The organism is Caballeronia sp. LZ034LL (genome assembly GCF_031451215.1).
In the GTDB taxonomy this organism is placed as follows: domain Bacteria; phylum Pseudomonadota; class Gammaproteobacteria; order Burkholderiales; family Burkholderiaceae; genus Caballeronia.
On the sequence record NZ_JARUXR010000002.1, the window covers coordinates 1259615 to 1316815 of the forward strand.

The window sequence follows — 57201 nt, forward strand, 5'->3', positions numbered from 1 at the left end:
CCGTCGGCCTTACTGCTACGTCGCCCTCAGGAAATTCAATTGCAATGAAAGCAGAGAGAACCCCTCGCTTCACTTGACACGGAAAGTCATATCAGCGGCTCGTCCTCACCCTCCAGCACCAGCGCCGGAACGTACAACAGCGGGTTGATCTCCGCAAAATCCGACTGGTCCGACGTCGTCTTGCCGAACACATCGAAATGAACGAGCTCGGGCGCAAGATTCAGTTCATTGAAAACAGCTTGCACAGCGAGCGAACAGGTGGCGCGGGCGATATAGAGCTTCATGGCAGATCTCGAATGAGTAAAGGAAGTTCGGTTGGCAAGCGTGAATGCCTGCCGTCCCGTTGGAAACAAGTATCGCGAGATTCGAAGCCCGGATAAACGGCGGCACAAGCGCCGGAGCATCGCTCGTGCGGAGACAATCGCCCGTGATGATTGTCTCCATGAGAGCGACACTCCGTATCCGCGGCGAACGTTCTCCGGCATCATGCGATAGCTAGAATCGCGCGTTTTCCCGCAAAAGGACCGTGAAATGACTGAGCGCACGGATGCACCGATCAACGAAATAGCCGTCTTCGTAGCGGTCGCGCAGACCGGCAGTTTCACGCGCGCCGCCGAAGAGCTGGGCAACAGCAAATCCAATGTAGGCAAGGCCGTGCAACGGCTCGAAGCCCGGCTCGGCACGCGCCTCTTCCAGCGCACCACGCGCGCGGTGCGTCTTACCGAAGACGGTGAAACCTATCTGCAAGCCGCACGCGATGCCCTCGACGGACTGCGCGAAGCCGAACAACAACTCGCGGCGCGCCGCTCGGAACCCGTCGGACGCGTGAAAATCGACGTGCCCGCGGGCTTCGGCCGCCTGCTGTTGCCGAGCTTTCTCGACCTGCGCGCCAAACATCCAAAGGTGACGCTCGAACTCGCGCTGACCGATCGCATGTCCGATCCGATCGGCGAGGGATGGGACGTCGTGGTCCGCATCGGCGCTCTGCCGGAGGACAGCGAGCTGACCGTGCGCAAGCTGTGCGACCTGCGGCTTGGCCTGTATGCATCGCCGGACTATCTCGCGCGCAAAGGCACGCCCACGGACCTCGATCAGTTGACCGACCACGACGCCGTCATCTTTCGCGGACCCATGGGGCGGTTGCGTCCCTGGACCGTGCGTCACGGTGCATCGACCAGAGAGTTCGCGCCGCAGCCGGTGATGGTGCTGGCGGACGGCCAGGCGCTCGTCGAAGCAACCGTGGAAGGCTTTGGCATTGCGCAGATCTTCGATCGCGTCGCCTTGCCGCATGTCCGCGCCGGCCGGCTCGTGCATGTTCTGCCGGAAGCCGATGTCGACGGCCCGCCCGTCCACGCGATCATCTCGCTGGGCCAGAAGATGGCGGCCAAGACACGCGCAGTCGTCAATCACCTTGCCGAGACCTTGCAACACAGCGGCGAGTGAGCCGCACGACGATTTCCTCAATCCATCAACGCAGGTTCGCGCGGGGCCTCGGCGGTTCGCGCAGGCACCGGCAACTGCGGATGACGTCCACGTCGATCGCGCAGCGGCTTCGCGCCGGAGAGCTTGCGCAGGATCACATAGAACACCGGCGTCAGCATGAGACCGAAGAAGGTCACGCCGAGCATGCCGAAGAACACGGCGATACCCATCGCGCGACGCATCTCCGAGCCCGCGCCAGTCGACATCACGAGCGGCACCACGCCCATGATGAAAGCGATCGACGTCATCAGGATGGGCCGCAGACGCAAGCGCGATGCCTCGATGGCCGCCTGCACGATCGAGCGTCCCTGCATCTCCAGCTCACGCGCGAATTCGACGATCAGGATCGCGTTCTTCGCTGAAAGCCCGACCAGCACCATCAGGCCGATCTGCGTGAAGATGTTGTTGTCGCCGCGTGTGAGCCATACGCCGGCCAGCGCGGAGAGAATGCTCATCGGCACGATCAGCAGGATCGCGAGCGGCAGCGTGACGCTTTCGTACATCGCGGCGAGCACCAGGAACACGAGCAGCACGCTGATCGGAAAGACCCAGAAGGCGGCGTTGCCGGTCAGGATCTGCTGATAGGTGAGATCGGTCCATTCGAACTTTATGCCGCGCGGAAGCGTCTGGCTCGCGATGCGCTCGACCGCCGCCATCGCCTGTCCTGACGAGTAGCCGGGCGCCGGACCGCTGTTGATATCCGCAGCGAGGAAGCCGTTGTAGCGCACCACCATCTCCGGACCATACGTCGGCGTCACCGTCACGAGTGAGGACAGCGGCACCATCTCGCCACGGTCGTTGCGCGTCTTCAGTTGCAGGATGCTGTCGGCGTTGGCGCGGAACGGCGCATCGGCCTGCGCGCGCACCTGATACACGCGACCGAACTTGTTGAAGTCGTTCACGTAGAGCGAGCCGAGATAGATCTGCATCGTGTCGAATACATCGGTGACGGACACGCCCAGTTGCTTCGCCTTCTCGCGGTCGAGCGCCACGTTCAGCTGCGGCACGTTGATCTGATAGCTCGAAAACGACGGACCGAGTTCGGGCGCCTTCGCCGCCGCCGCGAGAAACGCCTGCGTCGCGCGGTTCAGCGCCTCATAGCCGAGCGCGCCGCGATCCTGGATTTGCAGCTTGAATCCGCCGATCGTGCCCAGTCCCTGCACGGGCGGCGGCGGAAACGTCGCGATGGCCGCTTCCTTGATCTGACCGTACTGCTTGTTCAGGCCGGCGACGATATCCGCGCCCTTCTCGCCCTGGCCGCGTTCCTTCGAAGGCTTCGCGACCGAGAACACCAGCCCGCTGCTCGACGAGTTCATCAGCCCCGTGACCGACAAGCCCGGAAACTCCGGCGTGTGCAGGATGCCCGGTTGCTTGCGGGCGATCTCGCCCATCTGACTGACCACCTTCTCGGTCCGGTCGAGTGACGCGCCCGGCGGCAATTGCAGGATGCTGACGAAGTAATCCTTGTCCTGCGCGGGCACGAAGCCGCCGGGCACGAGCTTGCCGAACAGGACGGTCGCGCCGAGCAGCACGCCATACACGATCAGCATCGCGAACTTGCGCCCGATGATGCCGCCGACACCCTTGCCATAGCTTTCCGAGCCGCGCTGGAACACCGTGTTGAAGCGACGGAAAAACGGCCCGAGGACGCGGTCCATCGCACGCGTGAGGCGGTCTTTCGGCGCGTGGTGATCCTTCAGCAGCAGCGCGGAAAGCGCCGGCGACAACGTGAGCGAGTTGAACGCGGAGATCACGGTCGAGATGGCGATGGTCATTGCGAACTGCTTGTAGAACTGACCCGTGAGACCCGACATGAACGCGAGGGGCACGAATACGGCCACCAGCGTCAGCGCAATGGCGATGATCGGTCCGCTGACCTCGCGCATCGCTTCATACGAGGCTTCGAGCGGCGAGCGTCCGGCCGCGATGTTGCGCTCGACGTTCTCCACCACGACGATCGCGTCATCCACCACGATGCCGATGGCGAGCACCATGCCGAACAGAGACAACGCGTTGATCGTGAAGCCGAACGCGAGCATCAGCGAGAACGTGCCGACGATCGATACCGGCACGGCCAGCAACGGAATCAGCGACGCGCGCCAGGTCTGCAAGAACACGATCACGACCAGCACGACGAGAATGATCGCCTCGAAGAGCGTATGCACGACGGCGTCGATGCTCTCGCGCACGAACTGCGTCGGGTCGTAGACGATCTCCGCTTTCACGCCGTCGGGCATGTCCTTCTGCATCTCGGCGGTGAGCTTGCGGATGTCGTCGGAGATCTGCAGCGAGTTCGCGTTGGGCTGCTGGAACAGGATGATCTGCACCGCCTTCTTGCCGTCGATGCCCGCGCGCAGCGCATATTCCGACGCGCCCAGTTCCACGCGCGCGACATCGCCGAGATGCGTCACCGCGCCATCCGGCGAAGTCTTCAGGATGATGCGGCGGAACTCGTCTTCCGTCTTGAGCCGTCCCTGCGCGTTCACGCTCAGTTGCAGCGGTACGCTGGTCGTCATCGGGGCGCCGCCGACGATGCCCGCCGCGACCTGCACGTTCTGCTCGCGAATCGCCTTCACGACGTCGGTGGCCGTGAGGTTCTGGCGCGCCACCTTGTTCGGGTCGAGCCAGACGCGCATCGAGTAATCGCCCGAGCCCCACAGCACGACTTCCCCGACACCGGGCACCTGCGCAAAGCGGTCCTTGATGTTGATGAGCGCGTAGTTGCGCAGATAAGTGAGATCGTAGCGATCGTTCGGCGACACGAGATTCACGCCCATCGTCAGCGTGGGCGACGACTTCACGGTCGTCACGCCGAGCCGCTGCACGTCTTCCGGCAAGCGCGGCAAGGCCTGCGACACACGGTTCTGCACGAGCTGCTGCGCCTTGTCCGGGTCGGTGCCGAGCTTGAAGGTCACGGTGGTCGTCAGATTGCCGTCGCTGTTCGCTTGCGACTGCATGTACAGCATGCTTTCGACGCCGTTGATCTGCTCCTCGATGGGCGCCGCCACCGTCTCGGCGATCACCTTCGGATTGGCGCCCGGATACTGCGCACGCACCACCACCGAGGGCGGCACGACTTCGGGATACTCGGCCGTCGGCAGCTGCGTGAGCGCGATGAGCCCGGCAAGCAGGATGACGACCGAGAGCACGGCCGCGAAGATCGGCCGGTCGATGAAGAAGCGGGAAATGTTCATGAGGTGCCTTCGGAACCCTTGGCGTGTTCCAGTCCTTGCGATGGCCCTGAGTATGGCGACGGCCCGGGCGCGGATAAACGCGCGCCCGGGCGACGCTCTGACGCCTCACGCGAGACAATCGAGATCTACTTCAAGCGGTTTGCTTCATGCGCTGAAGTGCGGCAACGAGTTCGCTCGGATCGGGCCGCTGCGTGTAGTCGGGGCTGACTTCGGCGTAAGCAATCGTGCCGTCGCGTGCAATCACATAACGCGCCGGCATCGGCAGAGTCCAGCTCGGTTCGCCGTTGATCTCGGGCAGATCGACATTGAAGCCTTTGTACGCATTGATCAGTTCGTCCTGCAGCCGGAAGCGGATACCGAAGGCATCGGCCGTCTTGCCGCCTTCATCGACGAGAATCGGATAGCTGAGCTTGTTCTGACGTTGCGACTTCAGGCTGTTGGCGGCGGTCTGCATCGAGAGGGAAACGAGCGTCGCGCCGAGCGCGCGAATCTCGTCCGCCACTTCCTCGATGGCCTGCAAGTCGAGGTTGCAGTACGGGCACCACACGCCGCGATAGAACGTGACGACGAGCGGCCCCTGTTCGAGCATGTCCGTCGACGAGACGCGTTCGCCTTCGGCCGTGGTGAGCGTGAAAGTCGGCGCAAGGTCGCCGACCTTGAGCGATCGTTCGGCCTGGCCGCCTGCGATCAGCTCGGCAGTAGTCCGGTGAAAGATGTCGATGACTTCGGCCGGTGCAACCTTGCTCTCGAAGTGCGCCTTGAAGGCATCCAGTTTTGCTTGCAGTGTCATGATCCGCTCCTGATTGACTCGCCGGTGCTGGCGTGAAGTCATAGTGATTCATTCACGCGAAGGCCGGTAGAATGCGCGGATGACTTTCACTTATTCGCCCGATAAATGAATGACAAGCTCTCGACCTTGCGACTCTTCGTGCGAGTGGCCCATACATCGAGCTTCAGCCGGGCTGGACGCGAACTCGGTCTGAGCCAACCGTCGGTGTCGAGGCAGATCGCCGAACTGGAAGCGGACGTCGGCACGGCGCTCTTTACCCGCAGCACGCGCGCCGTGAAGCTGACCGACGCCGGCGCGGATTATCTGACGCGCGTCGAGTCGATTCTCGACGCGGTCGAAGAGGCGGATCACGCCGCGCGCGGCAGTTCGGAGCTGCGCGGGCAGCTGCGCGTGGCGCTGTCGACGAGCTTCGGCATTCGCGAAGTGATTCCGCGCATCGGCCGGTTCATGGCCTTGCATCCGGCGCTGCATGTCGAGTTGCTGATGTCGGACGATCGGCAGGACCTGATCGCGGAAGGCGCGGATGTGGCGATCCGTTTCGGCACGCTGCCGGATTCCAGCGCGCGATCGCGCCTGGTAGGTCGTTCCGCCCGCTTGCTGGTGGCCGCGCCGAGTTATCTGGAGCGTGCGGGCCGCCCGCTCGAACCCGCCGATCTGAGCGACCACGCGTTCGTGCTCGGACCGTCGAGCGTGGCATCGCTGGGCGGGACGCTCAGGAAGGATGAACGCGAGGTTTCGTTTCGCGGCGAAGGTCGCTTTGCGACCTCCGTGAACGAAGGCGCAACGGCCGCGGCAGTTGCAGGGCTAGGGATCCTGACGGTGGGTTATTGGGGATGCCGGAACGAGATCGCCGACGGACGACTCGTGCCCGTTCTGGCGGACTGGGTGCTCGATCCTGTCGAGGTTCACGCAGTGTTCCCGCCGGGCCGTGGACCACGGCCTGCCGCGCGCGCGTTGATCGACTATCTCGTCGACGAAGTCGCGCCGATCTCGGCAGCAAGAGCTTAAGTCCCGCACCGTACGCTTGGCAGAAGACTTGCTATAAAGTCCGCCACATCGGATCCCTCATCGTCCATTCATTCATGCCGAGACCGTCGTTTTCCACTCAGCTGCTCACGCTCTGGACGCTCATCGCCGTGCTCTGCGGCCTGCTGAGTGTCGCGGTATGGCTCATGTTGTCGTCGGCGCTGGGCGAGCGCGTCGTGACCGCGAAGCAGCAAGCCGCGGCCGCCTGCACCGCGGTTGCCTCGCGCTATGACCTGTCGATGCAGCGTCCCGGCGAAACCAACGTCGACCTGATGCACGCCGTGCTCGATCTCGTGCTGATCCAGACCGAAGGGATCGAAGGCGGCTTCTGGACCAGTGAGCCGCCGTCGAACGCATCGAACGCATCGAATGGCTTCATTGCGTACGCCTTTCCTACCTATGGCGGCAGCGGCGTCAAGCGCGACATTCCCGAAGCCGAGACGCCGCTTATTCTGCGCGCGCTGAAGAGTGCGTCGGGCGCCCGGCAGTTGCAGTCCGATATCGTGTCGAGCGGCAGCGACGCCGTGCTCGCAATCGCCTGTCCGGTGCCGCGTCACGCGGACCTGTTCGCCTGGACGCTGACGCGCGCGCGCCCGCCGCTCGGACCCTACGGCGAGCGGGCCAGCGCGATCCTGGCGGGCGTGCTCGCCGTCATCGTCGTGCTGGCGCTGTTTCTGGCGCTGACGCTCAGGCGCTGGCGACGGCACCTCGCCCGCCTGGAACGTGCGCTCGCACCCGACGGCGGATTCGAGCAGGGCAAGCGGCTCGAACGTTTCGGCGAGCGCGATCTCGACCCGATAGTCGATGCGCTCAATCGCTATGGCGAGCGCGCCGAGCGGCTCAAGCGCGATGCCACTGCATTGAACCAGCAACTCGCGCAAGCCGAGCGCTTCAGCACGCTCGGAAAGATGGCGGCGCAGATTGCGCATGAGATTCGCAATCCGGCGGGCGCGATGCGGCTCAAGGCCGAGAACGCGCTGGCCGGCGATGCTGCACGTCGGGAAGCCGCGTTGCGGACGATCATCGAGCAAGTGGGACGCATCGAATTGCAGGTGACGAGCCTGCTGGCGCTGACGCAATCGGTGACGGTCCGCGCCCGTGAGGTCGATCTGCGGGCGTGGCTCGACGATATCGTTCACACGCACGAATCGCACGCTGAAAGCAGGCATGTCACGCTCGGCGCCGAAGTCGCACCTGGCCCGACGCAGCCGGTATTCGATCCCGCGCAACTGGCGCGCGCGCTCGACAACCTGCTCGTGAACGCGCTCAGGCATACGCCGTCGGGATCGAACGTGATGGTTCGCGCGTCCCATGTCATGGAGGAAGCAGGCGAACGGCTCAGGCTCGAAGTCATCGATAATGGTCCCGGCGTCCGCCCCGCCGAGCGCGAGCGGATCTTCGAGCCGTTCGTGACGGGCCGCCCCGACGGATCGGGGCTCGGTCTTGCCGTCGTGCGTGAGATTGCGTCGGCACATGGCGGCCGCGCCTTTCTTGCGGACGATGCGAACGTGACACGCTTTGTGATCGACATGCCATGGCGACCATCCTGATCATCGACGACGACGACGCGTTCCGCGAAGGCCTCGCGGAAACCGTGCAGGACCTCGGCTACGCGGCGTCCGAAGCGCGTTCCGGCGACGACGCGTTCGCGCAGTTGCGCGGACGTCCCGCGCCCGACTGCATCTTTCTCGACTTCCGCTTGCCGGGCGCGGACGGTCTCGTCGTGCTGGAGAAGCTGCGCAACACGCCGGGACTCCAGACCGTGCCGGTCGTGATGCTCACCGCGCACGCAACCAGCGACAACACCATCGGCGCGATGCGGCTCGGCGCCTTCGAGCACCTCACCAAACCGGTCGGACGGGACGAGATCGCCGCGCTGCTGGAACGCATTCTGTCGGCGCGGGTCGAGACGCCCGCCGCGCGCGCATTCGCCGACGAGGCGCGATCCCATGAGCCGCAACTCCTCGGCGTGAGCGAAGCCATGCGTGAGGTGCAGAAGCGCCTGGGCCGCGCGGCGAGCGGCAATTCGACCGTGCTGATCACCGGCGAAACGGGCACCGGCAAGGAGATCGCGGCGCGCGTGCTGCACCGGGCGTCGGCGCGGGCGAACGGTCCGTTCGTCGCGGTGAACTGCGCGGCCATCCCCGACGAACTGCTCGAGAGCGAACTCTTCGGCCACGGCAAGGGCGCGTTCACGGGAGCGCACAGCGACCGGCGAGGCCGCGTCGAAGAGGCGCACGGCGGCACGCTCTTCCTCGATGAAATCGGCGACATGCCGCTTCCCATGCAGGCCAAGCTTCTGCGCGTGCTGCAGGAGCGGCAAGTCACGCCGCTCGGCACCAACCGGATCGTGACGGTCGATGTGCGGGTGGTCGCGGCCACGCATCGCGATCTCGCCGCGATGGTCGAGTCGGGCGCGTTCCGGCAGGACCTGCTGTTCAGGCTGAACGTGATCCCGTTGCACATGCCGCCGCTGCGCGAGCGCGTCGCCGATATCCTGCCGCTTGCCGAGCATTTCCTGGCGAGTGCATCGACCGATATCGCGCGCAAGCATCTTTCAGCCGATGCACAACGCCTGCTCGCCACGTTCGCCTGGCCGGGCAATGTGCGGGAATTGGCCAATGCAATCGAACGGGCCAGCGCGCTGGCGCCCGGACAGGTGCTGACGCGTGATGACTTCGCGTTTCTGGTCGCAACGCGAGACGGCGCGGATGACGCGATTCCCTCCGCGCTGCTCGACCTTCCTTTGCCGCAAGCGGTGGCGCAACTGGAGCGCGCGCTGATCGTTCATGCGCTGTCGGCGTCAGGCGGCATTCGCGCCGAGGCGGCGCGGCGGCTCGGCATCAGCCGTCAGTCGCTTTATACGCGCATGGCGGCGCTGGGAATGTCGGAGGCTTCGGCCTAGAGCGTCAAGGAACCGGACACGTGCTGTCGGGTTACTTGACACTTCCTCATGGCTCGATCGCGTAACGCATTGAGCCAGCAGCGTTTCCCGAATGGCATGGCCCTTGCAATTGATTCCTCGCTACGCGAAAGGAGTGAATCATGCAATCGACCTTGTATCCCCAGTTGCGAATCGCTGTGCTCACGGCCTTGCTCGCGGCGAGCGCCGGCTGTGCGGCACAACCTGCTGAAACGCCGAACCCTCCGCCCGTCGCCGGAGCGCCGATGCAGCCACCTCCGCCGCCCCCGCTCGCCGATGCCGCTTCGGTCGCGACCACGCAAGGCACGGTCGCGCGCTTCCTGACCAATCCGGATGGCGATGTCGATGGCTTCATGACCGACGACGGCACTCTCGTGCGCTTTCCACCGCACATGAGCGCGCAACTGACATCGGCGGTGCGTCGCGGCGATCTCGTGCAAGTGAGCGGACAACGCGACGAAGGCGGCGGCTTCGCGGCCCAGCGCATCACCGACACGCAGACGGGCCGTCAAGTGATCGACGAACCGCCGATGCGCGGCGCACCGCCGATGCCACGCGCGGCACGCGGGGCAGGACTCTCGCCTTTGAGCGCGCAAGGACAAGTGGCGCATGTCACGACCGCGCCGCGCGGCGAGCCCGACGGCGTGATCCTCTCCGACGGCACGGTCATCAAGCTCACGCCACCCGTCGCGCAACAGTTCGCGGCGCTGGTGCGTACGGGCGCGACGGTATCGGCACAAGGCTATGGCACGAGGAATCAATACGGCACCGCGCTACAGGCAACAGCCTTTGGCTCGCCAGGCAAGCTGACTCCGCTCTACGACCGCAACGCGCCGATGCCCTGAAGCAAACCATCACAACGTAAAGGACCATCAACATGCATTGGATCGACCCCACGAGCCTTCCGGAAACACGCGGCAAGGTCACGCGCTTTCTGTTGAACCCGCACGGTGAAGTCGACGGTCTCGTCGTCGGCTCGCGTCAGGTTCACTTTCCTCCGCATCTGTCGAAACAACTCGTGCGTCACGTCGCACTCGGCGATCTTGTTCGGGTACGCGGCGTCAAGCCTCGCGATGCCGACATGATCGCGGCCGTTTTGCTGACCACTCAAAGCGGTATCAGGATTCTCGACGAAGGTCCGCATCACGACGGCAAGCCGCACCACAAGCCGGACGTCGAACGCAAACCGATGGACGCATCCGGCGAAGTGGTGCTGTCGCTGTTCGGCCCGAAAGGCGAACTGCGCGGCGCGTTGCTGAACGACGGCACGTCCTTGCGCATGCCGCCTCATGCCGCCGCGGAACTGGCCGCTTATCTGATGCCGGGCGCGCATGTTCACGCGTGGGGTCATGGCGTGAAGAACCGGCACGGACGCACGATCGAGGTCGATGAAATCGCCGAACTCGTCGATGCACCGCAGACCGTCTGACGAGGCCGCGCCTCATTCAAGGAGCATGTGCGATGTTGAGCTGGGTGCATTTCGGCGACCTTCATGCGTCGAACGACGACCGCTATAAAAGTCTCGACCATCTGAAGGCGATGATCCAGCAGGTCAATCGACACCTGGCTGACCGTGTCGACTTCGCCTTCCTGCCGGGCGACAACGCCAACAACGGAACGCCCGAGCAGTTTCATCGCATCGTCGCTGAAGTGTCGAAGCTGAAGCCGCCGCTCCATGCAATTCCCGGCGATCACGACTACGAGTCCGGCAACCTCGACGCGTTCAACGCTTTCGCCAATGCGCCCTTGCCGGTGTCGCGCCTCGTGAACGGCCACCGATGCATCTTCCTCGATGTCATCTCGGCGGGGCGCGGCGGTCCGGACTTCAGGCTGTCGGGTGCGGACTACCGGCGGCTCGAGGCGGAACTCGCGGCATCCGCACAGGACCTCGAACCGCCCGTCGTCTTCATGCACGCCTATCCCGGCGATATCGCCGACGGGCATGCGCTGGCGTATGCGTTCGCACGCGCCAACGTCGCCATGGTCGACACCGGCCACACGCACTACAACGAGTTGCTCAACGACGGCTGGGTGGTCTATGCAGCGACCCGTTCCACCGGGCAGATCGAGGAAGACGCGGGTCGCCCGGGGTTTTCGGTGGCGGCAGTGGATGGCGGCGTCGTGAGCTGGAAGTTTCAACCGCTGGATGCCGTGTGGCCGTTCGTCATGATTACGCGTCCGTCCGACTGGCGCTTGCATCGCAGCCGCTCGGTGCCGCGCCCGACCGACGAGCACTGTGTGCGCGTGCTGGTGTCGGATGACGAGATCGTGTCCGTCACCGGCAGTCTCGAAGGCATTCCCATCGAGTTTGCTCCGCGCGTCGGCGAAGCCGGGATCTGGCAGGCGCATCTGCCTGCTGTGACCGCGAGCTATCGCCTGCCTTTGACGGTGACTGCCCGCACGGCTGACGGGCGCAGCGGCGACGATTCCATCGCACTTCCGGCAGCGGGCCGCGCGGACCGGCACATCAGGCATCACTCGGCGCTCGGCACCGATGCGCACGCCGTCGAACCCTGGCCGGAGCATGGCATCGTCGGCTCGCAGCTAGGGCCCAACAAGAACGGACGCCATTGGTGAGCCATGAATCCCCTGTACGCGCTCGAAGGACTAAATTTCTTCATGGCCGATGTGCAGGCGGGCATCGGGCCGTTCCTCGGCGTCTTTCTTCAGGCGCATGGCTGGCTCCCCGAGGCGATCGGCACGGTCATGACGCTGGGCGGCATCGCGGGCATGCTCGCGACTTCTCCGGCCGGTGCGCTGGTCGATGCCACGCATCACAAGCGCGGCATCATTGTCATCGCGGGCGTGATGACGACGCTTGCTTCGCTCGTGCTGTGGGTATCGCACGGTTACTGGATGGTGGCGGCGTCGCAGATCTTCACTGCCGTCACGGGGGCCGCGCTCGGTCCGGCCGTAGCCGGCGTGACGCTGGGAATCGTGCGCGAGAAAGGTTTCGACCGGCAGTTCGGCCGCAACCAGGTGGCGAATCACGCGGGCAACGTGGTCGGTGCGGCGCTGTCGGGCTGGCTCGGATGGCGCTACGGATTCGGCGCGGTGTTCGGACTGGCCGGCGTGTTTTCCGTTCTTATGGTCATCGCGACTTTCCTCATTCGCCGCGATGCAATCGATCACGACAGCGCGCGGGGGCTTGGGGGCGCCACGAATCCTGAGCACGAGCATGCGAGCGGCTTTCGCGTCTTGCTGACGTGCCGGCCCTTGCTGCTGCTCGCCGCATCGCTTGCGATGTTTCATCTCGGCAATGCGGCGATGCTGCCGCTCTATGGCCTTGCGGTCGTCGCGGCGCATCAGGGCGATCCGAGCGCCTTCACCGCGCAGACGATCGTCGTCGCGCAGCTCGTGATGGTCGTCGCGGCCTGTTTCGCGAACCGCCTCATCCAGCGAATCGGCTACTGGGGCGTGATCCTGATCACGTTCCTCGCGCTGCCGTTGCGCGGCATGGTCGCCGCGATGTTCATCACCGCCTGGGGCGTGTGGCCGGTCCAGGCGCTCGACGGCATCGGCGCGGGCTTGCAGAGCGTCGCGGTGCCCGCGCTGGTGGTGCGGCTTCTGCAAGGCACAGGGCGGGTGAATGTCGGCCAGGGCGTCGTCATGACGGTGCAAGGCGCGGGCGCGGCGCTGAGTCCTGCGCTGGGCGGCGTGCTGGCGCAACACTTCGGCTATGCGAGCGCCTTTCTCGTGCTCGGCGCCGTATCGACGGGATCGCTCGCGCTGTGGTTGCTCTTCGGCACGACGCTTAAAAAAGCTTGCGGCCTCAGCCGCGACGATACTCACGACGCTCCTCTGACCACATGAATCCAATTTTTCTTTCATGGGGCATCGCGTTCGCCGCGACTGCCGGTGTGATCCTGCGGCCGTTCCGCTGGCCCGAAGCGATCTGGGCCGTGGCCGGCGCAATCATGCTCGTCGTGCTCGGGCTGATTCCCGCGCAGCTTGCCTGGCAGGCGATCGGCAAGGGTACGGATGTTTATCTGTTTCTCATCGGCATGATGCTGCTGTCGGAACTCGGACGACGTGAAGGCTTGTTCGACTGGGTGGCGGTGCATGCCGTCAATTACGCAAAGGGATCGCCGCGCAGGCTGTTCCTGCTGGTCTATCTCGTGGGCGTGGTGGTGACGAGCTTTCTGTCGAACGACGCGGCGGCCGTGGTTCTCACGCCTGCGGTGTTCGCGGCCGCGAGGAAGGCGAATACGAAGCCGCTTCCCTTGCTGTATGCATGCGCGTTCATCGCCAACGCAGCGAGCTTCGTCCTGCCGATATCGAACCCTGCGAACCTCGTGCTGTATGCGAATCACACGCCGGCGCTCGGTTTGTGGGTGGCGCGCTTTGCGTTGCCATCGGCGCTGTCGATCGTTGCTACGTTCGTGATGTTGCGCTGGACGCAGCGCGCGAATCTAAGCGGTGCGTGCGCGCGTGATCTGCCGGTTGAACCGCTCAGCACGAACGGCAAGCTCACGCTGGCGAGCATGGGAGTGACGGCGGTTGCACTGCTGGTCGTTTCGGCATTCGATCTGCAACTCGGTCTGCCTACTGCGGTTCTCGGCATTCTCACGGCGATGATCGTATTGATCAAGGAACGCCAGTCACCTGTGGAACTTGTCAGCGACATATCGTGGAGCGTGTTGCCGCTCGTCGCGGGGCTGTTCGTACTGGTCGAAGTGCTCGATCATACGGGCGTCATACGCGAACTCTCGGCGCTTCTTGCACAGGCTAGCCAGCAGAATCAGCCGATGGCCGCGGCGGTATCGGGGCTTGTCATCGCGTTCGGCAGCAACGCGATCAATAACCTGCCCGCCGGACTCATCGCGAGCGCGACGGCCTTGCAGGCGCACAGTCCGGAACGCGTCATCGATGCGCTGCTGATCGGCGTCGATCTTGGACCCAATCTTTCGATCACCGGCTCGCTTGCGACGATTCTCTGGTTGTCGTCGATTCGACGGGAAGGCGAGGAAGTGAGCTTCATGCAGTTCCTGAAGGTCGGGGTTGTTGTCATGGTTCCGGCGCTTGTTCTGGCGCTGGGATGTCGGCTTTTGTTTGCGCATTGACCTTTGGCTTGCCTACGGAGACATGGAACATGAGCAGCGCGTGGATTTATCCCTTCATCATCCTCGGCGGCATTCTTCAGGCTGCAGGCGCTCCGATCAATGGGCAACTCAAAGGCGCGTTGGTCAATCCGTGGCTTGCGTCGAGCGTGTCGTTTTTGCTTGTGACGTTTCTTGCTATCGCCATGTTCTGGATTCAGCCGATGCCATTGCCCTCGCTGGATGACCTGCGCAGCATGAAGTGGTGGGCGCCGCTCGGCGGGATCGTGAGGGCGGTCGCGGTTTTTGCAGGGTTGACGTTGGTGCAGAAGGTGGGGGTCGGGACGCTCAATGGGTTGACGATCTGCGCGAACCTCGTGGCTTCGGTTGCGATCGATCATTTTGGGTTGATCGGAGTCGCGGAGCATCCGCTGGGGTGGATGCGGGCGATAGGGACGGGGTTGATGGTGGTGGGGGTGGGGATGGTTATGCGGTTTTAAGGGCATAGGTGGGCTTGGGCGTTTTGTTCACCTCTTAAAGGCTTAGGCACATGGCTATAGCGTCCATCGGTGCAAGTCCTTATATCTGCTCCGTGAAAACGAGGTCTTCGTGAGCAGCCGCTTCATCCGAAACAACACCGTGGTTGATGCAACACGCGTGCTCGTTTCCACGGTCCGCAGGAAACGAAGCACGTTCGCTCTCTCGACGAACTGAAAGAGCAGCATGCTGCGAGCATGGGCGCGATTCGTGTGTGGATAGGTGATGAGCGTCTTTGCGACTTGAGGACGTTGGCAGGCGAACAGCAGCGCCATCACTGCCGCCGCTTCGGCGCGAGCCAGGAGCGGCGATCCCCTTGGACGGGTTGGCAAGTGGCCGAGCCCATGCGATCGTTCCCACCCATATTAAGGGGCCATCGCAGCGCCAACATTGATTTTCCATGCATTCAATCCCGCATTCGCGCCTTCGTCTCGCTGACATGCGCATATCGGCCTTTCAGGCGTCGACTAAGCAATCTGAAATTGACGTGCATTCAGGAAGCGAAAGAACGGTAACCCGTACGATGAAATTCTCCTTTCTATATATCCGATCCACGCCTCATGGTCCGGTATCCGGTTTCCCTGAGAACGGTATTCGATATTCAGTTGCACGAGGTTATCCAGCATGTCGAAATCACGAGCCAGGATAGAGTTTATCGATGTGCCGTTCTGAAACGAATTCCAATCTCGATAAGTATCCCTCCCAGAAAATGAACCATATGAATAGTTTGCCGCCAGTTTCCTGAACGCTTCCATCTCATCGAGTTGAGCCAGATCGCTTTTTTCTCCGGGCAGTAAATCTCCGATCCACGCCTCCGCGAAATCGTGTACCAGAAGGTATTTCAAGATAGTCTCTTTTGAGTAATCTTCGGGAAGGGAAAATTGCCTGGCCTCATCAGTCTCCGGCAGGAGCATATATGCCAGCGTCATCGTGCCAAAAGTATGGGATCCGATTGTTTCTGGATTGGGCACGTACCTTCCGTTTTTTGTGTCATTCCATCCCCGCCGCGGCGATTTTTTTAGAGAAAACAGCTTCTCCACGATATACGTCGGTCTGAAGTCTTTGGCTTCGAAGTGCTCTTTGACAAGCAGTCGATACCCTTCCAACTCCGGATTGTCGGACCGCCAGGTCTTAACCCGAACGATTTCGCACATCTCAGCCCTTCTTGCGTCGTCCAGAGTTCCAGATAACAAGCGATTATGCGCAAGCGATATCAGCGTATAGAGTTGCACATCATGCATCGGGGACTGCCCGCCCTGGGTATCTAGAGACTCGCGCAATCGTTTGAACGTTCTTGAAAAATCAGACGTACCATCGTCATAATTGCTGAGTTTCTCATGTATGTTATATGGAATATCTCCGTAATACTCAAGATGAAAGCCCCGGTTCTGTCCATCATATTTCTCGCTCGCCATGCATTCCATGATGAAATCATCTGAAACGCTCATGTGTCCGAGCTGGATCAAGCTGATTTGAATCGTTCTCAGCAACAAGCGAAATTCGTTCGACTCAGCCGCTGCTGCTGCAATCAGAAAATTGTAGCGCTGCCTGTCTTGCCCGAGATTTGCCTTTTTGGCTCTATAGGGTTCGTGCACTCCAGGTTGTCCAAGTGTTTTCTCCAGCAATTCGTCGCGCCATTTCATGAGGATGAGTGCAGCCTCGTCCGCGAAAGGTTTGATCGCAATGCGGCCCATCAGATAAGCCACTTGCGCTCGCTGATGCGCATCTCTCTCGTCTACGTGAACGCTTGCTTTCGCGCCCGCCCCATACGCCCGAACAAGCTTTTGGAAATATTCAGCCCTATGAGCCTTCAATTCAATGTTCAGCAGGATTTTGCAATACTTGTTGACGTTGGCAGGATATACGTTCTGTAAAGCCTGGATTGCTTTGCTCCGATTCGGCGAATCAGACCACCTGACGGCTTGTATTACAAAGTAGGCGGTCAGGAGCTCGCGGACCTCAACCGGTGCAGACCGGAGCCGGTCGGCCAGACGACGCGGAATTTCGTTAGTTCGATCCAGGAAAAGTCGGAATGCGAACTCGCTCAGTTGCAGCGGATTGACAAACGGATGTCTCTGTTCGAATGCTGAGATCAATTCTCCCATATCCGAATCCGGGCTCGTCGTCGTACTTACCAGTGGCTGTATTTTATCCACCAATTCGATCAATCGATCAACCACAGGACGATTCTTGCTGAAAACCTTTTTTGCGTTCAGCTCGCCCGGGATCGAATCGTCGATGCAATCTTCGAGTATGAACTTGAACGCTGCCACTGCGGCACGCATCGACTGATTCCTTATCCGCCCTTTGCTTCTTCCATCGAGCGCTGCTTTCGTCCCGTCAGCCAGATCCGACACGCCTCGAAGGACGAAGGTGGCGCCTCGATATTTCGCGTTCGAAGCGGATTCCAGGATTGCTTGAGACTCCATATCCACAGCGAGCAGAAGCCGATTTTGTCTTTTTATAAAAGCTTGAAAATCCTGATTGTCGACCAGATAAGGGCCCGATGCAATATCGCCGTAGTGCAGATGAGGATAGTCGTGTATGAGGCCTTTCTTCTTCAATCTGTTCATCACGCCCGCGTCGATCTGGTGTTCCAACCCTTGGAGATAATCATGCTGATTAAGCCGCCCCATTACGTCGGCTATGTTCGTTGTTTCCTTTACATCTCCCGCCGCGTCGACCGATCCACGACTAATGCGTGTTCGAAACACGTAGTTCAGGCATGACTGCGCGATTACTACGTCACCTAACGCGCAGTCGGAACTCAGTCTGCCCGAAATACCGATTGAAACTAGAATTCGTGTCGAGATTTGTTGCAACAACGCCGCGCTACCGCCCGCCGCTTTTTCGGGCCCTTGGTCGCCAAGCAAGAGCAAACCGATGTGCTTTTTGCGCCAGAACTCTTCGCAGTCGATGAGCAAGTCGGAGAACGAGAACACCCCGATCGAAGTCTCATTTTCTCGCTCGGCTTGCAACGCTTTCTGTAGTATTTTGGCTTCTTCGTCGAGGGCGATGACGAAGACAATGTCATATTCTTTCGTCGCGTTCATTTTTCATCTCCTTTCACGAGCGAAACATAAAGCGCGATAAGACTTGCCTGGGCTCGGACTTATCGATTACAGGGAATCGAGTTTCTTTCAGCTATGCGAGGGTTTCGAGCAAGGTCAAACATTGACCAATGCTCACCGGCGTTGTATGTGCGTCAGGAAACACATAATTCTACTTGCCAAGGAGGCCGCGACAGAGTGGATCAGCCCCAGTACGCGCAGCGTAAGCTCCAGGAGTAACCACGTTCGATGGTCGGTCTCGTGGCGAAATTTGAACTGGTCGAAACGGCCTGCTCGAATTTCTTCCAAGCGGAAGTACAGTCTGTCCGACGAGCCGCTCGGCCTTGGCCTGTCAGCACTGGTACCTCACCCTATCGGCGGCCGCGTCCTCCGAATGCTTTGGATATGTCTGACGCACACCGACACCCGAGGGTCGAGCTGTTGCCCACGCCCATCGCGTGACGCAAAGAACCACTAGCGAATTCGACCTCAAACGCCCATCCTTCCGATGCAAACCGCCCTGCAACAACTCTCACTCTCACTGGCACGCCCCATGCAAAAGAAAGCACGGCGACATCCCCGCCACTCACTCTACTTTTGCTTGGAGACCCATCATGTCTACGCTGACCATCACCGACCTGCCGCGCACTGACGCTCTGTCTCACACCACGATGTCTTCGATTCGCGGCGGCATAGCCACGATCACCCTTCCGCCGAACGGCAACCCCGGCCCTCTTCCGCCGTCCATTCCGAAGTCTTGGCCGGGTGTTGCTGAACTTTTGAAGGAGTGGAACATTCCGGTGACGTGGCCGGGCCAGCCGGCTCCTCAGTCACAGGATCCGCGTCTGCTTTGAACGCCAGGGCCACAAACCGCATCCGCCGCCCTCACCAGCGGATGCGGCGCCTAAAAAACCCTCAACAAAACCTATCTTCCAAAAGATAGCGTCATATAGTTTATTTATTCATCCGACCTGTCTAAACTTCGCGCCAAAGAAGCGAACGCCGGATCGGGGAAAGCAACAAAGCATTGAAGCAACAAAGCATCAAAGAACCGTTCGCTCCTGCTACACACATTCCAGTCCGCCCGCCAGACCGCGAAGCCATAACAGTCGTTAACGACGCTTCACGGCATCGGGCGCGTCCCCGCTCCGCCTTGACGTGGGGCTGCTTCCCCTACAGAAGCGGCCGGCCACGCACGCATCATCCCCCACAGACGACCAAGACGAGATAGAGCATGTCGAACGACAAAGAGCCGCGCCGTCGCTTCCTGCGGCAGGTGCTGGCCATCGTGCCCGCGGCCACCGTGGTCCCGGGCGCGGCGCTCACGCAGAGCGCCTGCAGCAGCAACACCGCGCCGCCCGCCACGCCCGCCGCAAGCGCCAAGGCCTACGCCCCTACCTACTTCACCGATGCCGAATGGGCCTTCATCCAGGCCGCCATCGATCGCCTGATCCCCGCTGACGATCACGGTCCCGGCGCGCTCGCGGCCAACGTGCACGAGTACATCGACCGGCAGATGGAAACGCCCTATGGCCACGGCAAGCTGTGGTACATGCAGGGCCCGTTCCATCCGGACCAGCCGCCCGAGATGGGCTACCAGATGAACCTCGCGCCGCGCGACCTCTATCGCCACGGCATCAAGTCCTGCGATGACCACTGCATGAAGCAGTACGGCGGCAAGACCTTCGCGCAACTCGACCACAAGACCCAGGAAACGGTCCTCGGCGAGATGGAGCACGCGAAGATCGAATTCGACGTCGTGCCCGCGCGCACTTTCTTCTCCTACCTCCTCGGCAACACCAAGGAAGGCTTCCTGGCCGATCCGATCTACGGCGGCAACAAGGACATGGTGGGCTGGAAGATGGTCGGCTTCCCGGGCGCCCGGGCAGATTTCATGGACTGGATCGATCAGCCGGGCGTCAAGTATCCGTACGGCCCGGTATCGATCGACGGCAGGCGGGGGTAAGCAGGTGGCAATCAATAAAGACAAGGTCGATTGCGTGATCGTCGGGTTCGGCTGGACCGGCGCCATTCTCGGCCAGGAACTGACCGATGAAGGTCTCAACGTCGTCGCACTCGAACGCGGTGCAATGCGCGATACGCCAACGGACGCCAACTATCCGAAGGTCATCGACGAACTCAAGTACGCCGTGCGTGGCGAACTCTTCCAGGACCTCTCGGGCGAAACCGTGACCATCCGTCATGGCGTCGACGATCTGGCCACGCCGTATCGTCAGAACGGGTCGTTCCTGCTGGGCAACGGCGTCGGCGGCGCGGGCTTCCACTGGAACGGCATGCACTACCGCATGCTTCCGGAAGAACTGCAACTGCGCACGCGCTATGAAGAGCGCTACGGCAAGAAGTTCATCCCCGAAGGCATGCAAGTGCAGGACTTCGGCGTGACCTACGACGAGATGGAGCCGTTCTTCGACTTCGCGGAGAAGGTCTTCGGCACGTCCGGCAAGGCAGGCAATCTTAATGGTGAGATCCAGGCCGGCGGCAATGCCCTCGAAGGCAAGCGCACCTCCGAATTCCCCACGCCGCCGCTGAAGAACAGCCTCGGCGCGCAGCTGTTCGAAAAGGCCGCGCGCGAAGTGGGCTTCCATCCGTATCCGGCGCCCGCCGCGAATACCTCGCAGCCGTACACGAACCCGTATGGCGTGCGCCTCGGACCGTGCAATTTCTGCGGCTTCTGCGAAGACTTCGGCTGCTACATGTATTCGAAGGCCTCGCCGCAGACCACCATCCTGCCGGTGCTGCTCAAGAAGCCCAACTTCGAATTGCGCACGCGCTCGCACGTCACCAAGGTGCTGCTCGCACCGGACGGCAAGACCGCGACCGGCGTGCAGTACATCGACGCGCAAGGCCGTGAAGTCGAACAGCCCGCCGACCTGGTCATCATCGCGGCCTTCCAGATGCACAACGTGCGTCTGCTGCTGTTGTCGGGCATCGGCAAGCCGTATGATCCGCGCACCGGCACGGGCACCGTCGGCCGCAACTACGCGTATCAGATGAACGGCGGCATCAACGTGATGCTGCCCAAGGGCACGCAGCTCAATCCGTTCATCGGCACGGGCGCGGGCGGCGTCGGCATGGACGACCTGAACGGCGATCAGTTCGATCACGGTCCGCTCGGCTTCGTCGGCGGCGCGAGCGTGCGGCATATCCGTTACGGCGGCCGTCCGATCAAGCAGACGCCCACCATTCCGGGTACGCCGAACTGGGGCAGCGGCTGGAAAGCGGGCGTCACCGATGCCTATCAGCGCCACATGACCATCGGCATCTCGGGTTCGGTGATGCCGTATCGCGATGCCTATCTCGACCTCGATCCCACCTACCGCGACAAGTACGGCCAGCCGCTGCTGCGCATGACCTTCGACTGGCACGACAACGAATACGCGATGCTCGACTACATCGGCACGCGCATGGAAGACGTGGCGAAGGCGATGAAGCCGGAGAAGTACTTCCGCGCCATCCGCAAGAAGGGCCAGCACTACGACACCCGCGTCTATCAGTCCACGCACACGACGGGCGGCGCGGTGATGGGGTCGTCGCCGGAAACGAGCGTCGTCAACAAGTACCTGCAAAGCTGGGACGTGCCCAACGTGTTCGTGATGGGCGCCTCCGCGTTCCCGCAGAACATGGGCTACAACCCGACGGGCATCGTGGCCGCGCTCGCCTATCACTCGGCGAAGGCGATCCGCGAGCAATATCTGAAGAACCCTGGCGCTCCGCTGGTTCAGGCTTGAGGACACGGCGATGACGAAGAAACAACTCACGATGACCGCAGTGTCGTCGGCAATCGTCGCGGGCGCCGCATGGGCCGCGCTCGCGTTCGCGCAGCAACCGGCCTCCGCGCCGCGCGTCGAAACGAAAGTCGCGCAGCCGCAGGCGCAAGCCGCCAGCGACGCTGACCGCGCACTGATCGAGAAAGGCCGCTATCTCGCGGCGGCAGCAGACTGCGTGGCCTGTCACACGGCCAAGGGCGGCAAGCCGTTCGCGGGCGGGCTCGGCATCGATTCGCCGATCGGCCGCATCTACTCGACCAACATCACGCCCGACAAGCAAACCGGCATCGGCGACTACTCGTTCGAGGACTTCGACAACGCCGTGCGTCATGGCGTCGCGAAGAACGGTTCGTCGCTCTATCCGGCGATGCCCTATGTCTCCTACGCGAAGGTCAAGCCGTCGGACGTGAAGGCGCTCTACGCGTACTTCATGCAAGGCGTGCAGCCGGTGAATCAGGCGAACCGCGCAGAGGACATCGTCTGGCCGCTGTCGATGCGCTGGCCGCTGCGCTTCTGGCGCATGGCCTTCGCGCCGGACGTGGTCGTCGACGATACGCCGCTGCCCGCCGATCCGGTGGCGCGCGGACGCTATCTCGTCGAAGGTCTCGCGCATTGCAGCGCATGCCACACGCCGCGCGGAGTCGGCCTGCAGGAGAAGGCGCTGACCGACGACGGCCACACCTTCCTGTCGGGCGGCGTGATCGACGGCTATCTCGCGAAGAACCTGCGCGGCGACAAGAAGGACGGTCTCGCGAGCTGGAGCGAAGCGGACATCGTCGCGTTCCTGAAGAGCGGACGCACCGCGCATACGGCGGCGTTCGGCGGCATGGCTGAAGTGGTCGAGAACAGCACGCAGCACATGAGCGATGCCGATCTCGGCGCGATCGCCGCATACCTGAAGACGCTCGCGCCCGTGGATGCCTCGTCGCAGCCGCTGGCCGCCAACGCCGATGCCGCGCACGCATTGCGTGCAGGCACGGATCGCGGCAATGGCGCGCTGACCTTCGTCGACAACTGCGCGGCGTGCCATCGCACGAGCGGCAGCGGTTATGACGCGACGTTCCCGACGCTTGCGCTCTCGACCGCCGTCAACTCCGACGATCCCGCCTCGCTGATTCATATCGTGCTTCAGGGCGGCGCGATGCCGTGGACCAAGGCGGCCCCGACGCATTACGCGATGCCCGGTTTCGCCGAACGTCTCACCGACCGCGATATCGCCGACGTGCTGACCTTCGTGCGCACGAGCTGGGGCAATTACGCACCGGCTGTGTCGGTGGAGCAGGTTGCGAAGGAACGCAAGGCGATCCACGCGTCGGCTCAACCGGTGCGCGCTGAAAACCAGTAAGGCAACACCACGCGGGTATGACAGTCACGTCCTACCCGCGCCTCTCCCCTCGCCTGCCTCTTCGATCCCCGCGTCATAAGCTCGACGCGCATGCCCTGATATAGATCGAACAATCCATTCGTTTGAACGCTGCTTCGGCTGACTTATGGTCGTGCCAGTGCCGCGCGCTGGCTTCATCGCGCCTGCGGCTGCACGATCCGTCACCGTAGGGAGTTCACACGCATGGCTGAAGCAGACCTTGCCGAGGTCGAACGCACTGGCCGCATCGATCTGGCCGCGGCGCATCGCATCGCGGTGATGCAGGACTTGCACGAAGGCATCGCCAATCATTTCTCGCTGTCGCTGCCCGATCCGCGCGGACGCTTTCTTGTCGCGCCCTTCGGACGTCACTGGTCCGAGATCAAGGCCAGCGACTTCCTGACGCTCGACTACGATGCGCAACGCATCGCGGGAGAAGGCGTGGTCGAGCAATCGGCGCTGTGCATCCATCTGCCGATCCATCAGGCCGATCCGGTCCGGCACGCCGCCGTGCTGCACACCCACATGCCCTATACGACAGCGCTCACGCGTCTGGCCGATCAGCGTCTGCTGCCCATCGGCCAGGCGGAGCTGCTGTTGCTGCGCCATATCGCCTACGACGACGAATACAACGGCCTCGCCTACGACATCGCTGAAGGCCGGCGTCTCGCGCGGCGGCTGGGCGACAAAAGCATCCTGTTCCTCGCGAATCACGGCGTGATCGTCACCGGCCGCAGCGTCTCGCAAGCCTATGACCGGCTGTATCTGCTCGAACGCGCGGCGCGCTTCCAGATCCTCGCGTATTCCACCGGCAAGCCGCTGCGGCTGCTGTCACAGGAGCAGCAGGACCTGGTGCATCGTCAATACACCGAGCACGCGCGCGAGGGTGCGGCGTGGTCCGGGCGTCCCTATCACGTCGAACATTTCGAGGCCCTCAAGCGGCTCGTCGATCGACACAACCCTGGCTATGAACATTGAGCGACGACAGCATGACATCCAGACACGACCGACCCGCCTCTCCCAACCGTCGCAAGCTCGTGGCGGGCGGGCTTGCCGCCGCAGCGGGCTTCATGATCGGCGGCCCGGCGCGCGCCGCGACGGTGCTGCGCGTGGGCGACATGAACTCCATCGGCTGGAAGGCGTTTCTCGAGGCCTCCGGCGAAGCGAAGAACCTGCCGTATGAAATCGAATGGAGCAAGTTCCCCGCAGGCCAGCAGGAACTGCAAGCCTTCAATGCGGACGCACTCGATGTCGGTCAGACCGGCGATGTCGTGTTTCTCTTCGCCTACGCCGCCGGCTGCCCGGCGCGCGCGGTCAGCGCCATCACGTTCGCGCCGAGCTTCATTCCGCTGCTCGCGCAACGCGATTCAGGCATCAAACGCGTGGCTGACCTGAAGGGCAGGAAGCTCGCAGTGAACGCAGGCGGCGGCCCCGAACTGATGACTTACGGCCTGCTGGAAAAGGCGGGCCTCAAGCGCAGCGACGTGAATATCGTGTTCCTCGATCCCACCGCAGCGAAACCCGCGTTCGCATCCGGCGCGGTCGATGCGTGGCTCACGTGGGCGCCCTACTCCACGCTCGCCATCCAGCAGAACGGCGCATATCCGATCGCCAATCTGAGCGATGTGCCGAACCTCTTCAGCGGCAACAACTTCCTGCTGGTTCACGAGAAAGCGGCGCGCGACAAGCGCGATGCGATCCGCGACTTCCTCGCCCGCAGCGAACGCGCGCAACGCTGGGCGCTCGCCAACGTCGATGCAGCAGCGGCCGCGCTCGTCAAGGACACGAAGCTCGATCCCGCCACCGCGCGCTCCCTGCTCGCCGACTTCAAGCCGACGCCCGCACCGCTCAATGCAGACGTCCGTCGCGCGTTGCAACAGTCGGCTGACGGCTTCTATCGCTACGGGATGATCAAGCAGTCGATCGGCAATATCAGCGCGGCCTTCGACGGACAACTCGCCACCACCGCCTGAACCTTCACGGAGATTCGTCATGTCTCATCCCACGATCGCCGTCGATGCGCCTCGCGCGCCGCTCGCACGGCGCAAGCCGCGGGTTCGCTGGCAGCGCTTCGCGGTCCCTGCCGCACTGCTGCTCGCATGGGAGCTTGCCGCCACGACCGGCTTCGTCAGCGAGCGACGTTTCTCGTCGCCTTCGCAGATCGCCGCCACGCTATGGCAACTCGCAGCCAGCGGCGAGCTGGGCATGCATCTGCTCGCGTCGCTGGCGCGCGCGGGCAGCGGACTGGCCATCGGGCTCTCGCTCGGCGTGGCGCTCGCGCTGCTGGCCGGCCTCTCGCGCCGCGGTGAAGACGCCGTCGATGCGCTCCTGCAAATGGCCCGCACCCTGCCGCATCTCGCGCTCGTGCCGCTGTTCATCCTGTGGTTCGGCATCGGCGAGACGCCCAAGATTGCACTCGTCGCGCTCGGCTGCATGATCCCCGTGTATCTGAACCTGTTCTCGGGCATTCGCGGCGCCGACGCGAAGATCATCGAAATGGCGGGCACGCTCGGCCTCACGCGCACCGAACAGATCGTGCATATCGTGTTGCCGGGCGCGCTGCCTTCGTTTCTCGTCGGCCTGCGCTATTCGCTCAGCATCGCGTGGCTTTCGCTGGTGGTGGGCGAGCAGATCAATGCGTCGAGCGGCATCGGCTATCTCGCGATCAACGCGCAGAACTTCATGCGCACCGACATCATCATGGCGTGCCTGCTGATCTACGCGCTGCTCGGCCTCTTCACCGACGCCCTCGTGCGCGCCGCCGAACGGCGCCTGCTGGCATGGCGTCCCGCGGTCATCAAGGACTGAGTCATGGCGACCTACACTCCAACCGAACCTCTGATCCGCGTGCGTCAATTGACGCGGCGCTTCGGCGAACACACGGTGCTCGACCGTCTGGATCTCGACATCGAACGCGGCGCCTTCGTCGCCTTGCTTGGGCGCTCCGGTTCCGGCAAGTCCACCTTGCTGCGCACGCTGGCCCGGCTCGACAGTGCACCCGTCGGCACCGTCCGGGTACCCGACAAGCGCGCCGTCGTGTTCCAGGAACCGCGTCTGGTGCCGTGGAAGACGGTCGAACAGAATCTCGCCCTCGGCTTGCGCAAACCCGATGCACGCGCCGTGATTGCCGCGGCGCTGAAGGAAGTGGGCGTGGCGCATCGGCTCGATGCGTGGCCGCTGACTCTGTCGGGCGGCGAGGCGCAACGCGTCGCGCTCGCGCGTGCGCTGGTCCGCGATCCGAAAGTCTGGCTGCTCGACGAACCCTTCGCTGCACTCGACGCGCTCACCCGCATCCAGATGCAGCGGCTCATCGCGCAGGTATCGAAGGCGCACGACGCGACGGTGCTGCTCGTCACGCATGACGTCGATGAAGCGCTGCTGCTCGCGGACCGTGTGGTGATGCTGGAGCACGGCCGCATTGGCAGCGACATCGAGATCGATCTGCCGCGTCCCCGCCGTCCGACTGATCCCGCCTTCGCCGCCTTGCGCGAACGTCTGCTGTCCGCGCTCGGCGTGGCTGCTGAAACCGCTTGAAGCTCCTTTACCTCATTTGAAACCGTGACTACAGCCCATCTCGAACTGAGCGACCTGCGCGCACTGCTGCCGTGGGTCGCCGAACAGGAAGCCACTCCGCACCGCGACACCGCCGCCTTCAAGGCGACGATGCAGCGCCTGAAAGACGCGCGCCTGGGCGCCTTGCGCTTGCCGCGCGACCGTGGCGGCGCGGGCATCACGCTCGTGCAGTTGTTCGACTTCGTCATCGATCTCGCCGCCGCCGATCCCAACGTCGCGCATGCGTTCCGCAATCCGCTGAACTTCGTCGAAGGCCTCTTGATCGATCGCACGCGCGTGCCGGTCTACGAGACCTTCATTGATCGCGTCGCGCGCGGCGAGACGTTCGGCGCGTCGGCGACGGAACTGGGCAAGCGCAATGTCGGCAACTTCGACTACGAAACCGCCGTGACGCACGGCGCGGACGGCCTGCGCCTCAACGGCCAAAAGTTCTACAGCACCGGCAATCTGTACGCGGACCATATCCATGTCTATGCCGTCGATGCGCAAGGCAAGCCGGTCAAGGTCGTCGTGCCGGCGACCCGCGAAGGCGTGTACGTAGCGGATGACTGGGACGGTTTCGGCCAGCAGTTCACGGCGAGCGGAACGACCACGTACACCGATGTGCGCGTGACGCCCGATGAGATCATCGACAACGAGAACGTGACGAAGCTTCCTTATGTAGCGACGTTCGCGCAGCTGTATCTCTCGGCGGTGGTGGCGGGCGTGCTGCAACGCGTGGTCAAGGATGCCGCGTTGCTGCTCAAGTCGCGCGAACGCAACTTCTATCACGCGGTCGCGGAAGTGCCGGGCGACGATCCCTTGTTGCTGAGCGTGATCGGACGGCTGGAAAGCGTCGCGCATCTGGCGCGCGTCGGCGTGCTGGAAGCGACGCAATGGCTGGAACGCGGCTTCGCGAGCGCAGCTTCCGGCGATGTCTCGTCGCATGCGTTCGAGCAAGCAGCCGCGAGCACGGCGAAGACCAAGGTCGTCATCGACGATCTGGCCATCCGCGCTGCGGGGGAACTGTTCGAAGTGGGCGGTGCATCGAGCACGCGCATCGGCAAGCGGCTCGACCGGCACTGGCGCGCATTGCGCACGGTGACCGCGCACAATCCGCTGATCTACAAGGCGCTCGCGATAGGCCGTCAGGCGACGCACGACACACCGCTGCCCAACCTCTCATACTTCTGATCCTTGCAACCACGTCATCCCGCGCGCACGCGTTCACGCAGTGTCGCGTGCTCGTAGGTTTCAGGACGCAGACCGCGCCGCTTCAACTCAGGCACGACGAGATCGACGAATTCGTCCATGCAGGCCGGCAGCGCATGCGTGATGCAGATGAAGCCATCGCCGCCGCCTTCGTCCAGCAGTTTCTGCAACTGATCCGCCACCTCGGCCGCCGTGCCGACCACATGCGGCCCCTGACCCGCCGCGAAATGCCGCGCGATCTCGCCGAGCGGCGTATCCGGCGCGAAGTCCTCGGTGATGGTGGCGAGATGTCCGCGTATGCCGCTCGTCCCGCCGATATCCGGAAACGGCGCATTCGCATCGAAGCGCGAAAGGTCCGTATTGAGGAAGGCCGAGAGCATCGTCAAGCCGGCTTCCACCGTCACGTTGTCGCGGATCGCCTGCTGCTTCTGCAACGCTTCCTCGTGCGTCTGCCCGACGATCGGCACGATGCCCCACAGGATGCGCACGTCATCGGCGTGGCGTCCGGCTTGCGTCGCTTCGCCCTTCACCTTGTCGACGAACTCGCGCATGCCGCGCGCCGAATGCCGCAAGCCGAACACGAGATCCGCGTGACGGCCCGCGAAAGCGGCGCCCGCACTCGACGATCCCGCCTGCGCGATCAGCGGCCTGCCCTGCGGCGATCGCGGCACGGTGAAGCGTCCGTGGCTCGAAAAGAACTCGCCGTCGAATTTGATCTTCGCGACCTTCGACGGATCCGCGAATACGCCCGACGCACCATCCGCGACGATTGCATCCGGCTCCCAGCTCTCCCACAAGGTCTGGCACAGGCGCAGGTATTCATCGGCACGGCGATAACGCGTGTCGTGTTCATCGAGCGCCTGGCCGAACTGGCGCGCTTCCGGCTCGCCGGCTGTCGTGACGAGATTCCAGCCAACGCGACCTTCAGTCAGATGATCGAGCGTCGCGAACTGGCGTGCGACCCAGTACGGCGGCAGGAACGCGGTGCTCAAGGTCGTGATGAGCCCGACACGCTGCGTGACGCGCGCCATGATGGAAATCAGCGGCAAGGGATCGTGACGCGGACACTGCACGGCCCAGCGCAGCGTGTCGTCGCTGTCGCCGCGATAGGTCTCGTAGATGGAGTAGGAATCCGACAGGAAGATCGTGTCGATGCCGCCGCGTTCCGCCGTGCGCGCGACATGCTCCCAATACGGCGCGCGATCATAACGATAGCCCTGGAACGAGCGCGGCAGCCGCCATTGCCCGACCGTATGCGGCGACGCCGAATGCGAGAGAAAGAAGGCCAGCAGCACGGTTCGCCTCCTCGTCAGCGCGTGGACACGTTGGGGCGCTCGACGCCCAGCACATGCCGCGCGACGATGCCCTTCTGCTTGTCGACGGAATCGTGCAACGAGAGCGTGCGAGCATTGCGCCAGTGCCGGTCCGCCGCCACGCTGCGGGTGGCCGAGCGCGCGCCGCCGATCTGGAACAGGCGCGAACCCGCTTCGATCGAACTGCCGCTCGCATGCACCTTGGCCTGATAGACGGCGACGAAGACATCGGCGATATCCGCTTCGCCGCGCGTGAAGGCGTCCATCTTGCGGGCCGCCTCGGCAATCAGCGCACGGCTCGCCGAGAGCGCGATGCGCACGTCCGCGACATGCGCCTGGAGCGCCGGTTCTTCGGCCGCGCGCGCATAACCGTTGGTCGGCTTCTGCACGTGATGGATGAAATGCAGCGTGTCGTCGAGCGCCGCTTCGCCGATGCCCGCGAGAATCGCCGCGAAGCCGAGCTGATAGAACGGCGCGAAGATCGCCGCTGCCGGCACGCTGGCCGGATTGCCGACGATCTGCCGTGCATCGATAATGGTTTCATCGACAATCAATTTGCCGCTGGTCGTCGAACGCTGACCGATGCCGTCCCACGTATCCAGCACCCGCACCGCTTCATGCTTGCGCGGCAGCACCACCAGCACCGACTCGGGCGGACGGTTCGGGTCCGCGCTCACCGTCGCGCACTGAAACAGCGCGAAGCCGCAGCCCACCGAGCCCGTCGCGAACGCCTTCTCCGCTTTCACGCGCCAGCGGCCATCGGCGAGCCGTTCCGCGCTCGACTTGATGTTGATGCGCTTGTTGTCGTAAGTGAAGCGTTCGTCTGGTTCGGCGGCCGTGAAGCAGAAAGTCGCGCCTTGCTCGTGCACCGCCTGCGCCACTTCATCGACCAGCGTAGCTTCGCCCAGCAGTTCGAGCGAGAACAGCGCGCCCGTCTGCACGGTGAACAACTGCGCCGTGTTGCTGCATGCACGGGCAATCGCGGTGACGGTATCGAAGTAATGCGCGAAGCTCGTCGTGCGGCCAAAGTCCGCGCCGCCGCGTGCACGCGACAAGCCCGCAGTGAGCAAACCGGCTTCATGCAGCGTGCGAATCTGCTCGTACGGATAAGACGCGGCTTCGTCCACTTGCGCCGCACGTTGCTTCAGCAGCGGCGTCGCTACGTCGAGCGCGCGATGCAGGCGCGCGGGAATATCGTCGAAACGCGCCGGATCGATCTGGTTCATCGCCATGCTCCTCGTCTTGTTAGCGGCCTGACACGATGGTCCGGTTCCACAAGTCCTGCGCGCGTTCGTGCGCGGCCCAGAACTTGTCCCAGTTCGGGTGATAGAGCGTCTTGGCCTGCTCGGGCTTGTAGATGAGCTTGGCGGCGAGTTGCGGATCGCTGTCGATGACTGGCGTCAGCAGGCGATTGGTCGGGCCGTAGTAGAAGTCCGTCGCATTGCCGAGCTGATACAGCGCGCCATAGATCTCGTTGAGGAACTGCGCGGCGAGTTCGGGATGCGGCGTGCCCTTCACGATGTCCGCCGTCGAGGCGAACGCAATCGAGCCTTCCTTCGGACGCACCGCACGCGCGGCCTTGTAGGCGTCCTGCAGCGCATACGCGCGGCCATCGGCGATGACGGTCAGCCAGATATCGCCCGACTTGATCAGCTGTTCCGCTTGCTGCGACGTCTGCCAGAACGTGCGCGCCTTGACCTTCGCAATCTCGGCGACGGCCTTGTCGAGATTGCCTTCGTCGCCGCCATTGAGACGTGAGGTCTCGATGAGCAACGCGCGCCCCGCGCCGTTCGCCAGATCCGGCAACGCGACGTGCCCCGCGAGTTTCGGGTTCCACAGATCCTTCCACGAAGTCGGCGCGGGAATGCCCGCCTGCGCGAACTTGTCCGCGTTGTAGACGAAGATCGCCGACACGAAGTCGAAGTCCGGGCCATAGCCTTGCGCGTTCTTCGCTTCGTCGAAGGCGAAGCGCGTATTCGGCACCTTCGCCGGATCGAGCTTCTGCAGCACGCCCGCCTTGATGGCCTGCGCGCGCACGTCGCCATCGAGCAGCACGACGTCATAGGGCACGTTGCGGCCGTTCGCGGCGATCAGCTTGGCGACGTGATCGATCGACGCGCCATCGATGAACTGCACCTTCACGCCGGTCTTGTTGGTGAAGATGTCGCCCGCATACTTGATCTGCGTCTGCGTGGACTTGCCGCCCCACGACGACACACGCAACACGACGTCCTTCTGATCGGCGCCTTGCGCGTGCGCGACGTACGTGAAGAGAGAGGCGACCAGCGCCAACGCGAGTTTGCCGAATACTTTCAAAATGAGCCTTTGGTTGATAAGCAGATGGATGAAGCGCACTCAGCGCCGGGAGAACATGCGTTCGAGATGGAAGAAGCGGTTGAGCACGAGCGCGAGCACCGCCCAGAAGGCGACGATCAATGTCGACAGCGCCGTGATGGCGTTGTCGAACTCGACTTCCATCGCGTTGAACAGCTTGACGGGCAGTGTCGGGCGGCTTGGATCGCCCATGAACCACGCGACGACGACATCGTCGAAGGACAGGACGAACGCGAACAACATGCCCGCGATCACACCCGGCGCGATGAGCGGCGCCGTGATGCGCCAGAACACCTGCCAGGGCGTGGCGCCGAGGTTCTGTGCGGCTTCATCGAGCGCGTTGTCGTAGTGCGCGAAGCTGGCGATGACGGCGCGGACCACGAGCGGCAACGTGAAGACGGCCTGCATCAGCACGATGGCGGCCGTCGTCCCGTTCAGGCCGATGTCCTGGAACTGCGCGGTCAGCATGAAGAACTTGAAGCCGGCCACCGCGATGACGATGGTCGGCACACCGAGCGGCGCAACACACAGCGCATTGACGAGGCCACGGCCCGCGAAGCGCCCGCGCACGATCGACAGCGCGAGCGGCCCGCCCACGCCGGTAGCGAGCGCCGTGGTCGCCGCGCCAAGCCAGACGCTGTAGCGCAGCGCGTCGTACCAGCCGGGCGCAATGCCGCGATACCACGCAAGCGTCCAGTCGCTCGGCGGAAACGCGAGCGCCCCGCTCTTCGAAAACGATGCCCCGACGATGCCGACGAACGGCAGCAGCAGGAACACCGGCACGGCGAAGATCGCGATGCGCAGCAGCCATTTGGGCAGGAGGGAAGCGGCGGCGTTCATGTGCGCGCTCCGCTCACGCGCAGCGCGAGCCACATCGACGCAAGCGCGGCGAACATCGTGAGCATGGCGGCGGTGGAGCCGACCGGATAGTTGAGCACGTTATGCATCTGTTGATCGATATAGAGCGCCATGAACATCACGCGATGCCCGCCGAGTATTCCCGGCGTCACCAGCGCGCTGATCGCGGCCATGAAGACCATCGACGCACCCGCCGCGAGTCCGGGCCGGCACAGCGGCAGCACGACGCGCACGAAGGCTTGCGCAGGTGTCGCGCCGAGATTGATGGCGGCTTCTTCGAGCGCCGGATCGATCTTGCGGATCGCGCCGGTCAGCATCAGCACCATGAAGGGAAACTCCACATGCACCATGCCGATCAGCGCGCCGGTATAGTTGAAGATCCATTCGAGCGGCGTCTTGATGACGCCGAGCGCGAACAGCACGCTGTTGAGCATGCCGTGCTCGGTCAGCACCGGAATCCAGCCGAGATTGCGAATCACCGCGCTGATGAGCAAGGGCAGGACGGTGACGAAGAGCATCGGCGTGCGCCAGCGTGAGTGTGTGCGCGCCAGCCAGTAGCTGAACGGAAAGCCGCACACCGCGCAGATCAGCGCGGTCAATGCGCCGAAGCCCAGCGTATCGAGCAGGATATGCAGGTAGTACGCGTCCGACAGGAAGCGCACGTAGTTCGCGAGAGTCCAGGCGTCATCGACCCGTCCCAGCGAGCCGCCGCCATGCAGCGACAGCACCAGCAGATAGCCGAGCGGCGCCACGAAGAACACGCCGAGGAACGCGAGTCCCGGCAACGCGAGCGCGCCATAGGCCGCCTGCCGCCGCCGTTCGAGGGATGGCTGCGCGGGCGCACGGGCGAGTTCCGTTGCGACGAGCAGCGTGTCGTCGCTCATGCGGACACCTCGTCATGCAGCAGGACGCCGTCGCCGCGTTCCCAGCCCAGCGCGACATGCTCGCCGGGCACGGGCGCGGCGCGGCCCGTGGTGCGCACGATCAGCGGATCGCCCGCGGATGTACGGACTTCGAGATACCAGCCGTCGCCGGCATAGGTCGCCAGTTCGACGCGGCCCTGCACGCGGTTCGCCGCGCCCTCGCCCATCCTGATGCGTTCCGGCCTGAGCGCCAGCAGCAGCGGATCGCCGGGCCGTGGCGCGGGTCGGCCTTCGAGATCGACCTCGAAGGTTTCGGAGGACCTGGCCCGCACATGCAGGAGGCCGTTGCCGTCCACGTGCGACGCGGCGACTTCGAGCAGATTGATCTTGCCGATGAAACTCGCGACGTGTCGATCCACCGGCCGGTCATACAACTCCTGCGGCGAACCGATCTGGCCGATGACGCCCTGCCGCATCACCACAATGCGATCCGAGAGACTGAGCGCCTCGTTCTGATCGTGCGTGACGAAGATCGTCGTGATGCCGATTTCGCGCTGAATGCGCTTGATCTCGGCCTGCAATTCCTCGCGCAGTTTCTGGTCGAGCGCGCCGAGCGGTTCGTCGAGCAGCAGCACGCGCGGATTGATGACCAGCGCCCGCGCCAGCGCGACACGCTGTTTCTGTCCACCCGACAGTTGCTCCGGATAGCGGTCCGCATAGCCGGACAGGCGCACGAGCGCGAGCGCTTCGGCCACGCGCGTTTTGATCTCCTTGCTCGCCAGCTTGCGGATGCGCAAACCGAACGCGAGATTCTGCGCCACCGTCAGGTGCGGGAACAGCGCGTACTGCTGGAACACCATGCCTGTGTTGCGCCGGTGCGCGGGCACGCGCGTCACGTCCTCGCCGCCGATATGCACCGACCCCGCATCCGGCTGCACGAAGCCCGCGACCATGCGCAGGCAGGTGGTCTTGCCGCAGCCGCTCGGGCCGAGCAGCGTGAGGAATTCGCCGTCGCGCACGGAAAGCGAAACCGTATCGACGACAGGTGCGCCGGCATAGCGCTTCACGACATTATGCAGCTGGACAGTTGCCATGATGAATCCTTCTTCGCAAGCCGCGTTCAGATCGCGCGATGACGCGCGCCCGGATGGGTGTCACGCAGATGCGGCCCGCGTCCCGCGAACAGCTTCTCGCGCAAGGTGCCTTCCGCATAAGCAGTGCGATAACGCCCGCGGTTCTGCAACTCGGGCACCACCAGATCGACGAAGGCATGCAGGCTTTCCGGCATCACGGTGCGGCGCAGATTGAAGCCGTCGACGCCGGTTTCATCAGCCCAGGCGATCAGCTGATCAGCCACCTCGGCGGGACTGCCGACGATGAACGGTCCACGCCCGCCCGTCTGGTCGAAGCGCGTCATGTCGCGCGGCGTGATCGGCCGCCCGGCCCGTTTCGTCAGGTTCTCCACGGTCGATTGCAGCGCGTTGCTCTTCACATAGCGGATCGGTTCGTCGAGATCCATGGCCGCGAAGTCGATGCCCGTCCATCCCGACACCAGCGCCAGCTGCCCGAGCGTATCGACGTATTCCGCGTATTCGGCGTGCAGTTCGCGTGCTTCCTGCGACGTGCGCGCCACCACCACCGTTGCACCGAGATAGAGCAGAAGATCGTCGGCGGCGCGGCCGGCATCGACGGCATGCGCGCGGATGTCGCGCGCCGCAGCCGCGACGATGGCGGGCGTCTGGCCTTCGAGGAACACGCATTCGGCATGCTTGCCCGCGAACGCCTTGCCGCGTCCGGACGCACCGGCCTGGTACAGCACCGGCGTGCGCTGCGGCGAGGGCTCGACGAGATTGAAGCCATCGACGCGGAAATACGGTCCTTCATGCAGCACGCGACGGATGCGCGACGGGTCCGTGTACGGCTTGCCCGATCGCTTGTCGCGCACCACGGCGCCTTCCAGCCAGCTTCCTTCCCACAGCTTGTAGGCGGCCTCCAGGAAGTCTTCGCCGGCCGCATAGCGTTCGTCGTGCTCGCGCGCCTTGTCGAGTCCCATGCCGCGCGCCGCGCTCTCCAGATAGCCGGTGACGACGTTCCATCCCGCGCGTCCGCCGGTCAGGTGATCGAGCGTCGAGAAACGCCGCGCGAACTGGTACGGATGCTCGTAGGTCAGGTTCGCCGTCACGCCGAAGCCCAGATGCTTCGTCGCGTGCGCCATTGCGGGTACGGTCAATAGCGGATCGTGCGACGGCGATTGCGCAGCCGAGAACAGCGTGGCGTCCACGCCGCCGCCGTAGACATCGTAGATGCCGAAGACATCGGCGAGAAACACGCCGTCGAACAGGCCGCGCTCGGCGGTCTGCGCCAGCTCGACCCAGTAGCCGAGCGTGTTGTGTTCGAGCGAGCGGTCGCGCGGATGCCGCCAGAATCCGGCCCACGAATGCGCCGGCGCATTCATGTGAAACGCGTTGAAATGCAGATGTGTGGTCATGTGCGGGCCTGCGGTCAGCGGTCAGCGATCAGCGCCGACGAATTCGGAGCCATACAGACTAGAAGCGCGCCGGCCTGCAACCAACCAACTATGTCTGCTAAGGAAAGCGCGTCGCGGCTGCATTGGGCATCGCAGGCCGCATGGATAACTTAGCCACGCGAGGCTCCGAAGCTTTCGCGAAATCATCCGTTGGTTCCGTTCACGCGCAGCAGCACCATGGCAGGCTTTCAGCCACGGTGACTTCAACCATGTCCAGCCAGGATCAGGAACACTTCAAAGACCGCGTGTACTGGGTCACGGGCGCTTTCGGCGCGCTCGGCGCGGCCACCGTGCGGCGGCTCGCCGAGGCGGGCGCGCACGTGGTGGCGTCGTCGCGTCATGTCGACGACACGCTGTTCGCCGACTTGCCGCGCGTCGTGCCCTTGTCGGTCGATGTCGCCGACGATGCGCGCGTGCGCGAAGCATTCAGGCAGATCGAAGAGCGCTTCCAGCGTCTGGACGGCCTCGTGTTGAGCACGAATGTCGGCGCGTTCGGCGATTTCCTCGACCTCACCGACGCCGACTGGCAACGCGTCATCGATGCGAAGCTGCTCGGCTCCGTGCGGCCCATACGCGCTGCGCTGCCGCGCTTCATCGCGCAGGGCAAGGGGGCGATCGTCGCGATCTCGGGACGCGGCGGCATCGCGCCGCCGCCGAATCACTTTCCGGGTTCGAGCGTGAATGCGGCCCTCGACTTGCTCGTACAAGGACTCGGGCGCAAATACGGGCCGCATGGCGTGCGCGTCAATGCCGTCGCGCCAGGGCCGATCCAGTCGCCGCGTTTCGCGTCGATGGCGTCGGGCCAGAACGACGCGGAACCCACGCGTCTCACCGCACTCGATGGCCCGGGCACGCCGGAAGACGTCGCGTCGGCGGTCGCTTATCTGCTGTCGGATGAAGCGCGCTTCGTCACCGGCACGCGGCTGTATGTGGATGGCGGCGGGCCGCCCTATGCGTGAGGCATGGTCTGATTACCGAACGATCAGCCGCCGAAGCGCGACATCGAGAAAGGATCGAGTTCGGGCGCGGGCTCGCCATGAATGGCCTTGGCCAGCAGACGCCCGGTGGTCGCGGAGCCCGTCAGTCCGAGGTGCCCGTGACCGCAAGCAAGCCATAGCCCGGCGTGACGCGGCACCGCGCCGAGCACCGGCATCGAGTCCGGCATGCAGGGCCGGTGGCCCATCCAGGTGCTCGATCCGCCGAGCAGATCGAGCGCGGGCAAGCCTTCCTTCGCATGCCGCGCCAGCAACGCCGCGCGGCGCGGATTCGCTTGCCGCACCAGTCCGCCGAATTCCACCGTGCCCGCGATGCGCAGGCCGGTGTCCATCGGCGTGATGAAGACCTTGCGGTCAGTCAGCACAATGGTGCGCGACAGGCGCGTGCCGCTCTCCGGCACGTGGACGTGATAACCGCGTTGCGACTCCAGCGGCACACGCACGCCAAGCGGCGCGAGCAATTGCGTGGACCAGGCACCCGCCGCCACAACCACGTCACGGGCGAACAAGGTCGAATCGTCGGCGAGGGTCAGCGCCCAGCCTTGCAAATCGGGACGCAGCGCTTTCACTTCGGTGCGCCTGAAGCTCGCGCCCGCCTGCATGACGGCGCGTGCAATCGCAAGCGCATAGCCGTGCGGATTGAGCACCGAGTGATCGTTTTCGACGAACAGGCCCAGCGTGTAGTCCGGTGAAACGTCGGGCTCCATGTCCTGAATCGCGCCGCCCGACAAACGCGTGAGCCTTGCGCCGTGTTCTGTCTTGAGCGCCCAGCCGAGCGCATCCTTGGCCAGTTGCGCATCCGAGCGGTAAAGGTGCAGCTGTCCCGTCGTCCGCAGGCCGGATGCATAACCAGCCTCTTCCGCGAGTTGACGGTGATCCGCTTCGGCACTGGCGAAGAACGCACTCAGCGAGCCCGCGATCTCGCGTACGCGGCCTTCACCCGCCGATCGCACGAAACGCCAGAGCCAGCCCGCTGCATGCGGCAAGTAGGACGGCGGCAGATAGAGCGGGCCGTCTTCGTCGCGCAGCATCGACATGGCGTTCTTCAACACGCCCGGCATGGCCAGCGGCGCGACCGAGTGGTAAGAGAGCGCGCCGGCATTGCCCATGGAACATTGCGATGCAGGCTCGGCGCGATCGATCAGCGTGACGCTGCGGCCCCGCTTGCGCACATGATGCGCGACCGCCAGGCCAACGATGCCTGCGCCGATGACGGCGACGTCAGTGGCAATGGAAGAGGAAGGCGTGCTGTGCATCGAAGAGAGAAAGGTGAACGCGTCGAGCAGGACTCTAGCATCGACGCGTCACCACCACTGCTCCGACTTACTGCACGCCCTTCGTTGCCGCCAGATCCTGCGCCATCTTCAGATGCTTCTGGATGGTGGGCAGCGCCTTCTGCGCGGCCTTCTTGAGATCGGCGTTCTGGCCTTCCTGCGCTTCCTTCTGGAATGCAGCAACGGCCTTCTCGTGCCCTTCCACGCCGACCTTCTGGATATACATCTTGTCGAACTCCTTGCCCTTCAGCGGCTTGAGCGCATCGATCACCGAGGTATCCGAGTTGTCCTTCGGCACCGCGACACCATGCGGCGCGGCCATCTTGAGCTGCAACGTCAGCTTCGTATGGTCGATCATCATGTGATGCGCGAAGTTCTTCACGTCCTTGTCCTGCGACTGGCTTGTCGCGAGCTTGGCGGTATCGATCTCCGTGGAGCTGGATTGGGTGGCGGCCTGGACGAAGGCCTTGTCGACTTCAGGCAGATCGTTGGCCTGCGTGGTGCTTGCGGCCTGCGTTTGCGCCATGGCGGCAAACGGCGTCATGCCGATCAGCGCGGAAGCACACAGGGTCATCAGGGCGGGGCTGGCTTTCATGAGAGTCTCCTCAGTTGAACATTCACGGTAGTCCCCGTGCAACAGCAATGGGAATGCCACGTCGCGTACGTTGTGTACGTGCTGCCTCCGGTTCGGCTTACCGGCGAAAAAAAAGCCCGCTGAACCACCGCGGGCCAAGCCATCAACAACGTCACGTCCCGGAGCGGGGACAAGCACTGTCAAGCAACGGACGGACCTGCCCGCGTTAAAACAGCCGCGACAGGAACGGCAGCAGCACCGGCACGACGAATGCCGTCAGGATCCCGTTCAGCCCCATGCCGAGTCCCGCGAACGCGCCCATCTCCTCGCTGACCTGGAACGCGCGCGCCGTGCCGATCCCATGCGACGCCACGCCCAGCGCAAAGCCGCGCGCCTCGACCTCGGTCACGCGCAGCAGGTTGAGCAAGCCTCGCGCAATCACCGCGCCGAACACGCCCGTCGTGATGACCAGCACCGCCGTCAACGAAGGCACGCCGCCTATCTCCTTCGCCACCGCCATCGCGATGGGCGTCGTCGCGGACTTGGGCGCCAGCGAGGCGATCGACTGATGCGATGCGCCGAGCAGCCTCGCCACGGCCACCGCCGAGATGATCGCCGTCAATGAACCCGCGACAAGACTCACGATGATGGGTATCGCCAGCCGCTTCAGATTCGGCAACTGGCGATAGAGCGGCAGCGCCAGCGCGACGGTCGCGGGTCCGAGCAGGAAGTGCACGAACTGCGCGCCGTCGAAGTAGGTGTCGTAGGGCGTGGCGCTCGTCTTCAGCACGACGACGACGATCGCCACCGCAATGAGCACCGGATTGGCAAGCGGATTGAAGCGGCACGCGGCATAGATGCGCTGGGCGATCAGATAGGCGAGCAGCGTGATGGTGAGTCCCAGCAGCGGCGTGGCCGCGAGGTAGACCCAGATTGCGCCGAAACGGGGAGTCGGGATCACGCGCGTCCTCCTGTCGAGTCTGAAAGACGGCGTTGACGCCGCAGCATCGCGCGCATGACGAGCGCAGTGACCGTGATGGCCAGCGCCGTGCTGATGGCGACGGAGAGCGCGACGGCCAGCACATCGCCGCGCAGCGCGCTCGCCGACACCATGATGCCGACGCCTGCCGGCACGAACAGCAGCGACAGATGGCGGAGCAATTCAAGCGCGGTGCCTTCGAGCGCGGCGGCTTGCGCGGGGCGCAGCGTCATCCAGGCAAGCAACAGAAGCATGCCGACGACGGGGCCGGGAACGGGAATGCTGAAGAGGTAGGAGAGCCCTTCTCCGAGACACTGGAAGACGAGCAGAGTGGCGATGGCGGCAAGCATGATGGGGAGCCTTGGGCGTGGGATAGGTCGTGACCTCTGTCCCGCGCTCGGCGCAAGTGCGGCATGCACGGCATGCACGGCAACATGCACGCGGCAGCCGCACCGGCCGAATGCGGGGCGACCATTCTACTGCCGCTCCCGCTCCCATCGCCGCGCTGACTTCGTTGATCAGCTGCGCGCTTCCGTGCCCTTCAACTCATCATGTTTGTGCGAATGAGTCGCCCCGTACTTCAGTTCGAAATGCGCGCCTTTGCCACTGCGCGTCGGCGGGAAGTGCTCGCCTTCGACACAGGTGACTTCGAACGTATTCTTGCCATCGTCGTGGACCACGGAATAGATTCCCGAGACCTTCACGATTTCGCCCGGCTTGTAAGCGGTATCTCCGGCCATATTGACCTCCATGAAATTGACATAGCGTTGGCGCAGCAAGCGGCATACCGCCGGCCGGGACCGGTTCAGGCTTCCGCCCCTTGCACCAGCTCGATGAACTGCTTCAGGCACGGATTGCGGTTCGCGCGCGACCACACGAGCACCTGCTCGACGCACGGCGCATCGACGAGTTCACGGAACACCACGCCGGCCAGTCTCGCCTTGCTCATCGAACGCGGCACGAGCGCCACGCCCGCTTCCTCGTTGACGAGGCTCAGCACGGTCTGCTGCAACTGCACCTCGAAGCCGACCACCGGTTCGAACCCGCCCGAGCGGCAATGCTGATCGATGACGGCCCTGAACTTGGGCGCCACTTCTTCCATGGCGAGCACGAAGGTTTCTTCGGCGAGCTGCGCGATCCGGATGCGCCGCTGTTTCGCCAGCCGATGCCCGCGCGGCAGCGCCACGCACAACGGCTCCGAGAAGATGGTCTCGGTCGTGAGGCTCTTGTCGAAGATGCCGGGAAACATGATGGCCGCGTCCAGGCTGCCGTCCACGACCCGCTGCGACAGATCGTTCGACACGACCTCGCGCAGACTCACATCGACATCGGGACAGGCCACGCTGAAGCGGCGCGCATAACCGGGCACCACGCTGTAGGCGGCGCACATCGTGAAGCCCAGCGACAACGCGCCCGCCGTGCCCGCCGCCGCCGCCCGGCAGTTCGTCTGCGCCTGTTCCAGCGCGGCGAGCACGGCTTTCGCATCGATATGGAAGCGCTCGCCGGCGGCCGTCAGCGTCACGCCGCGCGGTCCGCGTTCGATCAGCTTCACGCCCAGTTCCTTTTCGAGCGCGATCAGCTGACGGCTGAGCGGCGGCTGCGACAGATGCAGCCGCGCCGCAGCCCGTCCGAAATGCCGGGTCTCGGCGAGAACCACGAAGTAGCGCAAACGCTTGAAATCGATCATCGATGCAAAAAAGGTTTCGAAAGGGGTCGAAGACGGTATTGGATTGTATCGTCCCTAGGGATTACCCTTGCTTCGTTCTTTCTTTCTCGATAACTGCATCATGCTTTCGACGCTTGGGATCCTGCTTCCCGTCTTCGCGCTCATCCTGGCGGGCTTCGTCTGCCGCAGGCGCGGCGTGCTCGGGCCCACGGCCGCCTCCGAACTCAACCGCTTCGTGGTCTGGCTGGCCTTGCCTGCACTGCTGTTCAACACGATGGCGCATGCCACGTGGAAACAGCTCAATCAACCCGCGTTCATCGCGGTGTTCAGCATCGCCGGCGGCGTGACCTTCCTGCTGATCCTCGGCTACCGGATGATCGGCGGCCTGCACCTCGCGGACGCGAGCATCGACGCCATCGCGGGCGCCTATCCGAATACCGGCTACGTGGGTTTTCCGCTGTGCCTCATGGCATTCGGGCCAGAGAGCCTCACGCCGACCACTATCGCCACCATCCTGATTGCATGCGTGCTGTTCGCCATCGCGATCGTGCTGATCGAACTGAGCCTGCAAGCCGAGCGGCGGCCGCACAAGCTTGCGAGCAAGGTGCTGGTTTCGCTGGGCAAGAATCCGTTGATCGTCTCGCCGCTGGCCGGCGTGTTGTTCTCCGCTGCGCATGTTGCGCTGCCTGACAGCGTGGTCGCGTTCCTCAAGCTCCTGAGCGGCGCCGCGAGTCCGTGTGCGCTGGTCAGCCTGGGGCTGTTTCTCGCCGAGCGCAGGGCAGCGGTCGCCACGCAACGCAGTGCGCTTCTGCTGACAGGCACCAAGCTGCTCCTGCAACCCGCGCTTGCATGGTGGCTCGCCGCGCGCGTATTCTCAATGCCGACGCCAATGGTCAACATGACGCTCGTGCTCGCCGCGTTGCCCACGGGCACGGGGCCGTTCATGCTCGCGGAGTTCTATCGACGGGAAGCGCAGGTGACGTCACGCACGATCCTGTTCACTACGCTCGCCTCGCTCGTGACGCTTTCGATCATCCTCGTGTACGTTCGCTCGGGCGGCTGACGAAAACGGTGCGGACGGTCCGCGACGCGTCCGCCGATGCTTCACCTTCACTTGTTATCGCCGGATTTCACCTCCGACAGATCGTCCTTGCGAACCTCTGCTTCGCGCACGGTGGTTCCTTCTTCATCGGTTTCCGAGACATCCGTGTTGAAGGTTTCATCCTTCTCCGACGGTTGGGCTTCCGCGTCTTGCGATGGATCCTTCGGGTCTTGCGATGCGCTGTTCATGTTCATGCTCCTGAGTCTGATGGAAGCGTCGTAGTGAGAAAGACGCTTCAGGGTCACCGGCGTCGTGCCCGGCCTCCTTCCAGCGCATCAGCCGTTCCCGGCCGGGAAGTGGAACGACGCTTGCAGCATTGCAAGCCCTTCCACCATTTCTCCACACCCGTCATGAACGACTTCAACAACACTGCCCGCTTCGAAGCAAAAACCGTCATCGTGACGGGCGCAGGCTCGGGTATCGGCGAAGGCACGGCGCGGCGCTTTGCCAGCGAAGGCGCTTCAGTTGTGCTGGCCGGCCGCACGCGCGAGAAGCTTGACCGCCTTGCCAGCGATCTCGATCCGGCACGCACGCTCGTGCACACTTTCGACGCCTCGAAGCCCGACGACGCAAAACAACTGATCGAGGCGGCCATCGATCGCTTCGGCCGCATCGACGTCCTGGTCAACAACGCGGGCGTGGCCCCGACGGGCCGCATCGACGAAGCCTCGCTCGACGACTGGCGCGCAGTCATGTCCACCGATCTCGACGGCGTGTTCTATTGCTGCCGTGCGGCGATCCGGCATCTGATCGATTCGCGGGGCTGCATCGTGAATGTGTCGTCGGTATCGGGACTGGGAGGCGACTGGGGCATGAGCTTCTACAACGCGGCCAAGGGCGCCGTGACCAATTTCACGCGCGCCCTTGCCATGGATCATGGCCGCGACGGCGTGCGCGTGAATGCCGTATGCCCGAGCCTGACCGCGACCGATCTGACGCAAGACATGCTCGGCGATGAAAAGCTGATGGCGAAGTTCAAGGAGCGCATTCCGCTCGGCCGCGCGGCGACGCCTGAAGACATCGCGGCTGTCATTGCCTTTCTGGCGAGCGACGACGCGCGCTTTGTCACCGGCGTGAACCTGCCTGTCGATGGCGGGCTCAGCGCCTCGAACGGACAACCGCCGCAGGCGTGATGCTTCTAGAAGCCATGCAGGTGCCGGATGTCCTCGAACGCCTGTTTGACGGCCGCATCCGTCTCGGGTGAGTGAGGCTGCCAGTCCCAATCTGTCGCTTCGTGCAGTTGGCCACCCCGTGGGATCAGAAAGACTTCGAGTTCCGGCGTATAGCCTTGTTTATCTGGCAGAAGCTCATTGATCTGTTTGACGAAAACATCAGGTGCAATGGGTGGCAAAGGCATGAAAGCTGAAAGAGAAAGTTATGCGCCGACTTCCACTGGCAACGCGCGCTTGTGACGCGTTGCCAGGTAGAAGCGGTGGATCGTTGTCAGAATCTCGTCACTGACTTCCCTGCCCTCCAGGAAGTCATCGATGTTTTCGTAGGTGATGCCGTAGCTGTCCTCGTCCGGACGCTGCGGCGTGAGCGTTTCTAAATCGGCCGTCGGCACCTTCATGGCGAGTTGCGTCGAAGCGCCCATCGACATCGCCAGCGCACGCACACGACGCTTCGTCAGACCCGACAGCGGCAGCACGTCCGCGCCGCCATCGCCGAACTTGGTGAAGAAGCCCATCAGCGACTCGGCGGCGTGATCCGTGCCGATCACCACGCCGGCACGCGCGCCCGCTATTGCATATTGCGCGATCATGCGCTGGCGCGCCTTGATGTTGCCGAGCACGAAGTCCTTCTGAAAGTCGTCGGCGTACTGCGCGCCGCCCAGTTCGAGCGCCGCGAGCATCGCATCCGATGCGCCCTTGACGTTGACTTCGAGCGTCTCGTCGGGCTGTATGAATTCGAGCGCGCGCCGGGCGTCGTCTTCATCGCGCTGCACGCCATACGGCAGCCGGACCGCGACGAAGCGTGCTTCATAAGCCTGCGCGCGCAGACGTTCGACGGCCAGTTGCGCGAGCCGCCCTGCCGTCGATGAATCCACCCCGCCGCTGATGCCCAGCACATAGGTCCGCAATCCGTTCGACCTCAGGTAATCGCACAGGAAGCCGATGCGGCGCTCGCGTTCGCTGTCGACATCGAAGCTTGCCGCCACGTTCAACTCGCGGATCACCTGCGCTTGCCACGCACGCCAGTCTTCGCTCATGGTTGCTCTCCGACGCCTTGCGCCTGTTGCTGACGGAAATAGTGCTCGACGCGCGACAACGCATAGTGCGCCGCCTCACGCCGGATGTCGTTGCGCTCGCCTTGAAAACGCCGCGTCTCGGTGAAGGTCATGATTGCGCCGTCCCGCGTACGGTACGACCATGCAAAGCATTGCGTGCCGGGCGGCGGCCCGTTGCCCGGCACGGCATCCGCGACGCCCGTGTTCGAGACCGCCACATCTGCGCAGCAGGCTTCCTGTTGCAACGCGCCTTCAGCCATCTCGCGCGCGACCGCTTCGCTCGTCAGGCCTTCGCGCGCCATCGTGGCTTCGCGAACGTCGAGAAAACCGGCTTTCCCTGAAGGCGAGTAGACGACGAAGCCCACGTCGAGACACGCGCCGCTGCCCGGCACTGACGACACCAGCGAAGCAATGTAACCCGCCGTACATGACTCGGCCGTAGCGAGCTTGAGATCGCGTGAAATGAGGAACGCAACGACCTGTTCGGGGATATCCATGTATCGACCTCTCTGAGGCTCGCCTGACGGCAAGCCTTCAGCAGTCCGTGTGCCATCAGCCTCAGAGTCCAACCGCCGAGCGCCGCAACCTCGCAATATGCCGGCTCAGTTCGGCAAGCGAAAACGGCTTGCGCAGCACTTCCGCGTTCGCCACGCCATCCAGCGCCGCCGTGTCCGAATAGCCTGTCACCATGACGATGGGCAAGCCGGGCCGCATCTTTTGCGCGGCCCGCGCCACTTCCGCGCCGTTCATCATTGGCATTGCGTAGTCGACGACCAGTACGTTCGGGAAGTCCTCGCCGATCATCGCAAGCCCTTCAGTCCCGCTGCGCGCATCGCGTACTTCGAATGCGTCCATCTCGAGGCCGGCGACCAGCGATTCGCGCACGTTGTCGTCGTCATCGATGATCAGGACAGACGTGCCTTCCGCGCCAGCTGCTTCCGTCGCGGTCCCGTCCACTACGGGCAGCGTCCCGGCCGGCTCTTCTCTTTCCGATCCGGCGACGGGCAGAAGAATCGAAAAGGACGCGCCCTTGCCGAACTCGCTTTCCACCTTCACCGTGCCGCCGCACTGATGCGCGATACCCCAGACCTGCGCGAGCCCGAGCCCGGTGCCCTTGCCCACCGGCTTGGTGGTGAAGAACGGATCGAAGATACGTTGCAGCGCTTCTTCGCTGATGCCCGTGCCCGTATCCGACACCTTGATCTCGACATACTCGCCGCGCGGCAGGTCCGCGTCCGGTTCGTCCAGCATGCGCGTATACGTGGACAGCGTGATGACGCCGCCGCCCGGCATGGCGTCGCGTGCGTTGTTCACGAGATTGAGAATAGCGAGTTCGATCTGGTTCGAATCCGCAATCACGAAGCGCGACTCCGCGGCAAAGTGCGGCTCTATCGTATGCGACACACCGAGCGAGTGACGCGCCAGGTCCATCAGGTCGCGCATGCGGGCGTCGATGTCCATCGGCTGCAGGACCAGCTTCTGGATGCGCGAGAACGCGAGCAGCTGGCCGGATAGCTTCGAGCCGCGCTCGGTCACACGCAGCGCGTTGTTCAGCAGCGGCAAGACGGCGTGATCGCTGCCCAGTTGCCGGCGCGCGAGTTCGAGATTGGCAACCAGCGCCATCAACAGGTTGTTGAAATCATGCGCGATGCCGCCCGTCAGCCGGCCGACCGCTTCCATCTTCTGCGCATGCGCAAGCGCCTCTTCCGCGCGTGTGCGCTCCTGCATTTCTTCCGTGAGCCGGTGATTCGTCTCGCGCAGTTCATGCGTCCGGTCCGCGACCTGTCGCTCGAGCTCGGCATGACTGCGCGCCAGCCGCTCTTCAGCGGCGCTCAGGCGCTCGTTCATGGTCGCCGCCGCTCGCAGTTCATCGCGAATCTGGAACTGCCGCTCGCGGCCGGAAAGCGCGGCCTCGACGGCGCTCGTCAACGCGAGCGCGCTCGCGGGCCGCTCGATATAGACGAGGTTGGTCATGCGCGCGGGCAGCAGCCCCGCCAGGCGCCGATGATGCGCGCTCTCGTATCGGCTGCGCTGCGTCAGGACGATGAACGGCACATCGGACCACGATGGCTGCGCGTCGAGCTTGTTCGCCAGCGCGGACAGGTCCGCGCCGGACAGCGACTCGTCGGTGAGCAGCACGCCGCCCACGTAGGGATCGATAGCCTCGACGAAGGCGTCGAAGCTGTTCACCGTCGTAGTAGCGATTGCTCGCCGGCGCAGCAGCATGTCGGCTGTCTGCGCGTCGCGTCCGAAGCGCGCGAAGATGACGATATGGCGCGAGAATGCCTTCATTCCAAGGGAACGCCGTTCTCGCCGCCAAACTGGATCGAATCGCGCTGCTTGCCGAGTCCCGCTGCACCGCCCATGTACGTGGGCGTGCCGCTCAGCACGCCGTTGAAGCGCGTCAGCGGTTCACTCAACTCCAGACCACGCGCGCTGATGACCAGTTCGCGAATCGTGCTCTCGTGCAGACTGCCGCGATTCTTGAGCACCGAGAGCGCCTTGCGCACGCGCCCTTCGGCTTCAAAGAAACGCAGCAGGATGACGGCGTCGGCGATATAGCTGATGTTCAGCGAGCCCGAATGCATGTTCCCGATCAAACCCTGATGCGGATTGATGAGGAAGGTCGCGACGCCCTGCTGGTTCAGAAACGACAGCAGCTCGTGTAGCTGGAGAATGAGCTGCTGTTCCTGCGGCATCGCGGCCACATAGCCGTTCAGGCTGTCGATGATGATGAGCCGCGCATCGTTATGAGTGACTTCCGAACGCACCAGGCTGGTGAACTCGCCGGGTGAGATCTCGGACGGGTCGATCTGCCTGATTTCCAGCAGACCGGCATCGATGTGCGGTTGCAAGTCGATGCCGATGCCCCTCGAACGCACGAGCAGCGTGCCGATACGTTCGTCGAATTCATAGATGACGCAGCGCTCGCCGCGTGAGCACGCCTGCGCCGCATATTGCAGGGACAGCGTGGTCTTGCCGGTTCCGGCGGGGCCCGTGATCAGCGTGCTCGTGCCGCGTAGCGGACCGCCGCCGAGCAGCGCATCGAGCGCCGCCGAGCCGCTCGGCAGGACGTCTCCGACGAATTCGGTGTGATGCTCCAGCGCAACCAGCCGCGGGAAAATTTGCAGGCCGCCCTCGCGGATCGCGAAATCGTGAAAACCTTCCCGAAACGCGCTTCCCCGGAGCTTCTGCACTTGCAGGCGCCGCCGCGCGACGCCGAAGTCGAGCGTGAGGCGCTCCAGCGTCAACACGCCATGACAGAGGCTGTGCAGATCGACGTCATGCATGCCGCGCGCGCTCATGTCGTCCATCAGCAAAACGGTGGCGGCGTTGTTGTTGAAGAAGTGCTTGAGCGACAGAAGCTGACGCCGGAAGCGCAGCGGGTCCTGCGCGAGCAGGCGTAGTTCCGACAGACTGTCGAACACGATGCGCGACGGCTTGACGCGCTCGACGTGTTCCGTGATATGGCGGATCACCTCGCCGAGTTCTATTTCCCACGAATGCAGGATGCTCTGGTCGCCATCGATGCCGAGCTTCATTTCGGCTTCTTCCATCTCGAAGACGGTGATGCCGTCCATCGACCAGCCGTGCGCGTTCGCCACTTCATCCAGCTCCTGTGCGGTCTCCGAGAGCGTGATGAACAGGACGGTCTCCCCGGCAGCGACGCCATCCAGCAGGAACTGGAGACCGAGCGTTGTCTTACCTGAGCCCGGCGCGCCCTCGATCAGATAAAGCCTGCTGGTCGGCCAGCCGCCGTTCAGGATGTCGTCGAGGGCCGTGAGGCCGGAAGAAATGCGGGGAGGTTTGGGGTCTGTCATGGGTTCGATAGCTTTGACGATCGATTTTATATAGTGCGCCCTCGGCCGGGTCTCCCTGTTCAGGTTATGGGGACGCAAAATTGAAGTGTAACGTGTACTTCTTTCCATGTGCACGTTCGATCGCATTGATCTGCAGAGTGCGCGCCGGCGATTCGCCGCGCCCCGCGAGGGCTGTCCTGCAGGGGCTTGCTGGAATCATGGGCACACCCATTGCTCGAAGGTTCAGGCAACCAAGGTATTTGAAACCAAGCCTCGGTTCACCCTTGTTGACCAGCGGTTCGCCGCATCAGGCCAGCGCACATTCGTTGCGCTGAGACCCGGGAAGTACGACTGCAAGTGACGCTACGGCGCTCCTCTCAGTTTCGACCCGAGTACCAACTTCTCAATCTTGAAACTTGCGAAGTCCACGCAAGGATTTCGCTCGTCCCTACGATAAGGAGCTTTCGCCATGTTCGTGCACAACAAGCGTTTGCAGTATACGGTTCGCGTCGCTTCCCCGAATCCGGGGCTGGCCAATCTGCTGCTCGAGCAGTTCGGCGGGCCGCAGGGCGAACTCGCCGCCGCTTGCCGCTATTTCACCCAGGCCGTGGCCGAAGACGATCCGGGCCGCAAGGACCTGCTCTTCGATATCGCGACCGAAGAACTCAGCCACCTCGAAGTCATCGGTTCGATCGTCGCCATGCTGAACAAGGGCGCCAAGGGCCAGCTGGTCGAGGGCGTCCAGTCCGAGGCGGAGATGTATCGCTCGCTGACCGGCGCCGGCAATGACTCGCACATCACGTCCATCCTGTATGGCGGCGGTGCGCCGTTGACCAACTCGGCGGGCGTGCCCTGGACCGCGGCTTATATCGACACGATCGGCGAGCCGACTGCCGACCTGCGCTCGAACATTGCCGCTGAAGCGCGGGCGAAGATCGTCTACGAACGCCTCATCAACGTGACCGATGATCCCGGCATCAAGGATGCGCTGGGCTTTCTGATGACGCGTGAGATCGCGCATCAGAAGTCCTTCGAGAAGGCGCTGCATTCCATTCAACCGAACTTCCCGCAAGGCAAGTTGCCCGGCAATCCGGAGTTCACGAGCGTCTACTACAACATGTCCAAGGGCGAAGACATGCGCGGTCCATGGAACGAAGGCGGCGACTGGCGCTTTATCGAAGATCCGCAACCGGCCGTGGACGGCGGCGATGGACTGGCGACCGTGAACGTCTCGGAACAGGATGTGGAGACGCTTCAGGCCATGGCGTCGCGCACGGCGTCGGACCCGGCCGCGGATCCGACCACGGGTGCCGACCTGGGCGCCGGCAAGGCCAACCAGGTCTGATCTTGCTTTGAATCGAAACTGATCGTGCGGGGGCGGCGATGCTGCCCTCGCCCATTACGCAAAGGAAATGAACATGAATACCGTTACTTCCAGAGGTACTGTCGTCGTGCATCGAAGCCCGATCGACTGGATTGCAGGCGCATTGGTCGTTATCGGTGCGTTGAATTGGGGGCTGGTCGGCCTTGCTAATTTCGACCTCGTCGCGGCTATCTTTGGCGCAGGCTCCGCGGGCGCACGCATCGTCTACGTGCTGGTGGGTCTGGCCGGCATCGTCATGCTGATCCGCGCATTCGTTACGACCCGTTCCCACGGGCTCTCGCATCACTAATGCATTCTCACCGGTGCAATCGGCCCGATTCCATTCAGGAGTAACCATGCTGTCACCTACGCTCAACCCGCCGGGCCTTGACTTCTTCCGCGCCAACGTCGAGACCTGTCTGCGCCTGTCGCTGACCATGAACGACGCGCTGAGGCAATTCAGCGAACTGAACCGGAAAGCGATCGACACGGCACTCGCCGGAGACGCTGATCAACCAGCGTTGTTTGCCCGCTGGCCGAGCTATGCGTTGAACTACGCGACCGAGGCAATGGAGACCTTGCACGCCACCGCAGCCGACGTCATGGCGACGCTCGTGACGCCTCGTGGAACGGACCACGCGCGGATCGTCTATGACGTCAGTGATACCGCCGACGCGCCGCGCCCGAACGTGATTCTCGATGCGGAAGGCGAAGTGGTGAAGCGCCTGACGCCTTGAGGGGCGCCGTCTTTTTTACACAGCCATGAAGGAAGCGACCATGAACAACGAACCTTCCGATCCCGTCGAACGCGCCGACCAGCGGCGTGAGGAACTCGGCGCCGGCGATGTCGAGGAAAAGCCCGACGGCACTATCCGGCAGCGCGAACACGGCAGCATGGACGCCAGCCTGGTTCCGAAGGGCAAGGATCATCCGGAAGAAGGCGCTTATACGCCCGAACACGATCACAAGGATCCGGATCTCGAACCCGATCCTGCACAGACTTCCGATCCACAGCAAAACGCCAAGAGGTAGACATGAAAGCACTCGTCTGGCATGGCAAGAAAGACATCCGCTACGACACGGTTCCCGATCCGGAAATCGAACACGGCCGCGACGCCATCATCAAGGTCTCGACCTGCGCCATCTGCGGCTCGGACCTTCATCTCTTCGACGGCTTCATGCCCGGCATGAAACATGGCGATGTCATGGGTCACGAGTTCATGGGAGAAGTGGTCGAAGTGGGCCGCGACAACACGGCGTTGAAGATTGGCGAGCGCATCGTCGTGCCGTTCACCATTACGTGCGGCGAGTGCGATCAATGCAAGCGTGGCAATTTCTCCGTGTGCGAACGTTCGAATCGCAACAAGGAAACAGCGGAGAAGTTATTCGGCCACACGACTGCCGGCCTGTTCGGCTATACCCATCTGACGGGCGGTTACGCCGGTGGACAAGCGGAGTATGTGCGCATTCCCTTTGCGGACAAGACGCACATCAAGATTCCGGATGGCCTCACCGATGAACAAGTGCTCTTCCTTGGCGACATCTTTCCGACCGGCTGGCAAGCGGCGGTGAACTGCGAGATCGAGCCGACCGATACGGTCGCGATCTGGGGCGCGGGCCCCGTCGGACAGATGGCGGTGCGCAGCGCCGTGCTGCTGGGCGCGAAGCAGGTCGTGGTCATCGATCAGGTTCCCGAGCGCCTGGCCATGGCGCAGGCAGCGGGCGCCATTCCCATCAACTTCAAGGAAGAAAGCGTGCTCGACCGGTTGCGCAATCTCACACAGGGCAAGGGACCAGAGAAGTGCATCGATGCAGTCGGCATGGAATCGCACGCAACGCGCTCGTTCGATGGCATCTATGACCGCGTCAAGCAAGCCGTCATGCTCGAAAGCGACCGGCCGCATGTACTGCGCGAAATGATCTACGTTTGCCGGCCGGCGGGCGTGCTGTCCGTTCCAGGTGTTTATGGCGGACTGATCGACAAGATTCCCTTCGGCGCTGCGATGAACAAGGGCTTGACCTGGCGCATGGGCCAGACGCATGTCAATCGCTGGAGCGAAGACTTGCTGAAGCGTATCGAGGAAGGTCAGATCGATCCGTCGTTCGTCATCACGCACCGCATGAAACTCGAGGACGGGCCGCAGATGTATGAGACGTTCAGGGACAAGGAAGATGGCTGTATCAAGGTGGTGCTGACGCCTTGAAGGTCTTCATTTAAAACCCGCGCCATCGTCAGGATGGCGCGGTTGCATCGCAAGTTACAACACGATCTCGCCGTCATCCTCGCCAAGCCAGTAGTGCACACGCTCGGCGCTCACCTTGATGAGCACGATACCCGGCGTCGCAAAGCCATCCGAGAACCACTTCGCGATGTCTTCGTTCCAGTGCTCCTTCATCGCAGGCTTCTCGCGAATCAGTTCAGCGTTGCCTTCAACGGCTACGAACAATTGCGGCTTCCCGCCCGCGCCCGGCGCGCCCGTGAACGACAGCCCGACCTTCGCGTCCGCCTTGATCTCCTTCACCATGTGCGTCTCTTCGGAGGTGAAGTAGTAGCTGTCGCCGTCGAAGCGGACATCGCGGTTATTGCTCATCGGCCGGACAGCGATGTTGCCGTTCTGTGCGCGCGTGGAGAGCATCGCGAAGTCGATCTCCGCCATTTTCTCGGCGACTTGTTCGAGGGTCAATGTAGTCATGGCTCATGCTCCTGATAGTGGTTTTCAGAGGGTCATGAGCCGGACTCACGCAACCCGCATGCCACGCGCCACACAGAACTAGGACAGCTTGAACTCGCTCACGGCCATCGCCAGTTCCATCGCCTGCGTCTGCAAGGCCGAAGCTGCCGCCGCCGATTGCTCGACGAGCGCCGCATTCTGCTGGACCATCTGATCGAGCTGCGACACGGCCTTGTTCACTTCCTGGATGCCGCGCGTCTGCTCGTTCGCGGCATCCGTAATTTCCGCCATGATGGTCGAGACATTCGCCACACTGCCGACGATCTCGTTCATCGTCTCGCCCGCACTGCGAACCTGGGTCGAACCGGACGCCACTGCATCGACCGTCGACGTCACGAGGCTCTTGATCTCCTTCGCCGCCTGCGCGCTGCGCGCAGCCAGCCCGCGCACTTCCGACGCCACCACCGCGAAGCCGCGTCCCTGTTCGCCGGCACGCGCCGCTTCAACGGCCGCGTTCAACGCAAGGATGTTGGTCTGAAAGGCGATGGCATCGATCACGCCGATGATGGAGCCGATCTGGTTCGACGAATCCTCGATCTCGGTCATCATGGTGATCGCGTCGCCGACCACCTGGCCGCCCGCCGATGCCGTCGCCGCCGCCGAAGCCGCCGTCACGTTGGCTTGATTGGCCGCCTTGGTGGAGTGCGCAATGGTCGAGCTGATTTCTTCCACCGACGCCGCCGTCTGCTGCAAGCTTGCCGCCGCCGATTCCGTGCGGCCCGACAGGTCCTGATTGCCCGCCGCGATCTCGCTCGATGCAAGCCGCACCGATTCGCTCGAATCCCGCACGCGCGTCATCACGTCATGCAGCTTCTTGATGAAGGTGTTGAAGGCGCGCGCGATCTGCGCGACTTCGTCGTTGCCGTCGGCGGGCAGCCGTTGCGTGAGGTCGCCCGTGCCCGAGCCGATGGAATCCATCGCGTCGCGAATCGACGAGAGCCGCTTGAGGGCAATCGACGTCACCAGTCCGACGACCAGCGCGCCCAGCGCAATGATCACGAACAGCGCGATGGCGGACGTGAGGATCATCGAGCGCATGCCGGCGGTGGCCTCGGCCTTGTCGAGCGCGATGATCAGGGTCCAGTCCGTGCCGGGCACCGCGCGCGCATGGGCGAGCACGGCCTGCGTGCCGGCGTGGGTATCGAGCGGCTCGGCTGCGCCGATCAGGCTCTTCAACGCCGTGCCCGACAGGTCCGGGAACAGGTCCGTGAGCGGCTTGCCGGTGAGCTTGCGGTCCGCGTGCGCGACGATCGAACCCTTGCCGTCCACGAGCACGGCAAAGCTGGCGGGCGTCGGATGCACGGAGAGCACGTTGTCGATGACCGAGTCCATCGCGACCGCGCCCGAGACCACGCCGGCCAGCTTGCCGTCGCGCTTCAGCGCCTGCGTAAACGCGACGATCAGCTTGCCCGTCGATACATCCATGTACGGCGCCGTGACCACCGGGCCGCCTGCGCTGACCGCCGCCGTGTACCAGGGACGCGTGCGCGGATCATAGTCGGGCGGAAGCTTGGTGGGTTCGGAGAAGAGCGAAGTCTTGTCCTCGTAACCGGCGAGCACATTCACGAAATTGCCCGCCGATGTAATCTGCTTGAACACCGGCACCGGGTCCGGCGAAAGCGCCGCATCCTGGATCGACACGATCATCTGCTTCTTCGACGCAATCCATTCGCCGATCCCGCCGACATGGCCGCTCGCCACGGCGGACAGGTTCTCGCTGATCGTCTTGTTGTTATAGGAGCGCGCGACTGTATAGCTGAGCGCGGCGTTGGCAATGAGCGCGATCACCAGCACAGCAATGCTGGCCGTGACGACGCGCGAACGAATGGTCGAAAACATGTATCCCCTTAAGTGCCTGCTGAAAAGTTATTTTCAGACATTACGGCCCTGTCAGGAGAAACTTGAGACGCGAAAGGCAGAGTTTTAGTGGAAAGGTCTAAACGGCGTCGCTGGCGGCCATTGCACCAAACTGGAGCGCCGCAAGCTGGGCGTACAAGGGCGAGTCGCGCAACAACTCCGCGTGACGCCCCTGCGCGACGATCCGGCCATGCTCCATCACGACGATGCGGTCGGCCTGCTGCACGGTGGCGAGACGATGCGCGATGACCAGCGTCGTGCGGTTCTGCGCGGCGTTGTCGAGTGCGGTTTGCACGAGCCGCTCGCTGGCGGCATCGAGGGCGCTGGTGGCTTCGTCGAGCAGCAGGATGGGCGGATTGCGCAGGATGGCCCGTGCAATGGCAATGCGCTGCCGCTGTCCGCCCGAGAGCCGCACGCCGCGCTCGCCGAGGAAGGTGTCATAGCCTTCCGGAAGCTGCTCGATGAAGTCCGCCGCAGCCGCCATCTCCGCCGCGCGACGCACCTGCGCGGGCGATGCATCGGGCATGCCGTAGCGGATGTTGTCGAGCACGCTGCCCGAGAAGATCACCGAGTCCTGCAGCACGACGCCGATCGATTGCCGCAACGCGCCGAGCGACAGATGCCGCGTAGGTACGCCGTTGATCGAGATGGTGCCGGACTGCGGATCGTAGAAGCGCAGCAGCAGTTGGAACAGCGTCGTCTTGCCCGCGCCGGACGGCCCGACCAGCGCGACGTGTTCACCGGGACGCACCGCAAGCGAGAACGCCGACAGCGCCTCGATACCCGGTCGCGACGGATACGAGAAGCCCACCTGATCGAAGCGGATGCCCTCGCCTTTGGACGGCATCGGCACGGGCGTGGACGGCTCCGTGACCGGCGAGCGCGCCGCGAGCAGTTGCATGAGCCTGTCGGTGGCGCCGGCTGCGCGCTGGAGATCGCCCCAGACTTCGGCGAGCGCGCCGACCGCGCCCGCCGTGAACACCGCATAGAGAATGAACTGCGACAACTGTCCCGCCGACATCTGTCCCGCCAGCACCGCCTGTGCGCCGAGCCAGAGCACGAACACGATGGCCGCGAAGACGAACACGATGACCACGGCGGTCAGCGCGGCCCGCGCGCGGATGCGGGCGAGCGCGGTCTGAAAGGCCCGTTCCACAGCAGCGCCGAAGCGCTTCGACTCGTACGTCTCCTGCGTGTAGGACTGGACGGTCGGCATCGCGTTGAGCACTTCGCCGGCCAGCGCGCTCGCGTTCGCGACCGTGTCCTGACTGGCGCGCGAGAGCCGGCGCACGCGCCGCCCGAAGAACACAATGGGCGCGACCACCACGATCAGCACGGCAATGATGTAGCCGGACAGCACCGGGCTCGTCAGCACCAGCATGCCGATGCCGCCCGCCGCCAGCAACGCGTTGCGCAAGCCGAGCGAGAGACTGGTGCCGACCACGGTCTGGATCAGCGTGGTATCGGTGGTGAGGCGCGAGAGGACTTCGCCGGTTTGCGTGAACTCGAAGAACTGCGGGCTCATGCGCATGATGTGGTCATAGACCGCGCGGCGCAGGTCGGCGGTCACGCGTTCGCCGAGCCATGACACCCAGTAGAAGCGCAGCGCCGTCGCGCCCGCGAGGATCAGCGAGACGATGAACAGCGCGATGAAATAGCGATCGATATGCGCGCGGCTGCCGCTCGCGAAACCGCGGTCGATCAGATAGCGGAAGGCCATCGGCAAGGCGAGCGTCGCGCCCGCCGAGGTCAGCAGCGCCAGGAACGCGAGCGCCCAGCGCCCGGCATAAGGGCGCAGGAACGGACCGAGCGCGAAGAGCGGACCCAGACGGCGGGTAGAAGCTTCAGCAGATGACATGAGCGGGAATGAGCGGTGAATGAGCCGATGGTATCAATCTATCGAGTGACGGATTCACAGACCGCTTTCCGGATTGCCGCGCGAAGCGGCGCTCATCTTGTCGCGCAATTGCTCGCGTTCTTCCGGCGTCATGCGCTGCCAGCGCTGCCAGTGCCGGCCTCCGTGACAGCCGCCGCGTCCGCCGCGTGCCCGAAAGCCGCCGAACAGGATGCGGCACAGCACCAGCAAGCCGAGTGCACGCGGATAGTCGATCATCTGGGCATCGACGAAAAGTCCCGGCACGACCCAGTTGTACAGTCGCATGACCACCCAGCCTACTGCCGCGATAAAAAGCACGAACAGCACTGCCTTGGCGAAATATTTGCGGCGAAACCTCATGTCATCTCTCCTTCCGTTCAAGATTCGAAATCGTCGTGGGACGCCTGCAAGCGGGCACGCAGATGCAGCACCGCATAACGCTTGCGCGCCAAAAGCGTATTGATGCCGATACCCGTCGCGGCCGCGATGTCCTTGAAGCTGCGGCCGTCGAGTTCATGGGCGATGAAGACATCGCGCTGAGTGGCAGGCAGTTCGTCGAGCGCGGCCTGTAGCGCTGCAAGCAGCGCGGCGCGTGCGTACGCGGCCTCGGGACCCGCTTCGGGCGATGGCAGCGCGAGGTCGAGCCGATAGTCTTCGTCGGTCTCGGTCTCGTCGATGGGAAGCGGTGTTTCCTTCTTCTTGCGAAACCGGTCGATGATCCGGTTGCGCGCAACGCGGAACAGCCATGCGCCCATCTGCTCGATCGGATCCGTCAGCCTGTAGGCCTCGACCAGTTCCTCGAACACGTCCTGGAGAATGTCCTCGGCGTCGTCCTGATCGATCACCCGCCGGCGAATGAAGTTGCGCAGCCGCGGTCGCTCACGGGCGACGGCAGCTGCGATTTC

At 63.5% G+C, this 57201-nt stretch carries 55 protein-coding genes (1 of these 55 running past the window's edge); 27 read left to right on the forward strand and 28 right to left on the reverse strand.

The features are described 5' to 3' along the window. Window positions 1-86: 86 nt before the first annotated feature. On the reverse strand, window positions 87-284 hold the full coding sequence (locus tag QCE83_RS20260) for a hypothetical protein (RefSeq protein WP_309814884.1): 198 nt from the start codon (window positions 282-284) through the stop codon (window positions 87-89). 247 nt (window positions 285-531) lie between these two features. Here QCE83_RS20260 and QCE83_RS20265 point away from each other — a divergent pair, with 247 nt between their 5' ends. Beyond that, window positions 532-1443 carry a LysR family transcriptional regulator gene (locus QCE83_RS20265; RefSeq protein ID WP_309814887.1) on the forward strand — a complete coding sequence of 304 codons (912 nt, stop codon included), beginning with the start codon at window positions 532-534 and terminating at the stop codon, window positions 1441-1443. A 17-nt stretch (window positions 1444-1460) separates the two neighbouring features. Here the strand turns inward: QCE83_RS20265 and QCE83_RS20270 are convergent, their stop codons facing one another. Both QCE83_RS20270 and QCE83_RS20275 read right to left on the reverse strand, forming a co-directional pair. Further along, window positions 1461-4676, reverse strand: a complete 3216-nt coding sequence (locus tag QCE83_RS20270; protein ID WP_309814890.1) for a multidrug efflux RND transporter permease subunit — start codon at window positions 4674-4676, stop codon at window positions 1461-1463. A gap of 130 nt (window positions 4677-4806) precedes the next feature. Further along, on the reverse strand, window positions 4807-5466 hold the full coding sequence (locus QCE83_RS20275) for a peroxiredoxin-like family protein (RefSeq protein WP_309814893.1): 660 nt from the start codon (window positions 5464-5466) through the stop codon (window positions 4807-4809). Window positions 5467-5571: 105 nt separating this feature from the next. Between QCE83_RS20275 and QCE83_RS20280 the strand changes: the two genes are divergently transcribed. The 9 genes from QCE83_RS20280 to QCE83_RS20320 all read left to right on the forward strand — a co-directional run bounded on the left by QCE83_RS20280 (window position 5572) and on the right by QCE83_RS20320 (window position 14954). Continuing rightward, window positions 5572-6474: a LysR family transcriptional regulator gene (locus QCE83_RS20280; RefSeq protein ID WP_309814894.1), complete on the forward strand. Its 903-nt coding sequence runs from the start codon at window positions 5572-5574 to the stop codon at window positions 6472-6474. Window positions 6475-6548: 74 nt separating this feature from the next. Further along, window positions 6549-8042, forward strand: coding sequence for a HAMP domain-containing sensor histidine kinase (locus QCE83_RS20285; RefSeq protein ID WP_309814896.1), 1494 nt, complete (start codon window positions 6549-6551; stop codon window positions 8040-8042). After that, complete coding sequence (locus QCE83_RS20290; RefSeq protein ID WP_309814899.1) at window positions 8027-9397, forward strand: sigma-54 dependent transcriptional regulator; 1371 nt, start codon at window positions 8027-8029, stop codon at window positions 9395-9397. The genes QCE83_RS20285 and QCE83_RS20290 overlap by 16 nt, the downstream gene beginning before the upstream one ends. Before the next feature lie 140 nt (window positions 9398-9537). Next, a complete protein-coding gene (locus QCE83_RS20295; protein WP_309814903.1) occupies window positions 9538-10260 on the forward strand; it encodes a hypothetical protein in 723 nt (240 codons plus the stop codon). A 32-nt stretch (window positions 10261-10292) separates the two neighbouring features. Beyond that, a complete protein-coding gene (locus tag QCE83_RS20300) occupies window positions 10293-10844 on the forward strand; it encodes a hypothetical protein (protein ID WP_309814905.1) in 552 nt (183 codons plus the stop codon). A gap of 32 nt (window positions 10845-10876) precedes the next feature. Then, window positions 10877-11992, forward strand: a complete 1116-nt coding sequence (locus tag QCE83_RS20305) for a metallophosphoesterase (protein WP_309814910.1) — start codon at window positions 10877-10879, stop codon at window positions 11990-11992. A gap of 3 nt (window positions 11993-11995) precedes the next feature. Then, window positions 11996-13228, forward strand: a complete 1233-nt coding sequence (locus QCE83_RS20310; protein ID WP_309814913.1) for an MFS transporter — start codon at window positions 11996-11998, stop codon at window positions 13226-13228. Continuing rightward, a complete protein-coding gene (locus QCE83_RS20315) occupies window positions 13225-14478 on the forward strand; it encodes an arsenic transporter (protein ID WP_309814916.1) in 1254 nt (417 codons plus the stop codon). The genes QCE83_RS20310 and QCE83_RS20315 overlap by 4 nt, the downstream gene beginning before the upstream one ends. Window positions 14479-14507: 29 nt before the next feature. After that, a complete protein-coding gene (locus QCE83_RS20320; protein ID WP_309814920.1) occupies window positions 14508-14954 on the forward strand; it encodes a DMT family transporter in 447 nt (148 codons plus the stop codon). Between the two features lie 504 nt (window positions 14955-15458). On the opposite strand, the gene QCE83_RS20325 is transcribed toward QCE83_RS20320, so the two are convergent. Next, on the reverse strand, window positions 15459-18044 hold the full coding sequence (locus QCE83_RS20325) for an HD domain-containing protein (RefSeq protein WP_309814923.1): 2586 nt from the start codon (window positions 18042-18044) through the stop codon (window positions 15459-15461). A gap of 611 nt (window positions 18045-18655) precedes the next feature. Between QCE83_RS20325 and QCE83_RS20330 the strand changes: the two genes are divergently transcribed. From QCE83_RS20330 to QCE83_RS20370, 9 genes are all read left to right on the forward strand, one after another. Beyond that, a complete protein-coding gene (locus QCE83_RS20330) occupies window positions 18656-18895 on the forward strand; it encodes a hypothetical protein (RefSeq protein ID WP_309814926.1) in 240 nt (79 codons plus the stop codon). A gap of 380 nt (window positions 18896-19275) precedes the next feature. Then, the gene (locus tag QCE83_RS20335; protein WP_309814929.1) at window positions 19276-20007 is read left to right on the forward strand and encodes a gluconate 2-dehydrogenase subunit 3 family protein; all 732 of its coding nucleotides are present in this window, start codon (window positions 19276-19278) and stop codon (window positions 20005-20007) included. A gap of 4 nt (window positions 20008-20011) precedes the next feature. After that, a complete protein-coding gene (locus tag QCE83_RS20340) occupies window positions 20012-21790 on the forward strand; it encodes a GMC family oxidoreductase (RefSeq protein WP_309814932.1) in 1779 nt (592 codons plus the stop codon). A gap of 10 nt (window positions 21791-21800) precedes the next feature. Then, window positions 21801-23174, forward strand: a complete 1374-nt coding sequence (locus tag QCE83_RS20345) for a cytochrome c (protein ID WP_309814936.1) — start codon at window positions 21801-21803, stop codon at window positions 23172-23174. Between the two features lie 222 nt (window positions 23175-23396). Continuing rightward, window positions 23397-24170 carry a class II aldolase/adducin family protein gene (locus tag QCE83_RS20350; RefSeq protein ID WP_309814940.1) on the forward strand — a complete coding sequence of 258 codons (774 nt, stop codon included), beginning with the start codon at window positions 23397-23399 and terminating at the stop codon, window positions 24168-24170. 11 nt (window positions 24171-24181) lie between these two features. After that, the gene (locus QCE83_RS20355) at window positions 24182-25165 is read left to right on the forward strand and encodes an aliphatic sulfonate ABC transporter substrate-binding protein (RefSeq protein ID WP_309814944.1); all 984 of its coding nucleotides are present in this window, start codon (window positions 24182-24184) and stop codon (window positions 25163-25165) included. Between the two features lie 19 nt (window positions 25166-25184). Further along, the gene (locus QCE83_RS20360) at window positions 25185-26000 is read left to right on the forward strand and encodes an ABC transporter permease subunit (RefSeq protein WP_309814946.1); all 816 of its coding nucleotides are present in this window, start codon (window positions 25185-25187) and stop codon (window positions 25998-26000) included. Between the two features lie 3 nt (window positions 26001-26003). Beyond that, window positions 26004-26726 (forward strand): ABC transporter ATP-binding protein, encoded by a 723-nt coding sequence (locus tag QCE83_RS20365; RefSeq protein ID WP_309814951.1) that lies wholly within the window; start codon window positions 26004-26006, stop codon window positions 26724-26726. A gap of 24 nt (window positions 26727-26750) precedes the next feature. Further along, entirely contained in the window at window positions 26751-27938 is a 1188-nt protein-coding gene (locus QCE83_RS20370; protein ID WP_309814955.1) for an acyl-CoA dehydrogenase, read from the forward strand. Between the two features lie 14 nt (window positions 27939-27952). Here the strand turns inward: QCE83_RS20370 and QCE83_RS20375 are convergent, their stop codons facing one another. Genes QCE83_RS20375 through QCE83_RS20405 form a run of 7 tightly spaced genes read right to left on the reverse strand, consistent with a single transcriptional unit; the run spans window position 27953 to window position 35812 of the window. Further along, window positions 27953-29251, reverse strand: coding sequence for an NtaA/DmoA family FMN-dependent monooxygenase (locus tag QCE83_RS20375; protein ID WP_309814958.1), 1299 nt, complete (start codon window positions 29249-29251; stop codon window positions 27953-27955). 14 nt (window positions 29252-29265) lie between these two features. Further along, window positions 29266-30495 carry an acyl-CoA dehydrogenase family protein gene (locus QCE83_RS20380; protein ID WP_309814961.1) on the reverse strand — a complete coding sequence of 410 codons (1230 nt, stop codon included), beginning with the start codon at window positions 30493-30495 and terminating at the stop codon, window positions 29266-29268. A gap of 19 nt (window positions 30496-30514) precedes the next feature. Further along, on the reverse strand, window positions 30515-31585 hold the full coding sequence (locus QCE83_RS20385; RefSeq protein WP_309814964.1) for an ABC transporter substrate-binding protein: 1071 nt from the start codon (window positions 31583-31585) through the stop codon (window positions 30515-30517). A 39-nt stretch (window positions 31586-31624) separates the two neighbouring features. Then, a complete protein-coding gene (locus QCE83_RS20390) occupies window positions 31625-32443 on the reverse strand; it encodes an ABC transporter permease (protein ID WP_309814967.1) in 819 nt (272 codons plus the stop codon). Then, complete coding sequence (locus QCE83_RS20395) at window positions 32440-33345, reverse strand: ABC transporter permease (protein ID WP_309814970.1); 906 nt, start codon at window positions 33343-33345, stop codon at window positions 32440-32442. Before QCE83_RS20395 ends, QCE83_RS20390 begins: the two co-directional genes overlap by 4 nt. After that, window positions 33342-34418: an ABC transporter ATP-binding protein gene (locus tag QCE83_RS20400; protein WP_309814973.1), complete on the reverse strand. Its 1077-nt coding sequence runs from the start codon at window positions 34416-34418 to the stop codon at window positions 33342-33344. The genes QCE83_RS20395 and QCE83_RS20400 overlap by 4 nt, the downstream gene beginning before the upstream one ends. 26 nt (window positions 34419-34444) lie before the next feature. After that, window positions 34445-35812: an LLM class flavin-dependent oxidoreductase gene (locus QCE83_RS20405; protein ID WP_309814976.1), complete on the reverse strand. Its 1368-nt coding sequence runs from the start codon at window positions 35810-35812 to the stop codon at window positions 34445-34447. Window positions 35813-36060: 248 nt separating this feature from the next. On the opposite strand from QCE83_RS20405, the gene QCE83_RS20410 reads away from it, so the two are divergent. Next, window positions 36061-36810: an SDR family oxidoreductase gene (locus QCE83_RS20410; RefSeq protein ID WP_309814978.1), complete on the forward strand. Its 750-nt coding sequence runs from the start codon at window positions 36061-36063 to the stop codon at window positions 36808-36810. Window positions 36811-36833: 23 nt separating this feature from the next. On the opposite strand, the gene QCE83_RS20415 is transcribed toward QCE83_RS20410, so the two are convergent. From QCE83_RS20415 to QCE83_RS20440, 6 genes are all read right to left on the reverse strand, one after another. Then, window positions 36834-38102: an FAD-dependent oxidoreductase gene (locus tag QCE83_RS20415; protein ID WP_309814980.1), complete on the reverse strand. Its 1269-nt coding sequence runs from the start codon at window positions 38100-38102 to the stop codon at window positions 36834-36836. Window positions 38103-38169: 67 nt separating this feature from the next. Further along, window positions 38170-38694 carry a DUF4142 domain-containing protein gene (locus QCE83_RS20420; RefSeq protein ID WP_404985237.1) on the reverse strand — a complete coding sequence of 175 codons (525 nt, stop codon included), beginning with the start codon at window positions 38692-38694 and terminating at the stop codon, window positions 38170-38172. Between the two features lie 226 nt (window positions 38695-38920). After that, the gene (locus tag QCE83_RS20425) at window positions 38921-39655 is read right to left on the reverse strand and encodes an LrgB family protein (protein WP_309814985.1); all 735 of its coding nucleotides are present in this window, start codon (window positions 39653-39655) and stop codon (window positions 38921-38923) included. Next, complete coding sequence (locus QCE83_RS20430; protein ID WP_309814988.1) at window positions 39652-40023, reverse strand: CidA/LrgA family protein; 372 nt, start codon at window positions 40021-40023, stop codon at window positions 39652-39654. The genes QCE83_RS20425 and QCE83_RS20430 overlap by 4 nt, the downstream gene beginning before the upstream one ends. Window positions 40024-40191: 168 nt before the next feature. Next, entirely contained in the window at window positions 40192-40413 is a 222-nt protein-coding gene (locus QCE83_RS20435; RefSeq protein ID WP_309815517.1) for a hypothetical protein, read from the reverse strand. A gap of 65 nt (window positions 40414-40478) precedes the next feature. After that, complete coding sequence (locus QCE83_RS20440; protein WP_309814990.1) at window positions 40479-41360, reverse strand: LysR family transcriptional regulator; 882 nt, start codon at window positions 41358-41360, stop codon at window positions 40479-40481. 100 nt (window positions 41361-41460) lie between these two features. Here QCE83_RS20440 and QCE83_RS20445 point away from each other — a divergent pair, with 100 nt between their 5' ends. Next, window positions 41461-42402: an AEC family transporter gene (locus QCE83_RS20445; protein ID WP_309814992.1), complete on the forward strand. Its 942-nt coding sequence runs from the start codon at window positions 41461-41463 to the stop codon at window positions 42400-42402. A 47-nt stretch (window positions 42403-42449) separates the two neighbouring features. Here the strand turns inward: QCE83_RS20445 and QCE83_RS20450 are convergent, their stop codons facing one another. After that, complete coding sequence (locus QCE83_RS20450) at window positions 42450-42629, reverse strand: hypothetical protein (RefSeq protein WP_309814997.1); 180 nt, start codon at window positions 42627-42629, stop codon at window positions 42450-42452. A 162-nt stretch (window positions 42630-42791) separates the two neighbouring features. Between QCE83_RS20450 and QCE83_RS20455 the strand changes: the two genes are divergently transcribed. Continuing rightward, the gene (locus QCE83_RS20455) at window positions 42792-43574 is read left to right on the forward strand and encodes an SDR family oxidoreductase (protein ID WP_309815000.1); all 783 of its coding nucleotides are present in this window, start codon (window positions 42792-42794) and stop codon (window positions 43572-43574) included. A gap of 5 nt (window positions 43575-43579) precedes the next feature. Here QCE83_RS20455 and QCE83_RS20460 read toward each other — a convergent pair whose 3' ends face one another. From QCE83_RS20460 to QCE83_RS20480, 5 genes are all read right to left on the reverse strand, one after another. Next, window positions 43580-43798: a hypothetical protein gene (locus QCE83_RS20460; protein ID WP_309815004.1), complete on the reverse strand. Its 219-nt coding sequence runs from the start codon at window positions 43796-43798 to the stop codon at window positions 43580-43582. A gap of 18 nt (window positions 43799-43816) precedes the next feature. Continuing rightward, window positions 43817-44650, reverse strand: a complete 834-nt coding sequence (nadE, locus tag QCE83_RS20465) for an ammonia-dependent NAD(+) synthetase (RefSeq protein ID WP_309815007.1) — start codon at window positions 44648-44650, stop codon at window positions 43817-43819. Next, complete coding sequence (locus QCE83_RS20470) at window positions 44647-45165, reverse strand: CinA family protein (RefSeq protein WP_309815009.1); 519 nt, start codon at window positions 45163-45165, stop codon at window positions 44647-44649. The genes nadE and QCE83_RS20470 overlap by 4 nt, the downstream gene beginning before the upstream one ends. 61 nt (window positions 45166-45226) lie before the next feature. Further along, on the reverse strand, window positions 45227-46960 hold the full coding sequence (locus QCE83_RS20475; RefSeq protein ID WP_309815011.1) for an ATP-binding protein: 1734 nt from the start codon (window positions 46958-46960) through the stop codon (window positions 45227-45229). Continuing rightward, on the reverse strand, window positions 46957-48489 hold the full coding sequence (locus QCE83_RS20480; protein ID WP_309815014.1) for an ATPase domain-containing protein: 1533 nt from the start codon (window positions 48487-48489) through the stop codon (window positions 46957-46959). Before QCE83_RS20480 ends, QCE83_RS20475 begins: the two co-directional genes overlap by 4 nt. Before the next feature lie 448 nt (window positions 48490-48937). Here QCE83_RS20480 and QCE83_RS20485 point away from each other — a divergent pair, with 448 nt between their 5' ends. From QCE83_RS20485 to QCE83_RS20505, 5 genes are all read left to right on the forward strand, one after another. Further along, complete coding sequence (locus QCE83_RS20485; protein WP_309815017.1) at window positions 48938-49813, forward strand: manganese catalase family protein; 876 nt, start codon at window positions 48938-48940, stop codon at window positions 49811-49813. 73 nt (window positions 49814-49886) lie between these two features. Next, window positions 49887-50141, forward strand: coding sequence for a DUF378 domain-containing protein (locus tag QCE83_RS20490; RefSeq protein WP_309815020.1), 255 nt, complete (start codon window positions 49887-49889; stop codon window positions 50139-50141). A 46-nt stretch (window positions 50142-50187) separates the two neighbouring features. Continuing rightward, complete coding sequence (locus QCE83_RS20495; protein WP_309815023.1) at window positions 50188-50568, forward strand: hypothetical protein; 381 nt, start codon at window positions 50188-50190, stop codon at window positions 50566-50568. A 40-nt stretch (window positions 50569-50608) separates the two neighbouring features. Then, entirely contained in the window at window positions 50609-50863 is a 255-nt protein-coding gene (locus tag QCE83_RS20500; protein ID WP_309815025.1) for a hypothetical protein, read from the forward strand. Window positions 50864-50865: 2 nt separating this feature from the next. Then, a complete protein-coding gene (locus QCE83_RS20505) occupies window positions 50866-52035 on the forward strand; it encodes a zinc-dependent alcohol dehydrogenase (RefSeq protein ID WP_309815028.1) in 1170 nt (389 codons plus the stop codon). Between the two features lie 54 nt (window positions 52036-52089). On the opposite strand, the gene QCE83_RS20510 is transcribed toward QCE83_RS20505, so the two are convergent. The 5 genes from QCE83_RS20510 to QCE83_RS20530 all read right to left on the reverse strand — a co-directional run. Further along, the gene (locus QCE83_RS20510; RefSeq protein ID WP_309815031.1) at window positions 52090-52524 is read right to left on the reverse strand and encodes a pyridoxamine 5'-phosphate oxidase family protein; all 435 of its coding nucleotides are present in this window, start codon (window positions 52522-52524) and stop codon (window positions 52090-52092) included. 78 nt (window positions 52525-52602) lie between these two features. Next, entirely contained in the window at window positions 52603-54402 is a 1800-nt protein-coding gene (locus QCE83_RS20515) for a methyl-accepting chemotaxis protein (RefSeq protein WP_309815033.1), read from the reverse strand. Between the two features lie 97 nt (window positions 54403-54499). Then, window positions 54500-56278 carry an ABC transporter transmembrane domain-containing protein gene (locus tag QCE83_RS20520; RefSeq protein ID WP_309815036.1) on the reverse strand — a complete coding sequence of 593 codons (1779 nt, stop codon included), beginning with the start codon at window positions 56276-56278 and terminating at the stop codon, window positions 54500-54502. Window positions 56279-56332: 54 nt separating this feature from the next. Then, window positions 56333-56656: a hypothetical protein gene (locus QCE83_RS20525; protein ID WP_309815039.1), complete on the reverse strand. Its 324-nt coding sequence runs from the start codon at window positions 56654-56656 to the stop codon at window positions 56333-56335. 17 nt (window positions 56657-56673) lie between these two features. Continuing rightward, on the reverse strand, window positions 56674-57201 hold the 3' portion of the coding sequence (locus QCE83_RS20530; RefSeq protein WP_309815041.1) for an RNA polymerase sigma factor. It continues 45 nt past the right edge of the window; 528 of the gene's 573 nt are visible here — the last part of the coding sequence; its start codon lies beyond the right edge, outside the window — the gene reads right to left on this strand; the stop codon is at window positions 56674-56676.

Coding starts and splice junctions, on each gene's coding strand:
- nadE (WP_309815007.1), bottom strand. CDS start 44,650: ATGAGCGAAGACTGGCGTGCGTGGCAAGCGCAGGTGATCCGCGAGTTG.
- QCE83_RS20365 (WP_309814951.1), top strand. CDS start 26,004: ATGGCGACCTACACTCCAACCGAACCTCTGATCCGCGTGCGTCAATTG.
- QCE83_RS20415 (WP_309814980.1), bottom strand. CDS start 38,102: ATGCACAGCACGCCTTCCTCTTCCATTGCCACTGACGTCGCCGTCATC.
- QCE83_RS20420 (WP_404985237.1), bottom strand. CDS start 38,694: ATGACCCTGTGTGCTTCCGCGCTGATCGGCATGACGCCGTTTGCCGCC.
- QCE83_RS20275 (WP_309814893.1), bottom strand. CDS start 5,466: ATGACACTGCAAGCAAAACTGGATGCCTTCAAGGCGCACTTCGAGAGC.
- QCE83_RS20310 (WP_309814913.1), top strand. CDS start 11,996: ATGAATCCCCTGTACGCGCTCGAAGGACTAAATTTCTTCATGGCCGAT.
- QCE83_RS20400 (WP_309814973.1), bottom strand. CDS start 34,418: ATGGCAACTGTCCAGCTGCATAATGTCGTGAAGCGCTATGCCGGCGCA.
- QCE83_RS20455 (WP_309815000.1), top strand. CDS start 42,792: ATGAACGACTTCAACAACACTGCCCGCTTCGAAGCAAAAACCGTCATC.
- QCE83_RS20285 (WP_309814896.1), top strand. CDS start 6,549: ATGCCGAGACCGTCGTTTTCCACTCAGCTGCTCACGCTCTGGACGCTC.
- QCE83_RS20300 (WP_309814905.1), top strand. CDS start 10,293: ATGCATTGGATCGACCCCACGAGCCTTCCGGAAACACGCGGCAAGGTC.
- QCE83_RS20380 (WP_309814961.1), bottom strand. CDS start 30,495: ATGAACCAGATCGATCCGGCGCGTTTCGACGATATTCCCGCGCGCCTG.
- QCE83_RS20510 (WP_309815031.1), bottom strand. CDS start 52,524: ATGACTACATTGACCCTCGAACAAGTCGCCGAGAAAATGGCGGAGATC.
- QCE83_RS20410 (WP_309814978.1), top strand. CDS start 36,061: ATGTCCAGCCAGGATCAGGAACACTTCAAAGACCGCGTGTACTGGGTC.
- QCE83_RS20525 (WP_309815039.1), bottom strand. CDS start 56,656: ATGAGGTTTCGCCGCAAATATTTCGCCAAGGCAGTGCTGTTCGTGCTT.
- QCE83_RS20430 (WP_309814988.1), bottom strand. CDS start 40,023: ATGCTTGCCGCCATCGCCACTCTGCTCGTCTTCCAGTGTCTCGGAGAA.
- QCE83_RS20435 (WP_309815517.1), bottom strand. CDS start 40,413: ATGGCCGGAGATACCGCTTACAAGCCGGGCGAAATCGTGAAGGTCTCG.
- QCE83_RS20330 (WP_309814926.1), top strand. CDS start 18,656: ATGTCTACGCTGACCATCACCGACCTGCCGCGCACTGACGCTCTGTCT.
- QCE83_RS20355 (WP_309814944.1), top strand. CDS start 24,182: ATGACATCCAGACACGACCGACCCGCCTCTCCCAACCGTCGCAAGCTC.
- QCE83_RS20515 (WP_309815033.1), bottom strand. CDS start 54,402: ATGTTTTCGACCATTCGTTCGCGCGTCGTCACGGCCAGCATTGCTGTG.
- QCE83_RS20350 (WP_309814940.1), top strand. CDS start 23,397: ATGGCTGAAGCAGACCTTGCCGAGGTCGAACGCACTGGCCGCATCGAT.
- QCE83_RS20460 (WP_309815004.1), bottom strand. CDS start 43,798: ATGCCTTTGCCACCCATTGCACCTGATGTTTTCGTCAAACAGATCAAT.
- QCE83_RS20440 (WP_309814990.1), bottom strand. CDS start 41,360: ATGATCGATTTCAAGCGTTTGCGCTACTTCGTGGTTCTCGCCGAGACC.
- QCE83_RS20290 (WP_309814899.1), top strand. CDS start 8,027: ATGGCGACCATCCTGATCATCGACGACGACGACGCGTTCCGCGAAGGC.
- QCE83_RS20445 (WP_309814992.1), top strand. CDS start 41,461: ATGCTTTCGACGCTTGGGATCCTGCTTCCCGTCTTCGCGCTCATCCTG.
- QCE83_RS20395 (WP_309814970.1), bottom strand. CDS start 33,345: ATGAGCGACGACACGCTGCTCGTCGCAACGGAACTCGCCCGTGCGCCC.
- QCE83_RS20280 (WP_309814894.1), top strand. CDS start 5,572: ATGAATGACAAGCTCTCGACCTTGCGACTCTTCGTGCGAGTGGCCCAT.
- QCE83_RS20495 (WP_309815023.1), top strand. CDS start 50,188: ATGCTGTCACCTACGCTCAACCCGCCGGGCCTTGACTTCTTCCGCGCC.
- QCE83_RS20295 (WP_309814903.1), top strand. CDS start 9,538: ATGCAATCGACCTTGTATCCCCAGTTGCGAATCGCTGTGCTCACGGCC.
- QCE83_RS20485 (WP_309815017.1), top strand. CDS start 48,938: ATGTTCGTGCACAACAAGCGTTTGCAGTATACGGTTCGCGTCGCTTCC.
- QCE83_RS20270 (WP_309814890.1), bottom strand. CDS start 4,676: ATGAACATTTCCCGCTTCTTCATCGACCGGCCGATCTTCGCGGCCGTG.
- QCE83_RS20315 (WP_309814916.1), top strand. CDS start 13,225: ATGAATCCAATTTTTCTTTCATGGGGCATCGCGTTCGCCGCGACTGCC.
- QCE83_RS20505 (WP_309815028.1), top strand. CDS start 50,866: ATGAAAGCACTCGTCTGGCATGGCAAGAAAGACATCCGCTACGACACG.
- QCE83_RS20390 (WP_309814967.1), bottom strand. CDS start 32,443: ATGAACGCCGCCGCTTCCCTCCTGCCCAAATGGCTGCTGCGCATCGCG.
- QCE83_RS20500 (WP_309815025.1), top strand. CDS start 50,609: ATGAACAACGAACCTTCCGATCCCGTCGAACGCGCCGACCAGCGGCGT.
- QCE83_RS20325 (WP_309814923.1), bottom strand. CDS start 18,044: ATGAACGCGACGAAAGAATATGACATTGTCTTCGTCATCGCCCTCGAC.
- QCE83_RS20345 (WP_309814936.1), top strand. CDS start 21,801: ATGACGAAGAAACAACTCACGATGACCGCAGTGTCGTCGGCAATCGTC.
- QCE83_RS20360 (WP_309814946.1), top strand. CDS start 25,185: ATGTCTCATCCCACGATCGCCGTCGATGCGCCTCGCGCGCCGCTCGCA.
- QCE83_RS20305 (WP_309814910.1), top strand. CDS start 10,877: ATGTTGAGCTGGGTGCATTTCGGCGACCTTCATGCGTCGAACGACGAC.
- QCE83_RS20520 (WP_309815036.1), bottom strand. CDS start 56,278: ATGTCATCTGCTGAAGCTTCTACCCGCCGTCTGGGTCCGCTCTTCGCG.
- QCE83_RS20335 (WP_309814929.1), top strand. CDS start 19,276: ATGTCGAACGACAAAGAGCCGCGCCGTCGCTTCCTGCGGCAGGTGCTG.
- QCE83_RS20470 (WP_309815009.1), bottom strand. CDS start 45,165: ATGGATATCCCCGAACAGGTCGTTGCGTTCCTCATTTCACGCGATCTC.
- QCE83_RS20490 (WP_309815020.1), top strand. CDS start 49,887: ATGAATACCGTTACTTCCAGAGGTACTGTCGTCGTGCATCGAAGCCCG.
- QCE83_RS20265 (WP_309814887.1), top strand. CDS start 532: ATGACTGAGCGCACGGATGCACCGATCAACGAAATAGCCGTCTTCGTA.
- QCE83_RS20405 (WP_309814976.1), bottom strand. CDS start 35,812: ATGACCACACATCTGCATTTCAACGCGTTTCACATGAATGCGCCGGCG.
- QCE83_RS20260 (WP_309814884.1), bottom strand. CDS start 284: ATGAAGCTCTATATCGCCCGCGCCACCTGTTCGCTCGCTGTGCAAGCT.
- QCE83_RS20475 (WP_309815011.1), bottom strand. CDS start 46,960: ATGAAGGCATTCTCGCGCCATATCGTCATCTTCGCGCGCTTCGGACGC.
- QCE83_RS20450 (WP_309814997.1), bottom strand. CDS start 42,629: ATGAACAGCGCATCGCAAGACCCGAAGGATCCATCGCAAGACGCGGAA.
- QCE83_RS20480 (WP_309815014.1), bottom strand. CDS start 48,489: ATGACAGACCCCAAACCTCCCCGCATTTCTTCCGGCCTCACGGCCCTC.
- QCE83_RS20320 (WP_309814920.1), top strand. CDS start 14,508: ATGAGCAGCGCGTGGATTTATCCCTTCATCATCCTCGGCGGCATTCTT.